The organism is Streptomyces typhae (assembly GCF_009755605.1).
Classification (GTDB): Bacteria; Actinomycetota; Actinomycetes; order Streptomycetales; family Streptomycetaceae; genus Streptomyces; species Streptomyces typhae.
Genome location: NZ_WPNZ01000034.1, coordinates 55,784 through 104,402 on the forward strand (window position 1 = coordinate 55,784; position 48,619 = coordinate 104,402).

General features: G+C 71.1%; 36 protein-coding genes and 3 pseudogenes (1 of these 39 only partly in view). 22 read left to right on the forward strand and 17 right to left on the reverse strand.

What is annotated here, in order from left to right:
* Positions 1-557: the 3' portion of an SDR family NAD(P)-dependent oxidoreductase gene (locus tag GPA10_RS38810; protein ID WP_157169531.1), read on the forward strand. It extends 184 nt beyond the left edge of the window; the window shows 557 of its 741 coding nt (coding positions 185-741); its start codon lies beyond the left edge, outside the window; the stop codon is at positions 555-557.
* Between the two features lie 227 nt (positions 558-784).
* Here GPA10_RS38810 and GPA10_RS38815 read toward each other — a convergent pair whose 3' ends face one another.
* Positions 785-2,188, reverse strand: a complete 1,404-nt coding sequence (locus tag GPA10_RS38815; RefSeq protein WP_058852506.1) for an amidohydrolase — start codon at positions 2,186-2,188, stop codon at positions 785-787.
* Positions 2,189-2,287: 99 nt separating this feature from the next.
* On the opposite strand from GPA10_RS38815, the gene GPA10_RS38820 reads away from it, so the two are divergent.
* The 4 genes from GPA10_RS38820 to GPA10_RS38835 are packed head-to-tail and all read left to right on the forward strand — an operon-like array spanning position 2,288 to position 6,681.
* Entirely contained in the window at positions 2,288-3,397 is a 1,110-nt protein-coding gene (locus GPA10_RS38820) for a zinc-binding dehydrogenase (protein ID WP_157169532.1), read from the forward strand.
* A gap of 40 nt (positions 3,398-3,437) precedes the next feature.
* Positions 3,438-4,400 carry an aldo/keto reductase gene (locus tag GPA10_RS38825; RefSeq protein WP_058852505.1) on the forward strand — a complete coding sequence of 321 codons (963 nt, stop codon included), beginning with the start codon at positions 3,438-3,440 and terminating at the stop codon, positions 4,398-4,400.
* Positions 4,401-4,402: 2 nt separating this feature from the next.
* On the forward strand, positions 4,403-5,407 hold the full coding sequence (locus tag GPA10_RS38830; RefSeq protein WP_058852504.1) for an alpha/beta hydrolase: 1,005 nt from the start codon (positions 4,403-4,405) through the stop codon (positions 5,405-5,407).
* A gap of 29 nt (positions 5,408-5,436) precedes the next feature.
* Positions 5,437-6,681, forward strand: coding sequence for a multidrug effflux MFS transporter (locus tag GPA10_RS38835; RefSeq protein ID WP_157169533.1), 1,245 nt, complete (start codon positions 5,437-5,439; stop codon positions 6,679-6,681).
* Between the two features lie 153 nt (positions 6,682-6,834).
* Here GPA10_RS38835 and hpaD read toward each other — a convergent pair whose 3' ends face one another.
* The 4 genes from hpaD to GPA10_RS38855 form a co-directional block, all read right to left on the reverse strand.
* Positions 6,835-7,860, reverse strand: a complete 1,026-nt coding sequence (gene hpaD / locus GPA10_RS38840) for a 3,4-dihydroxyphenylacetate 2,3-dioxygenase (protein WP_157169534.1) — start codon at positions 7,858-7,860, stop codon at positions 6,835-6,837.
* Between the two features lie 19 nt (positions 7,861-7,879).
* A complete protein-coding gene (gene hpaE / locus GPA10_RS38845) occupies positions 7,880-9,379 on the reverse strand; it encodes a 5-carboxymethyl-2-hydroxymuconate semialdehyde dehydrogenase (RefSeq protein ID WP_157169535.1) in 1,500 nt (499 codons plus the stop codon).
* Positions 9,380-9,403: 24 nt separating this feature from the next.
* On the reverse strand, positions 9,404-10,324 hold the full coding sequence (dapA, locus tag GPA10_RS38850; protein WP_058852501.1) for a 4-hydroxy-tetrahydrodipicolinate synthase: 921 nt from the start codon (positions 10,322-10,324) through the stop codon (positions 9,404-9,406).
* A gap of 76 nt (positions 10,325-10,400) precedes the next feature.
* On the reverse strand, positions 10,401-11,909 hold the full coding sequence (locus GPA10_RS38855) for a fumarylacetoacetate hydrolase family protein (protein ID WP_157169536.1): 1,509 nt from the start codon (positions 11,907-11,909) through the stop codon (positions 10,401-10,403).
* Positions 11,910-12,224: 315 nt separating this feature from the next.
* Between GPA10_RS38855 and GPA10_RS38860 the strand changes: the two genes are divergently transcribed.
* The 8 genes and pseudogenes from GPA10_RS38860 to GPA10_RS43170 all read left to right on the forward strand — a co-directional run.
* Positions 12,225-12,974 carry an alpha/beta fold hydrolase gene (locus GPA10_RS38860; protein ID WP_157169537.1) on the forward strand — a complete coding sequence of 250 codons (750 nt, stop codon included), beginning with the start codon at positions 12,225-12,227 and terminating at the stop codon, positions 12,972-12,974.
* Between the two features lie 61 nt (positions 12,975-13,035).
* Positions 13,036-13,710, forward strand: a complete 675-nt coding sequence (locus GPA10_RS38865; protein ID WP_058852500.1) for a GntR family transcriptional regulator — start codon at positions 13,036-13,038, stop codon at positions 13,708-13,710.
* Between the two features lie 229 nt (positions 13,711-13,939).
* Entirely contained in the window at positions 13,940-15,073 is a 1,134-nt protein-coding gene (locus tag GPA10_RS38870) for a phosphotriesterase family protein (protein ID WP_058852556.1), read from the forward strand.
* The gene (locus tag GPA10_RS38875) at positions 15,070-16,140 is read left to right on the forward strand and encodes a phosphotriesterase family protein (protein WP_343041813.1); all 1,071 of its coding nucleotides are present in this window, start codon (positions 15,070-15,072) and stop codon (positions 16,138-16,140) included. Before GPA10_RS38870 ends, GPA10_RS38875 begins: the two co-directional genes overlap by 4 nt.
* 141 nt (positions 16,141-16,281) lie before the next feature.
* Positions 16,282-17,259: an alpha/beta hydrolase gene (locus GPA10_RS38880; protein ID WP_157169538.1), complete on the forward strand. Its 978-nt coding sequence runs from the start codon at positions 16,282-16,284 to the stop codon at positions 17,257-17,259.
* Between the two features lie 108 nt (positions 17,260-17,367).
* Entirely contained in the window at positions 17,368-19,083 is a 1,716-nt protein-coding gene (locus tag GPA10_RS38885) for an amidohydrolase (RefSeq protein WP_157169539.1), read from the forward strand.
* A gap of 255 nt (positions 19,084-19,338) precedes the next feature.
* Positions 19,339-20,286 (forward strand): hypothetical protein, encoded by a 948-nt coding sequence (locus GPA10_RS38890; RefSeq protein WP_198351836.1) that lies wholly within the window; start codon positions 19,339-19,341, stop codon positions 20,284-20,286.
* A 138-nt stretch (positions 20,287-20,424) separates the two neighbouring features.
* A pseudogene (locus GPA10_RS43170) lies at positions 20,425-20,550 on the forward strand (LysR family transcriptional regulator); the annotation flags it as partial.
* An 11-nt stretch (positions 20,551-20,561) separates the two neighbouring features.
* Here the strand turns inward: GPA10_RS43170 and GPA10_RS38895 are convergent.
* The gene (locus GPA10_RS38895; protein ID WP_058852496.1) at positions 20,562-20,987 is read right to left on the reverse strand and encodes a Rid family hydrolase; all 426 of its coding nucleotides are present in this window, start codon (positions 20,985-20,987) and stop codon (positions 20,562-20,564) included.
* 126 nt (positions 20,988-21,113) lie between these two features.
* On the opposite strand from GPA10_RS38895, the gene GPA10_RS38900 reads away from it, so the two are divergent.
* A complete protein-coding gene (locus GPA10_RS38900) occupies positions 21,114-21,734 on the forward strand; it encodes a MarR family winged helix-turn-helix transcriptional regulator (RefSeq protein ID WP_246260522.1) in 621 nt (206 codons plus the stop codon).
* Positions 21,735-21,823: 89 nt separating this feature from the next.
* Here GPA10_RS38900 and GPA10_RS38905 read toward each other — a convergent pair whose 3' ends face one another.
* The 6 genes from GPA10_RS38905 to GPA10_RS38930 all read right to left on the reverse strand — a co-directional run bounded on the left by GPA10_RS38905 (position 21,824) and on the right by GPA10_RS38930 (position 30,744).
* A complete protein-coding gene (locus GPA10_RS38905) occupies positions 21,824-24,256 on the reverse strand; it encodes a serine/threonine-protein kinase (protein ID WP_157169540.1) in 2,433 nt (810 codons plus the stop codon).
* 285 nt (positions 24,257-24,541) lie between these two features.
* On the reverse strand, positions 24,542-26,887 hold the full coding sequence (locus GPA10_RS38910) for an FdhF/YdeP family oxidoreductase (protein ID WP_157169541.1): 2,346 nt from the start codon (positions 26,885-26,887) through the stop codon (positions 24,542-24,544).
* Between the two features lie 36 nt (positions 26,888-26,923).
* Positions 26,924-27,550, reverse strand: coding sequence for an SRPBCC family protein (locus tag GPA10_RS38915; protein WP_058852493.1), 627 nt, complete (start codon positions 27,548-27,550; stop codon positions 26,924-26,926).
* A gap of 176 nt (positions 27,551-27,726) precedes the next feature.
* On the reverse strand, positions 27,727-28,608 hold the full coding sequence (locus tag GPA10_RS38920) for an SDR family oxidoreductase (protein ID WP_157169542.1): 882 nt from the start codon (positions 28,606-28,608) through the stop codon (positions 27,727-27,729).
* Positions 28,609-28,849: 241 nt separating this feature from the next.
* Entirely contained in the window at positions 28,850-29,950 is a 1,101-nt protein-coding gene (locus tag GPA10_RS38925) for a hypothetical protein (protein WP_343041814.1), read from the reverse strand.
* A 371-nt stretch (positions 29,951-30,321) separates the two neighbouring features.
* Positions 30,322-30,744, reverse strand: a complete 423-nt coding sequence (locus tag GPA10_RS38930; protein WP_157169544.1) for a helix-turn-helix domain-containing protein — start codon at positions 30,742-30,744, stop codon at positions 30,322-30,324.
* Between the two features lie 482 nt (positions 30,745-31,226).
* Between GPA10_RS38930 and GPA10_RS38935 the strand changes: the two genes are divergently transcribed.
* The 5 genes from GPA10_RS38935 (at position 31,227) to GPA10_RS38955 (ending at position 40,234) form a co-directional block, all read left to right on the forward strand.
* Positions 31,227-31,946 (forward strand): hypothetical protein, encoded by a 720-nt coding sequence (locus GPA10_RS38935; protein ID WP_157169545.1) that lies wholly within the window; start codon positions 31,227-31,229, stop codon positions 31,944-31,946.
* Between the two features lie 189 nt (positions 31,947-32,135).
* On the forward strand, positions 32,136-35,369 hold the full coding sequence (locus GPA10_RS38940) for an amino acid adenylation domain-containing protein (RefSeq protein WP_157169546.1): 3,234 nt from the start codon (positions 32,136-32,138) through the stop codon (positions 35,367-35,369).
* Positions 35,370-35,426: 57 nt separating this feature from the next.
* Positions 35,427-36,758, forward strand: coding sequence for an FAD-dependent oxidoreductase (locus GPA10_RS38945; RefSeq protein ID WP_157169547.1), 1,332 nt, complete (start codon positions 35,427-35,429; stop codon positions 36,756-36,758).
* Positions 36,755-38,047, forward strand: a complete 1,293-nt coding sequence (locus GPA10_RS38950) for an aminotransferase class I/II-fold pyridoxal phosphate-dependent enzyme (protein WP_157169548.1) — start codon at positions 36,755-36,757, stop codon at positions 38,045-38,047. Before GPA10_RS38945 ends, GPA10_RS38950 begins: the two co-directional genes overlap by 4 nt.
* A 285-nt stretch (positions 38,048-38,332) precedes the next feature.
* Positions 38,333-40,234: a bactofilin family protein gene (locus GPA10_RS38955; protein ID WP_157169549.1), complete on the forward strand. Its 1,902-nt coding sequence runs from the start codon at positions 38,333-38,335 to the stop codon at positions 40,232-40,234.
* Positions 40,235-40,308: 74 nt separating this feature from the next.
* Here GPA10_RS38955 and GPA10_RS38960 read toward each other — a convergent pair whose 3' ends face one another.
* Positions 40,309-40,947, reverse strand: a complete 639-nt coding sequence (locus GPA10_RS38960) for an SUKH-4 family immunity protein (RefSeq protein ID WP_343041815.1) — start codon at positions 40,945-40,947, stop codon at positions 40,309-40,311.
* 238 nt (positions 40,948-41,185) lie between these two features.
* Between GPA10_RS38960 and GPA10_RS38965 the strand changes: the two genes are divergently transcribed.
* The 3 genes and pseudogenes from GPA10_RS38965 to GPA10_RS38975 all read left to right on the forward strand — a co-directional run bounded on the left by GPA10_RS38965 (position 41,186) and on the right by GPA10_RS38975 (position 44,840).
* Entirely contained in the window at positions 41,186-42,430 is a 1,245-nt protein-coding gene (locus GPA10_RS38965) for an AAA family ATPase (RefSeq protein WP_157169551.1), read from the forward strand.
* Between the two features lie 89 nt (positions 42,431-42,519).
* Positions 42,520-44,069 (forward strand): annotated as a pseudogene (locus GPA10_RS44220) (VWA domain-containing protein).
* Positions 44,070-44,306: 237 nt separating this feature from the next.
* The gene (locus tag GPA10_RS38975; RefSeq protein WP_157169552.1) at positions 44,307-44,840 is read left to right on the forward strand and encodes a VOC family protein; all 534 of its coding nucleotides are present in this window, start codon (positions 44,307-44,309) and stop codon (positions 44,838-44,840) included.
* Positions 44,841-45,002: 162 nt separating this feature from the next.
* Here the strand turns inward: GPA10_RS38975 and GPA10_RS38980 are convergent, their stop codons facing one another.
* From GPA10_RS38980 to GPA10_RS38995, 4 genes and pseudogenes are all read right to left on the reverse strand, one after another.
* Positions 45,003-46,193 carry a TolB family protein gene (locus tag GPA10_RS38980; RefSeq protein ID WP_157169553.1) on the reverse strand — a complete coding sequence of 397 codons (1,191 nt, stop codon included), beginning with the start codon at positions 46,191-46,193 and terminating at the stop codon, positions 45,003-45,005.
* 555 nt (positions 46,194-46,748) lie between these two features.
* Entirely contained in the window at positions 46,749-47,171 is a 423-nt protein-coding gene (locus tag GPA10_RS38985; protein ID WP_157169554.1) for a peptidase inhibitor family I36 protein, read from the reverse strand.
* A gap of 63 nt (positions 47,172-47,234) precedes the next feature.
* Positions 47,235-48,296 (reverse strand): helix-turn-helix domain-containing protein, encoded by a 1,062-nt coding sequence (locus GPA10_RS38990; RefSeq protein ID WP_157169555.1) that lies wholly within the window; start codon positions 48,294-48,296, stop codon positions 47,235-47,237.
* Positions 48,297-48,513: 217 nt separating this feature from the next.
* Positions 48,514-48,619 (reverse strand): annotated as a pseudogene (locus GPA10_RS38995) (IS5/IS1182 family transposase); the annotation flags it as partial.

The following is a 48,619-nucleotide window of genomic DNA, read 5'->3' on the forward strand; positions in this document are numbered from 1 at the left end:
CGATCACCCGTGAACTCGACGCGCTCCAGGCGGAGTTCGGCCCGGTCGAGGTCCTTGTGAACAACGCGGGCCTGCTCACCGTCCACGGCGCGCTCCTGGACCTGCCCGGCAGCGACCTGGACACCATCCTGCGCACCAACGTGGTGGGCACGTTCCTGATGACGCAGCACGTGGCCCGCCGGATGGTCGACGCCGGGATCGCCGGGGTGATCGTCAACATGTCCTCCATCGGCGGCAGGCAGCCGACCCCGGGCATGGGCGGGTACGAGAGCAGCAAGGCGGCCGTGGACGCGCTCACCCGCTGGGCGGCCATCGAGCTGGCCGCACACAACATCCGGGTCAACGCCGTGGCGCCAGGACCCGTCCTCACCGAGATGCTGGCCACCGGCATGCCGGAGGGCTCGCCGCAGCGCCGGGCATGGGAGGACCGCATCCCCCTCAAGCGCCTGGCCGCGGTGGACGACGTCGCCGCGGCGGCCGTCTTCCTCGCCGGTGAGAGTGCCGCGCACATCACCGGGACCAGCCTTCCGGTGGACGGCGGGCAGTTGCTCACCTGAGCGCTCCGCAGGCCGCTTCCGCGGGGCTGCGCGCGGCTCCGCGGAAGCCGTGTGCCGCCCTCGGGCCGGTGGGGCTGGTCGCGCAGCTCCCCGCCCCCCTGCGGGGCGCGATCCCGCAACGGGGGGCGACCACTCGGAACGCGAGTGCGGACGGATTCGGGCCTGCCGGGTGGGATCACCCGGCAGGCCCGAATCCGTCCGCACCGTGCTGTGTCCGAGCGCCTCGATCAGGCGATCTCCGCCGCAGGCACCCGTGCCCCCTGCTCATGGACGACCTTGCCGTCCACCACGGTCAGCGCCACACCGACGTCCGGCAACTCGGCCGGGGTCAGGGCGAGCGGATCGGCCTCCAGTACGCACAGGTCGGCCGCCATACCGGGGGCGAGTGTCCCCTTCCAGGACGCGGCGTGGTCCTGGCGGGCGGGCTCCACCGTGTAGCAGCGCAGCAGCTGCTCCATGCGCGCACGCGGGTCGGCCGCGGGCCCCATCCACTCGTCGGCGGCCGCGATCTGGCGCCGCCAGTCCGGTGAGAGCACGGGCGCGTCGGAGGTCAGACACATGGACACACCCGCGTCGAAGGCCGCCTGGAGCGGCCACGCGGCCGCCGCCGAGCCGGCACCGAGCGCGTCGTCCACCAGGGACCGCGTACGCACCGCGATCTCCGGCTGGGTGTCGAGGCCCACCCCGAGCGCGGCCATCCGGCGCAGCTGCGGCGCGGTGACGAGGTCGCCGTGGATGATGTAGTGCCCCAGGTCGACATCGTGCTCGGCCCTCGCCCGCTCGACCGCGTCGAGGGTGACGTCGATGGAGCGGTCCCCGGTGGCGTGCACTCCGACCTGCCGCCCCGCACGGTGCGCGGCCACGATCATCCGCGCCAGGTTCGCCTCACGCTCGGCGTCGTCGGCGCCCGCCACGAGCAGGGCCGGTCTGACGCCGTCGGCGTAGCAGCGGTGCGTATAGGCCGACCGCATCGGCGGGATGCCGTCGGCGAATATCTTGACCCCGGCGAACCGCAGCCACCGCGGGTCGCTCGTCGCGCCGTCGGTGGCGGCGAGGCCGGACAGGAAGTGCTCCAGGTCGCTCGGCCCGTCGAGCTCGCCGTAGAGCCACAGGACGGTGACCCTGGCCCGCAGCCGCCCCTCGGCGGCGAGCAGGCGGTACTGCTCGGCGACCGAGGTTCCGAAGGCGCCGGTCGCCCCGTGGTCCTCGCCGGGGCCGAGGCCGGGCTCCGTGTAGCTGGTGATGCCGAGCGAGGCGGCGAGCTCCCCGGCGCGGAGGATCGCACCGCGCCGCGCCTCGTCGTCGAGGAGCGGGCGTTCCGGAGGCGGGCCGGGAGCGACGTGCTCGCCGAAGAGGGTGTCGGGCCACATGGCTCCCAGCCAGGTGGCGTGCAGATGGGCGTCGTTGATGCCGGGCAGGACGGCACGTCCGGCCAGGTCGACGACCTCGGTCGAGGCACCGGCGAGCGCCAGGACCTCGGAGTCGTCGCCGGCACGGGCCACGAGCCCGTCGCGCAGGGCGACGGCGGACGCGGTCACCCCCCTGCCGCCCGGGGCCAGAGTGTGGACGACGCCCCCTCGGAGGATCAGGTCGGCCGGTGCATTACGGGCGTCGCCGTCTGCTGTGCGCACGGGTGCTCCTCGTCGCTCTCAGGGTCTCGACATTTGAGTCGACAGTCGTAGACTAACGCATCGTCGAGCCCTTGATCCGCTCGATCCGAAGGAGTTGTGATGGACATTCCCTCCTCGACACGTGCCGCCGTACTCACCGCACACGGCGCCGCGTTGGACCTCACCGACCTGCCGCTGCCGGAGAAACCGGAGCCGGGCGCCGCCCTCGTACGCATCGTCTGCACGACGCTCTGCGGCACCGACATCGAGATCTGGTCGGGCAAGATGACCTTCCCCGGGATGCTGCCGATGGTGCTCGGCCACGAGATGGTCGGCGAGATCGTCGCGCTCGGCGAGGACACCCGGGACGCCCTCGGCCGCAAGCTCTCCGTCGGGGACCGCATCGGCTGGTCGGAGTCGACCTGCGGCGCGTGCCACGGCTGTACGGTGCTGCGCGAGCCGGTCGCCTGTTCCAACCGGGGCTACGGGTTCCTCCAGCGCTCCGACGTCCCGCCGTACGCCACCGCGGGTCTGTCCGAGTACGCCTACGTGGTCCCGGGCGCGGCCAAGCTGCTGTTGCCCGCGGAGGTCCCCGACACCTGGGCCGCGATGGCGGGCTGCGCGGCGAAGACCGTGCTGAGGGCGTTCTCCCGAGTCGGCGGCGTGCGCCCCGGCTCCCGCGTCGTCGTCCAGGGCTCGGGGGCGCTCGGCCTCTTCGCGACCGCCGTGGCCCACCTCAGCGGCGCGGCGAGTGTGATCACCGTCGGCTCGCCCCCGGCGCGCCTCGTCCTGGCCCACGAGTTCGGCGCCGACGAGACGGTGGACATCGCCGAGGGCTCCGAGGCCGTCGTCTCCCGCGTACGGGAACTCACCCGCGGCCGCGGTGCCGACCTGGTCCTGGACTTCGCCGGCGCGCCGTCGGTGGGTCGGGAGGCCGTGGAGATGGCGGCGCAGCGCGGCCGGGTCGTCGTCGTGGGCAGCACGGGGCCGGTCGCCGAACCGCTCGCCCTCGGCACGGTGATGGGCAAGGAACTGAGCATCGTCGGTTCGCTCAACGGCGACATCGCCGACTACCACGACGCGATCGAGTTCTTCACCTCGTTCCCCGAGCGCATGCCCTGGGACCGGCTGTTCGGCAAGCCCGTCGGCCTGTCCGAGGCCTCCGCGCGCATCACCGCGATGAGCAGGCACGAAGAGATCAAGGCCGTCATCGATCCCCGGATCGCCTGAGGCGCAGACCGCGTCAGCGAGACAGAGAAAGGAACCACACGTGACCACCACAGTGCTCCCCCGGCGCCGGATCGGCACCAGCGAACTCGAGGCGTCGGTGCTGTCCCTCGGCTCGTGGCACACCTTCGACCGGATGGACTTCGCGGACGCCGTCGCCATGGTCCGCCACGCGCTCGACGAGGGCGTCAACCTGTTCGACGTCGGCGTCTACGGGCTGCCCGGCGCGCCCCCCGTCTTCACCGACGTGCTGTGGGGCGCGATCATGCGCGCGACCGGGGCGCCCCGGGACACCTACCTCGCCTCGGTGAAGCTGTGGATCGAGGGCTTCGGCGCGGAGGGGTTCGCCCCGCAGCTGAAGAACGCGTTCCTGCGGACCGGGCTCGACCATGCCGACCTGGTAATCCTCGGCGACCTGCGGCGCGACGACGTCGCGCTGGAGGACCTGGTCGGTGACCTCGCCGCCCTCACGGAGGCCGGACTGATCCGCGCCTGGGGCGTGAACAACTGGTCGGCCGCGAACATCCGCGCCCTGCGCCGGATCGCCGCCGAACGGGGAGTTCCCGGACCGCAGATCGCCCAGCTGAAGTACAGCCTGGCGCGCCGCGCGATTCCCGAAGGGCAGCCGTTCGCGGAGCTGTTCGCCGACGGGTTCAGCATGCAGGCCTCCGACGTCCTGGAGGGCGGCATCCTCGCCGGGCGCACCTCGCCCGAGCGGGAGATCGGCCGCGACCCCGGCTCGATCCGTGACGCGATCGTGGCCACGGTCCCGGGCATCACCGAACTCGCCGGCAAGCTCGGCACCACGCCCGCCCAGCTCGCGATCGCGTTCACGCTCGCCCATCCCGCCAACACCACGACGCTGGTCGGCGCCACCCGCCTGGAGCAGGTCCGGCAGAACATCGGCGCCCTTGACCTCGTACAGCGGGTCGGAGCCGACGAACTGCGGTCCCTCGTCGACCCGTTCTGGTGCGACCGCGGCATCGTCGCCCCGGAAGGCCCCTGACCGTGACCACTTCCCAGGCGCCGCGCCCGCGGCCCGTCCCCTACGACCCGGGGCTCGAACCGGGCCTCGCGGCCTGTCGTGAGCTCATCGAGCGGATTCCGCTGCGGGCCGACACGATCCTCGCCAACCGCGCGCACTTCGCCACGCTCGTGCCCCCCGTCGAGGCGGCGATCGGTGCGCACCCGGTCGAGTTCGAGCACGTCACCGTGGCAGGTCCGGCGGGGGCACCGGATGTCGAGCTGACAGTCCTTCGGCCGCGCGGCGGTGTCCGCGACGCGCCGGGGATCTACGGCATCCACGGTGGCGGCATGGTGCTCGGCAACCGGTTCTTCGGCATCGACGCCCTGATCGGCGAGGTCCTGGAGTTCGGCGCCGTCGCCGTGAGCGTCGAGTACCGGCTCGCGCCCGAACATCCCGCGCCGGCCGCCGCGGAGGACTGCTACGCGGGCCTGGTCTGGTTCGCCGAGAACGCCGCCGCCCTCGGCGTGGACCCCGACCGCATCCTCGTCGGCGGGGCGAGCGCCGGCGGCGGCCTGAGCGCCGCGGTGGCCCTGATGGCCCGCGACCGCGGCGGCCCCGCCCTCGCCGGGCAGGTCCTCGACTGCCCGATGCTCGACGACCGGAACACCACGGTGTCGAGCTTGCAGTACGACGGCATCGGCATCTGGGACCGCAACAACAACGACACGGCCTGGAACGCGATCCTGGGCACGGACCGCGGCACCGACGCCGTCTCGCCCAACGCGGCGCCCGCGCGCGCCGCCGACCTGTCCGGGCTGCCGCCCGCCTACGTCTCGGTCGGGGCGGCCGAGGTGTTCCGCGACGAGGCCGTCGACTACGCCACCCGGATCTGGGCGACCGGTGGGCAGGCCGAGCTGCATGTGTGGGCCGGCGGCTACCACGGCTTCTCGGGCTTCTCCCCCGACACCGAGGTGTCCCGGGCCGCCGTGGCCACTCGGGAGTCGTGGATGCGACGCGTCCTCGGCACCGGCGGCCGGTCCCGGTGACCACCCCCGCTGTGGGCGGCGCGCGCGTCATGAGCGCGCGCCGCGCCGCCGTCGTCCTGGGGTCCCTGGAGGTGTTCGGGCCCCTGTCGATGGACCTCTCCATGCCGCTGCTGCCCCAGCTCGCCAAGGACCTGCACACCAATGACAGCCTCGCCCAGGCGTCCATGTCGGTGTGCATGCTCGGGCTCGCCCTCGGCCAGCTGGTGACGGGCCCTCTCAGCGACCGCTTCGGCAGGCGGCGGCCACTGCTGTGGGGCATCGCGCTCTTCACGTTGTTCTCCCTGCTGTGCGCGGTCGCTCCGACCATCGAGATCCTGCTGCTCACGCGGTTCCTGCAGGGCGTCACCGGGTCCGCCGGGGTCGTCATCGCCCTGGCCGCGGCCCGGGACATCGCCTCGGGCGTCGAGCTCGCGCGGCTGCTCAGCCTGCTCGGGCTCGTCGGGGCGCTGGCCCCGATCGCCGCGCCGGTGGCGGGCGGGCAGCTCGCCGCGGTCATGGACTGGCGGGGCCTGTTCGTCGTCCTCGCCGGGGTCGGCGCCGTGCTCCTGGCCGTCGCGGGCACGCTGCTGCCCGAGACGCTGCCGGCCGGGGCACGGCACGCGGGCGGGTTCACCGAGACCGGCCGGGGTTTCGGGAAGGTCCTGCGTGACCGTCTCTTCGTCTGCTACCTGCTGGTGGCGACGTGCACCGGTACGGCCTTCTTCACCTACCTGGCGTCCATCAGTTTCGTGCTCCAGGACGGCTTCCACCTCAGCCCCCAGGCCTTCAGCGCGGTCTTCGCGGCGAACGCGGTCGTCGCTGTGCTCGGGTCCCTGGTCAACCGCGGCGTCGTACGCCGGGCCGGTCCCGCGCGCATGTACGTCGTGGGCACGACGGCGACAGCGGCGGCCGCTCTCGGCCTGCTCGCCACCGTGGTGGCCGACCTCGGCCTGGCCGCCGTGCTCGTCGTCCTCGCCGTGATGCTGTTCTGCTACGGCGTCATCAGCCCCAACAGCTCGACCCTCGCCCTCGGCGGGCACGGCGAGCGTGCCGGGACCGCGGCGGCCCTGCTCGGCATGTCGACCTTCGCCGTCGGCCCGGTCGTCGCGCCCGTCGTCGCGCTCGGCGGGGCGGCCGACCTGACCATGTCGCTCACCATGGCCGTCGCCACCACCCTCGCGGCCCTGCTCGTGTGGACCGCGGTCCTGCCCCGCCTGCGCCGGTCGCTCGACTCCCCGCCCGCCCGCGCACACCGGCCGGACGGTGCCGGGGAGCACCGCGGCACCCCGCACTGACCGTCCCACGACCCTCCCCCACTGCCGTCGGCGCCTCCCGCCGACGGCAGCGTCATGCGGGCCGAACACGGCAGCGTCATGAGCGTCATAGGGGCGTGACGCCGAGGAGCCGGACCGCATACCGCGGTCCGGCTCCTCTCGGGCGGTGGGGCGTCAGCTCCCATGTCCGCCCGGCTCCACGATCCCCAGGCCGTCCGCGCCGACCTGAACGGCGGACTCGTCCAGGACGGCCTCGGTGACGGGCTGGGGGCGTCCGTCGAGGTCGAGGACCGGAGATGCCTCCTTGTACCAGGACTCGATCACCGCGTTGCCCCAGAAGTCGCGGCGGCGGTCGTCCTTCACGTTCCACCGGTACGTCTCGTGGTCGGGGTCACCGGTGTAGTAGTCGGAGGTGTAGATCTCCACCCGGTGGCCGTCGGGGTCGCGCAGGTAGAGGTAGAAGGCGTTGGAGACGCCGTGCCTGCCGGGGCCCCGCTCGATGTGGTGCTCCTGGCGCAGCGAGCCGAAGAGGTCGGCGGTGCGCAGGACCTGGTGCGACTCGTGGGTGGCCACACCGACGTGGTGCAGGCGGGGGCCTGCGCCGCCGGTGAAGGCGACGTCGTGCACGGTCTGCTTGCGGTACATCCAGGCCGCGTACAGCTCGTGCTCGTCGCCCTCGATGGTCTCGGAGCAGCCGAAGCCCAGGGCCTGGTAGTGGGCGTAGGCGGCGGGGATGTCGGGGGTGCAGATGTTGAAGTGGTCGAGGCGGGCTATCTCGGCGCCGCGGCGCAGGTCGTAGCGCTGGATGTGCCGCTCGGCGCGCTCGATGTCGTGGAAGAACTCCACCGGGAAGCCGAGCGGGTCGACGGCCCGGACGGCGTCGCCGACTCCGGGGGTCCCCGCGCCCTTGGGGACGCGGCGGACGGGCCTGCCGAGGTCCTTGAAGTACTGCTCGGCGCGGTCGACGTCCTCGGGGGTGCGGACCCGGTAGGAGATGTGGTCCAGGGCCGCCGTCTCGCCCTTGCGCAGCACCAGGGAGTGGTGGGTGAGTTCGTCGGTCCCGCGCAGGCACAGCAGGGACTCGTCCGCGTACTGGATGTGGAAACCGAGCATGTCGCCCCAGAACCAGCGGGCCCGGTCCAGGTCGGTGACGACCAGCTGGGCGTAGGCGGAGCGGACGACGTCGGGAGGTGTACTCATGGGTACGGCTCCTTGGGGGTCAGGACGCGCCGAAGCGGGGGGTGTGGGGTTCGCCGAGCATCACGTGGACGATCTTCGACTCGGTGTAGAAGTCGATGCTGTGCGCACCGCCCTCCCGGCCCAGGCCGGAGGACTTGACGCCACCGAAGGGGGTCCGCAGGTCGCGGACGTTGTGAGAGTTGATCCAGACCATACCGGATTCGACCGCGTGTGCGACGCGATGTGCGCGCTTGAGGTCGGAGGTCCACACATAGGCCGCGAGGCCGTACTCGGTGGCGTTGGCCAGTTCGACGGCCTCCGCCTCGTCGTCGAAGGGGGCGACGGCCACGACCGGTCCGAAGATCTCCTCCTGGAAGATGCGCGCGTCGCGGGCGACGTCGGCGAAGACGGTGGGCTGGAGGTAGTTCCCCTCCGGCAGGTGCGCGGGGCGGGCGCCTCCGGCCACCAGCTTCGCCTCCTGCTGTCCGATCTCGACGTACTCCAGTACGCGGGCGTAGTGCTCGGCGTGCACCAGGGCGCCGACCTCGGTGGCGGGGTCGGCGGGCAGTCCGACCTTCACCCGCTCCGCGCGCTCGGCCAGGCGCCGGGTGAACTCCTCGTACACCGGGCGCTCCACCAGGACCCGGGAGCCCGCGGTGCAGCGCTCGCCGTTGAGCGAGAACACGCCGAAGACGACCGAGTCCAGGGCCGCGTCGAGGTCGGCGTCGGCGAAGAGGACGACCGGGGACTTGCCGCCCAGTTCCATGGACGTGGTCTTCAGGTGCGTCGCGGAGCTGCGGACGATGTGCCGGCCGGTGTCCGTGGAGCCGGTGAAGGAGATCAGCGGCACCTCGGGGTGGTCCACCAGGGCCTGGCCTGCCTCCTCCCCGATGCCGTGGACGATGTTGACGACACCCGAGGGCACGCCCGCCTCGTCGAGGATCTCGGGCCACAGGCTCGCGGACAGCGGGGTCCACTCGGCGGGCTTGAGGACGAGGGTGCAGCCGGAGGCGAGGGCCGGTGCGAGCTTCCAGCTCTCCAGCATGAACGGCGTGTTCCAGGGGGTGATCAGACCGGCGACGCCGACGGGGCTGCGGACGACGTAGTTGATCTGCTGGTCACCGGCCCGGAAGGCCTCCTCGCCGAGCGCCACGACGACGTCGCCGAAGTACCGGAAGTTCTCGGCGGCCCGCCGGGCCTGGCCCCGGGCCTGGGTGATGGGCAGGCCGGAGTCGAAGGTCTCCAGGGCGGCCAGGCGTTCCTCGCGCGCCTCGACGGCGTCGGCGATCCGGTAGAGGACGCGGGCGCGTTCCCGGTTGCCGAGCCTGGACCAGGCGGGGAAGGCCGCGCGGGCGGCGGTGACGGCGCGGTCCACGTCGTCACGGGCGCCGGCCGCGGCGGTGGCGTAGGGGGCGTTGGAGACGGGGTCGCAGACGGGGAACGTACGGCCGTCGGCGCTGTCGAGCAGCTCGCCGCCGATCCAGTGGCGGATCCGCTCGGGCAGATCGGCCGGGCGCTGCCCGGTGGGGTTCGTGGTCATGGCTTCTCTTCCGTTCTGAGGGGGTCAGACCTGCTGGGTGAGGTCGCCGCCCTCGGCGAGCAGGGCGCGGATGCGGGTCAGGCCGTCCTCGGTGGGCGAGGTGAGCGGCGGCCGCACATGTCCCGAGGCGATCCGGCCCTGCTGCGCGAGGACCCACTTGGCGGGGGCGGGGTTGGTCTCGACGAACAGCAGGTCGACCAGGGGGTGCAGGCGGTAGTGCAGGTCCCGTGCGGCGTCGAAGTCGCCGGCCTCCCACAGCTCGTACATCCGGGCCACGGCGGTCGGCGCCAGGTTGGCCACCGCGGAGACGAAACCGGCGCCGCCGAGCGCGAGCAGGGGCAGGCAGAGCAGCTCGATCCCGGACCAGACAAGGAGGTCACGGCCGCAGGCATGCAGGACGCGGGAGAAGTGCTCGAAGTCCTTGGTCGTCTCCTTGACGCCGACGAAGTTGTCGAAGTCGGTGAAGAGCCGCGCGACGGTCCCCGGCGCGATGTCGACAGCGGTGCGCGAGGGCACGTTGTAGGCGACGATCGGCAGGTCGGGGAACTCGCGGGCCACCGTGGCGTACCACTGGTAGAGCGCTTCCTGGGTGGGGCGCGCGTAGTACGGGGTGATGACGAGGGCGGCGTCCGCGCCGAGGTCGCGGGCCGCGGAGGTGATCTCCAGGGTCTCTTCCAGCTTGTGCGAGCCGGTCCCCGGCAGGAACGGGACGCGGTCACCGATCTCGTCCGCGACGGTGCGCATCGCGGCGATGCGTTCCTCGGCGGACTGCGCGGACGGCTCGCCGGTGGAGCCGCCGAGGGAGATGCCGTGCGAGCCCGACTCCAGCTGCCAGCGGACCAGGCCGCGGAGGCTGTCGTGGTCGAGGGCCCCCTCCTCGGTGAAGGGTGTGACGACGGGGGCGATGGACCCGCGGATGGTGGCGGGGTCGGTGCGGAACTTCATGGGTGGCTCCGTGGGTGGGTGTGAACGGGGTCGTGGCCGGGTGCCGCGCCACGGCGGCTGCCGCCCGGCGGGCCGGTCAGCTCTGCGGGCTGGTCTGGAGGCCGGTCTGCGGGCTGGTCTGCGGGCTGCTCTCCAGGCCGGTCTGAGGACTGCTCTGGAGGTGGCGCCACCGCTGGTAGGCGTCCCGCCAGGCGGGGCCGAGGGGGTACAGGCCCTGGATCGCCTCACCCGCCGCCACGCGCTCGGCGATGAACCGTTCCTGCAGTTCCTGTTCGGCGGAGTCGGCGATGAGCTCCTCGACCAGGTCGGGCGGGACGACGAGGACACCGTCGGCGTCGCCGACGAGGATGTCGCCGGGCTGGACGAGCGCTCCGCCGCAGGCGATGGGGACACCGGTGTCCCAGGGGATGTGGCGGCGGCCGAGAACGGCGGGGTGCTCGGCGGCGTAGTACGTCGGCAGGCCGAGGGCCGCGACCGCGGCACTGTCCCGCAGCGCGCCGTCGGTGACGACTCCGGCCGCGCCCCGCTGCTGCGCCCGCAGCGCCAGGATGTCGCCGATGGTGCCCGCCGTAGGGTCGCGGCGGGCGTCCATCACGAGCACCTGGCCCGGACGCAGCTCCTCGACGGCACGCTTCTGGGCGTTCATGCCGCCGCCGAACTTCTCGAAGAGGTCCTCGCGCAGCGGCAGGTAGCGCAGGGTGTGCGCGGTGCCGACCAGCTTGGCCGTGGGGTCGGTGGGGCGTACGCCGTCGATCGTCATGTGCTGGAGGCCGCGCTTGCGCAGCTGGGAGCTGAGGGTGGCGGTGGCCAGGCCGCGCAGCGCCGCGGCGATGTCCGGGTCCAGGGCGGGCGTGTCCGCGTGGCCCGTCCCCCAGGCGTCGGCGCGCAGGGCCGCGTCGACGCGGGGCATGGCGCCCCAGGCCGCAAGGTCGTGGCCCGCGTCCGTCACGGTGTTGCGCAGGCGGCCACTGGAGATCTCCTGGTCCAGGGCGCTGACCTCCACCTCCACGACGTCGCCGGGCGACACCACGGAGGCTCCGGACGGTGTCCCGGTGAGGATGACGTCGCCGGGCTCCAGGGTGACCAGGCGCGACAGGTCGGCGATCAGGTCGCCGAACGGGAAGAGCAGCGTGGCGGTGTCGGCGTCCTGGACCTGTTCGCCGTTGACCCAGGTCCGCAGCCGCAGCGCGGCCGGGTCGAGTCGGGTGGCGTCGAGGAGGCGGGGGCCCACGGGGGTGAAGCCGTCGCTCCCCTTCGAGCGCAGGTTGGAGCCGCGGTCGGCGTACCGCAGGTCGTAGACGCCGGCGTCGTTGGCCGCCGTCACCCAGGCGACGTGGCTCCAGCCCTGTTCGGGCGCGACCCGGTGCGCGCGCTTGCCCATGACCAGCGCGATCTCCCCCTCGAAGGCCATGAGTTCGCAGCCGCCGGGGCGGACGAGGGCGTCATCGGTACCGGAGAGCGAGGAGGGGGGCTTGAGGAAGTAGGAAGGCTGGTCGGGGACGCGGCCGCGTTCCTTGGCCCGGCAGGGGTAGTTGAGATGGACTGCGACGATCTTCGAGGGCTGGGTTCCCAGCGGATGCGGCATCGGAGTTCTCCCTGGGCGTGAGCGGCGATCAGACGCTTGTCGAGGAGGAGCGGCGGCCCGTTTCGGCGTGGCCGGTCGCGGGACGCGGGGTGCGGGGTGCGGTGCGCGGGGTCCGGACGGTCACGGGTTTCCTGGAAACGTTCCTGCCGGCCGGACCGGGCTGCACCGTTGCATCACTACACCGGTTCAATAATCGTATACGTTATCATGCACGATCTAGAAGGGAAGAGTCGATCGTACGGCTCCCCCAGGGGCGGATGCCGCCGCGATAGGGTCGCAGATCGTATACGAAACTCGATGTGAGAGGTGCGAGAGATGCGCGAGACACAGAGCCGAACCGGTCTGGCCGTCCGTACGTTCACTCCCGGCCGGGCCTCCGACAGGCCGACTGTCCTGCTGGTGCACGGCTTCGGGTCCGACGGCCACCAGGACTGGGTGGCGACCGGGATCGCCCCCGCGCTGGCCGAGGCCGGACAGGCGGTGATCGTGCCCGACCTGCGGGGACACGGGGACAGCCCGGCCCCGTCGGCGGCCGGGGAGGCAGGTGCGACGGCGCTGGTCGCGGACCTGCTCGCCGTCCTCGACGAGGCGGGGGCAGGGACGTTCGACGCGATCGGCTACTCACTGGGCGCCAGGCTCGCCTGGGAGCTTCCGACCGCGGCACCCGGCCGACTGCGCCGCACCGTCCTCGGCGGTCTCAGCCCCGCCGAACCGTTCGAGGCGGTGGAGGTGGCCGCGCTCCACCGCGCGGTCGCGGACGGCACCGAGCCGGCGGATCCGTTCACCGCGATGATCGCCGGTATGGTGCGCGCCCACGGGGACCGGGCCGCCGGTCTGGCCCTGTGCGTCGAGGGGCTGCGCGGCACGCCCTTCGCCCCGCGGTCCTGGACGGGAGACACGCCGCCCGTCTTCGTCGTCGGCAAGGACGACATGATGACCCGTGGGATCGAGCGGGTGGTCGACCTCGTCGAGGGGGCGGACCTGGTCACGGTTCCCGGCGAGCACCACGAGGTCCTCGCCGGCGCCGCGTTCCGCCGTACAGTCCTGGAAGCCCTCACCGGGTGAACGCACGAGTACACGGCCGGGTCCGCGCAGCGGACGCCCGGCCCGGAGCAAGGGAACAGGCATGAGCGCCACGCAGAAACAAACCCGCTCCAAGGGGTCGAAGGCCGAGGTCAGTTACGAGCTGCTGCGCTCGCGCATCCTCGACGGGACGTACGGGCCGGGCTACCGCCTCGTCCTCAGCCAGCTCGCGCGGGAGACCGGGGTCAGCACCATCCCGATGCGCGAGGCTCTGCGCCGACTCCAGTCCGACGGACTCGTCGAGGTCGTCCGCAACATCGGCGCGCGCGTCGCGGTCTTCGACGCCGCGCAGGTGGAGCACGCCCTCCAGGTCCTGGCCCGCCTGGAGGGGTACGCGACCGCGATCTCCGCGCCGCGCATGACGGCCGAGCACGTCGAACGGTCCCGGGAGATCAACGCCCGCATGACCATGGCGCTCGAGGACTTCGATCCCGCTGCCTTCACCGCTCTCAACAGGGAGTTCCACTTCTCCCTCTACGAGCACTGCCCGGACGCGCACCTCGTCTCCCTCATGGAGGCCGAGTGGGCGCGCCTGGACCACATGCGCCGCTCGACCTTCTCCCACGTACCCGGGCGGGCGCGCCGCTCCGTGGCGGAGCACGAACGGCTCCTCGAACTGATCGCGGCGGGTGCGCCGGCACAGGAGATCGAACAGGTCGCCTGCGCGCACAAGGTGGCGACCGCCGAGGCGCTGCATCAGTCGCAGACCGCGACGTAGGCCGTCCGCGCCGCGATCGGCAACTGCGTCCGCATCGCGGCGGCGACGGCATCCTCGGCGCGACGACCGCATCCGCGACGTGATGGCTGCATCCTCGACGCGACGACCGCATCCGCATCCGCATCGTGATGGCTGCGCCCTCGTCGCGATGACCGCATCCGCATTTCGATCCGATTTCGAGCCGCAGCATCGTATACGATGATGTATCTCATCTGTTAGCGTGACCCGCATGTCCACTACCGACTCGACTCCGGGTGCGGCCTGTACGCCGACGGCAGCACGCATGTCCGCGGGGACCGTCGTCACCGTCACCGGCGAGGTCCCGCCGGACGCTCTGGGCGCGGTGCTCCCCCACGAACACCTCCTGAGCGATTTCGCCACGCCGGGTGACACCGCCGAATCCTGGACGGCCGTGGGGCGCACCCGCCCCACGGCCACGAGCCGGCTCCAGCTCTACCGCGCGCCTCTCGCGATGGAACTCCTCGGCGACATCGGCATGGGCGCGCCCAACGAGGACAACTGGCTGCTCACCGACGAGGGCCTCGCCGCCGAGGAGGCCACCGCGTTCAAGGACGCCGGCGGCGCCACCCTGGTGGACGTCACAACCACCGGACTCGGCCGGCACCCGGCAGGACTGCGCCGGATATCCGCGACGACCGGCCTCAACATCGTGATGGGGACCGGTCGTTACCACCCGGCGTGGGTCGAGACGCCCGCCGCGCTCACCGTCGAGAGCCTCACCGAGGAGATCGTCCGGGACCTCACCGAGGGCGTGGACGGGGTACGCGCGGGCATCATCGGCGCGCTCGCCGCACTCGACCCGGAGGAGCCCGCCGAGCGCGCGATCCTGATCGCCGCGGCCCGCGCGTCGGCCATCACGCGCGCCGCGATCTCCGTCGGTCGCTGCGACGACGCCACCACCCAGCAGCGGGTGCTCGACCTGCTCGCCGAGGAGGGCGCGGACCTCACCCGCGTGGCCGTCGCGCACTGCGACCCGCTCTCACCTCGCCCCGACGACCTCGAACCGCTCCTGGAACGCGGGGTGTTCGTGCAGTTCGACCAGCTCGGCCGGCTGCCCTCGGTCCTCAGCGTCAGCGACGACCAGGACGTCGCCGCCGCGGTACTGGAGCTCGCCCGCCGGGGCCACGCCGGACGGATCCTGCTGTCGCAGGACGTCCACACCAAGTCGCAGCTGCTCGCCTACGGCGGAGGCGGGTACGGCTTCGTCCTGGCGCAGTTCGTCCCGTATCTGCGGATGCTCGGAGCCGACGACGCCCTCATCGAAACCGTCACGGTGCGCAATCCACGGCGACTGCTCACCCGGCGGCTGCTCACCATCGCCAACCGGAGGACCGACTCGTGAGCCGCTATCCCTTCGAGATCCCGGACCTCACCGGTCGGGCCCTGACCGTGGCGGGTCCCGTGGCCCCCTCGGAGCTCGGCGTGACGCTCATGCACGAGCACGTCTTCGTCGACCTGCGACGGCCACCGCGATTCCACCGCCCCGGCGAGGACTCTCCCGAGGCCGCCGAACCGCTCACTCTCGCCACGCTCGCACGCACCCGCCACGGGCGCCCGAACGCCGACAACGACGTGCTCGGCGACTTCGACGAGATGCTCGCGGAAGTACGCGCCTTCACCCACACCGGCGGCGCCACCATGGTCGAGGTCTCCCCGCCCGGCCTGGGCCGCGATCCCGAGTCGCTCCTCCGCCTCTCCCGGGCGAGCGGGCTCAACATCGTCATGGGCGGTGGCTGGTACACCCCGGCCTTCCACCCGCCGGACATGGACGAACGCACCGTCGACGAGCTCGCCGACGTCATCGTGCGGGACGTCGTGGTCGGGGCCGACGGCACCGGGATCCGTACGGGCGTCATCGGCGAGGTCGGCGCGGACACGGTGCCGTTGACCGACAACGAGCTCAAGAGCGTACGGGCCAGCGGTCGCGCGAGCCGGGTGACGGGAGCCCCGGTCACCTTCCACGTCGGCGGGGTGGGCGAGGACAAGTTCCGGGTGCTCGACATCCTCGCGGAGGAAGGCGTCGACCCCTCGAACATCGTCCTGGGCCACGCCATGGACGTCCTCGCCGACCCGGCTTTCGGCAGTCGCGTCCTCGCACGTGGCGTCTTCGTGGAGTTCGACTTCCTGACGGCACCGGGAAGCCCCTGGGGACACCTGGTCCTCACCAGCGACCACAAGGTGGCCCGGGGCATCGCGGGTCTTGTCGAGCAGGGCCACGCGGGCCAGATCCTGCTCGGCCACGACGTGTGCCAGAAGATCCAGCTCAAGAAGTACGGCGGCCAGGGATACGACTACATCCCGCGGCACTTCCTGCCCGCCCTGCGCCGCCTCGGGGTGAGCGAGGAGGCCCTCCGCGCGATCACGATCGACAATCCCGCGCGAGCACTCGCCTTCGCCGCACCGCAGTGACCTCCGGCCGCGCCGCCCGCTCGATCAGCCCCGGGTGAGAACCGCTCGCTCACTTCGAAGCGAGAACCACTCGCTCACCCCCGTGTCAGAACCACGCCCGCCCCCGAGAGAGAACCGCTCGATCACCCCTGAGAGACAACCATGAGCGTCACCCCCGTCCCCTTCGATCCAGTGCTCGGCGCGGTGCTCGACGCGATGCCCCGCGACGAGGGAGCCGCACCCTCGACGGACACCATCGCGGCGATACGCGATTCCGCGTCGATGTTCCCCATGCCCTCGGTCGCCGACGTCATCGGCACCCGCGAGATCGACGCCGAGGACCGGACGGTCCCCGGTCCCGACGGCGCCCCGGACCTCGTCGTCACCGTGTTGCGCCCGCGGCACCTGAAGGCACCGGCGCCTGGGCTCTACAACATCCACGGCGGCGGCATGATCAGTGGTCACCGCCATCAGGACACCCCTCGTCTCGTCGACCTCGTCGAGGAACTCGGGGTCGTCGCCGTCAACGTCGAGTACCGGCTCGCCCCGGAACACCCGCACCCGGCCCCCGTGGAGGACTGCTACGCCGGTCTTCGCTGGATGGCACGGCACGCCGGTGAACTCGGCGTCGACCCGCACCGCATCGTCGTCATGGGAGGCAGCGCCGGCGGCGGCCTCTCGGCCGGGGTCGCGCTCATGGCTCGCGACCGCGAAGGACCGTCCCTGGCCGGGCAGTTGCTGCTGTGCCCCATGCTGGACGACGGCAACACCACGGTGTCGAGCCATCAGTACGACGGCCGCGGCACCTGGCAGCGGGAGATGAACGTCCTCGCGTGGCAGGCGCTGCTCGGCGAGCGGGCGGGCGACCCCGCGGCCGAGGTGTCGGTCTACGCCGCCCCCACGAGGGCGGGCGACCTGACGGACCTGCCGCCCGCGTTCATCGAGGCGGGCAGTGCCGAGCTGTTCCGTGACGAGGACGTGGCCTACGCGTCCCGCATCTGGGCGACCGGCGGACAGGCCGAACTGCACATCTGGCAGGGGGCCTTCCACGGCTTCGACATCTTCGCCCCGGACCACGAGGTGACCCGCGCCGCGCTGGCGGCCCGCCTGTCGTGGCTGCGTCGCGTGCTCGCTCTCTGACGCTCGCTCTCTGACACTCATCAGCCACCCGGCCAGGCAGAGCCGACGCCGCGGCAGGCACCGATTTCTCGTACCTCACAACACCAGCCAGAGCCAGAAGGGCCATCGATGCCGGAGACAGCGGATCTCATCATGACCGGCGGCGACGTACTGACCGTCGACGACGCGTTCTCCGTCGCCCAGGCGGTCGCCGTACGGGCCGGCCGGATCCTCGCCGTGGGCAGCGACGCGGAGATCACGGCACTCGCCGGACCCGGCACCCGGGTCGTGGACCTGGCCGGGCGCACCGTACTGCCGGGGATCAACGACTCCCACCTGCACGCCGCCGCCTGGGCGCTGACCAGGCCACCGTTCGCGCTGGACCTCGGCCACCCCGCGGTGGAGTCGATCGCCGACATCACGGAGGCGGTGCGCAAGGCCGCGGCGGGCACGCCCGACGGGGAGTGGATCACCGGACTCGGCTGGGACGTCGGCTACCTCGCGGAGTGCCTGGCCGACCCGGTGCGCCGCCCGAACCGCGCCGACCTGGACACCGCCGCCCCCGACCATCCGGTCTGTCTCACGGACTTCTCCGGTCACATGGTGTGGGTGAACTCCAGGGCGCTCGAACTCGCCGGCGTCGGGCCGGGAACCGAGCCTCCGGCGGGCGGAGTGATCGACACCGATGCCGAGGGTGCTCCCACCGGCATCCTCAAGGAGACGGCACAGTCCCTCGTCCAGGCACTGGTGCCGCCCGTGACCGTCGACCAGCGCAAGGGGGCCATCCGCACGGCCGTGACCGCCCTGCACGCCCTGGGCATCACCAGCTACACCGAACCGGGACTCGGCCCGGGTGGTGCCGAGATCCTCGGCGGCGGCCTGGACACCGGCACCCTGCACGCCTACGTCGAACTGGCGCGCGCGGGCCAACTCGACACCCGGGTACGCGTGTTGCTGCTGCCGGCGCCCATGGGTGGCTCGGCGGCCGACGTGACCCTCGGCCTGGAGGGGCTCGCCGTACCGGACGACGTGGACGCGGCGAGGCTGGCCGTGATCGGCGTCAAGGTCTTCGCCGACGGGGTGCCGCCGAACGAGACCGCCTGGATGCACGAGCCCTACCCGGGCGGCGGCCACGGAGGCCTCTGCGTGCACGGCGCCGACGCCGGGCTCAAAGAGGCCGAACTCGCCGAGATGATACGGGTCGCGCACAGCGCCGGACACCAGGTGGGCGTGCACGTGACCGGCGACCGGGCAATCGACTCCGTGGTCGACGCCTTCGTCGCCGCCCACCGGGCACACCCGCGACCGGACGCCCGCCACTACGTGATACACGGCGACTTCGCCTCCGAGCGGAGCCTCGCGAAACTGGCCGCGCACGGCTACGGCATCAATATGAACCCGGCCATCAAGTGGACCATCGCGGACCTGATGGACGACATAGTCGGCAGCGAACGGTCGGACTACCAGTGGCCGGTGCGTTCCGCGGCGGACGCGGGGATCGCCATCTGTGTCGGCTCCGACGCCCCGATCACCGCGCCCGACTGGCGCAGGGGCGTCGCCGCCATGCTGCTGCGCGAGTCCAAGGCCACGGGCCGGGTGAGCGGCCCCGACCAGCGCGTCCCGCTGGAGACGGCGCTGCGCGCCTACACGGCCAACCCCGCCAGGCAGGACTTCGCCGAGTCCTGGAAGGGCAGCATCAAGCCGGGCAAGGTGGCCGACCTGTGCGTCCTCGGCGGCGACCTGCGCGCCACCGACCCGCACGACATCCCGAACCTGCCGGTGGACCTCACGGTCTTCGACGGGCGCGTCGTGTTCGAACGCGGGGCGGACACCGACTCCCGCTGAGGCGGCGTACCGGGTCAGCGGCGTACCGGGGCGGCGGTGTACCGGGGCGGCGATGTGCGGGGCCGAGGCGCACCGCGGCCCCGGCGCACCACGTACCCGACACACCGCGGATCGAGAGTGGGGAACCATCGCCCGGATGTTATGCCGACGTGATAGTAGGCATGAGGTGTCAGGGTCAGTAGCTTCGACGAGTGACGGGCGGTGCGTGCGCCCGTCGGCGCGAACCCCCCACAACTGCTTCGAGACGAGGTCCTCGTGAGCCGTAGACAACTCCCCCGCCTCCTGACCGCATCCGTCGTCCTGGCCCTCGGCGCCGGTACCGCGGCCGCCGCCCCCTCCACCGCCGGAACCGCGCAGGGCCGCGCCGCCGCCCCCTACTGCTACGACGAACCGTCGCAGCCGAACGCCGACGTGAGCGACCTCAAGGCGTCCTTCAACTCCTCGAACTGGATGCGCACCCTCCAGACCATGTACAAGCGGCGCTGGCCCAGCGGTGAGGCGCTGGCGATCGCCCAGGCCAAGGACAAGTACTGGGACCAGTTCGTGAACAAGCGGAACTTCGAGGGGTTCGCCGAGTCGATGATGGTGGCGATCCACGAGGAGACCCACATGTGGGACCTCGATCCGTCCCGGACCAGGTGGGACGTCCACATCGCGGCCTGGATCAACGCCGGTCAGCAGGCTCTGACCGTACCCGTGCACGGCGGTTTTCCCCGTAAGGAGATCCTGCCCCTGATCAAGGACAGCCTCAGCTCCTCCATGGACGACATCTATCTGCGGGACAGGACCCAGGGCGAGTACCGCCTCCAGGGCGTGCTCGCGGAGCAGAACGCCGGTCTCACCGGACTGCCCGCGGTGACGGTGGTGCAGGAGTACATCAAGGGCGTCGGTGCCGGCAACGCCCGGGACATCGCCGCCACCAACCTGCGCTACCTGCTGCTGTATCTGCGGGTCGCCAAGGACAAGCACCCCGACTACTGGGCCAGGATCAAGGCCGAGCCGAAGCTGCGCGATCTGGTCCTGACCCAGTTCCTGCGCACGGCGTACTGGCTGGAGAAGTCCGCGCCGTACACCGGCAAGCTCGGCAGCCGCGACGCCGACAAGATCACCGCGACGAACTACGCCCCGGAGAACATCGCCGTCCTGGAGGAGTTCACCGGCCGCAAGGTGCGTGTCGACGCGCAGAAGCACTGCACGGCCTGAGCCGCCCGCACGCGCCGCCGCAACTGCCGTAGCTTCCGTAGCCGTTCGCAACCGGCGCAACCGCTCACTCCAGCGGCTCGTGGTTGCCCCAGATCGCCTTGTACGGGTGGCGGGCCTGCCAGCGCTTGATGAGGTCGAGTGCCCCTCCTTGAGCGCTCCAGCAGGCATGTGGTCCTCACCCCCGCGGGCGAGGCGCTCCTGCACCACGGTCGGCACGCCCTCAACGCCATGAGCGCCGCTGCCGACAAGGCCCGCCGGGCCGGCACGTCCCCGATTCACTCCCCGGAGCCGACGATGGCGGTGACGCGGATCTCCACGCGCATGGCGGCGAGACCGAGGACCGTGACACCGGTCTCGGTCCAGATGGGCGCGCGGCCTTCGAGGCGGCGGCGGAACTGCTCGGCCATGACCAGGTTGTGATCGTCTCCGATGGCGTCGTCTCCCGGTGCGACCTTGTGGTACGAGTTGACGTGGATGACGTCCTTCCAAGTCGCGCCGACCGTGGCGAGCGTGCGCTCCACGTTGTCGAAAGCCTGGATGATCTCGTCCTCCAGCGAGTCGGGGACGACCAGGTCGTCGTCCACCCCGGCCTGGCCGGAGATCTCGACCCGGTCGCCGACGCGGACGGCCCCGCTGTACCCGAGGGCCGCGTGCAGCTTCTCGCCGAAGCCCGGAGTGATACCGAAGGTGACGGTGCTCATGATGCGCCTTCTTCCTGTCCACGGGGGACCCCCCCCCACACGTGACTTCACGCGTAAAGTGATACTAGCAGCGGATGACTTCAAGCGTAAAGTGATGGCGGATTCGCCGGAGGAGCGGAACGACCCATGAACGGCACCGAGGGACCCATGAGCGACGCCGACGAACACGAGCACGAACACGGATACGAGACCGGGCGGGAGGCCGGGCAGGAGACCGAGCAGGAGGCCGGGCACAGGACCGGGCACGAAAGCAGCGAAGAGCTGCGATGGCTCGACGAGCAGGAGAAGGCGGCGTGGACGGGACTGATCTCCCTCGTCCTTCTCCTCCCCGGCAAGCTGGAGTCACCCCTGCGGCAGGAACACGGCCTCACTCTGTTCGAGTACCTCGTACTCAGCCACCTCTCCGAGGCCCCGGAACGCAGGCTGCGGATGGGCGAGCTCGCCTTCCTCGCCAGCGGCTCCCTCTCCCGCCTGTCCAACGTCGTCAAGCGCTGCGAACAGCGCGGCTGGATCGTACGGAGGCCCGACCCGGCTGACGGCCGCTACACCCTCGCCGAACTCACCGAAGCGGGCTTCGACATCGTGCGACTGGCAGCGCCCACACACCTGCGTGCCGTACGCAGCATCGTCCTCGACTCGCTCGACACCACCGACCAGAAGGCCCTCGCCCGCGTGGCGGACAGACTGCGCATCGTCCCCGACGACTTCAGCCGGCAGCCGTCCCGCGGCACGCCACGGGACGAGTAGACGCCGAGGTGCGGACCCGCCGCACCTGCCCCACCCCTGAGCCGAGTCCGCGGAGCGGCGCGGTGCCGCTCCGGCCGGGCGGTCAGGCCCTAGCCGGCGCGGAGTTCGGCCACCGCCGCGCCCGCGAAGGTGGTGGCGAGGCGGCGCAGCCGTCTGTCGGACGGGTCGCCGCCGACGGTGACGTTCACCGTCTCGACGGCGTCGTCGCCGCGCGGATCCGTGTACGTGCGGTGGACGACTCGGACGAGGCAGGTCCGTGGGCCCTCCGCGTCCGCCTCGACGACGGCGCGGTGGCCGCCGACGCGGGTGAGGGTGCCGTCGTCGCCGGTCAGTGGCTGGCCGCGGTCGAACCGGATCTCCAGCCACAGGTCGCCGGTGGTGCTCGCCCACTTGCAGTCCCAGCCGCCGAAGCGGACGTCGGGGTCCTTCGCGTCGACTCCGGGCACCGCTTCGAGGTCCTCGGGACCGAGCAGCGCGCACGCGTCCTCGTGCACGAGTGAGACGTCGGGCGCGGGTGAACGTCGGCCGATACGGCCCTCGTTGAGTACGTCGACGGCCTTGGCCGCGGCGGCGTCGGCCATGGGGCAGAGCGGCGCGGCGCCCTCGTCCTGCTTCGCGACGACGGAGATGTTCACGTCCGGGTCCGCCGCGGGCAGCAGCGTCCGCACACAGGCGTCGCTGTCCTCGGCCTCCTGCACCACGCGCACGTCACCCTCGGTGCGCGGTGACGCGGGCAGGTCCGGGCCGCCGCCCGTGTCGAAGTGCACTTCCACGTCGACGGGTTCGTCGTCGCCGGTGTCCACGATGACGTCGCACCGGTCGAAGTTGCCGTAGTCCGGGTCGAGATCGGCCTCGCCGAACCGCTTGAGCACGGTGGGGTCGGCCAGGGCGCACGGGTCGGCGGTGCGGTGGTCGCCGATGACGGACCGCCCGGCCCCGGCCGACGCGGCGGTCCTTCCGCTTGCCTTTCCGTCCGGGTCGCCGCCGCGCTCTTCGTCCGACCCGAGCAGGGAGATGACGAGGGCGACGGCCAGTCCGAGAACGGCGGCTCCCCCGATCGCGCCCACGAGCCGGGCCCGGCCCCGCGGCAACCGCCCGAGCACCCGCCCTTCCCGCCGCTCGGGCACCCGCCCTTCCCGCCGCTCGGGCGCACCGGACTCCACGCCGCTCCGGCCCGCGCCCACAGGGGCGCCGACGTTTCGGCGCCCGCCGGTGCTTCCGTGGACGCCCGCACCTCTGTGGACGCCCGCGCCTCCGTGGCCACTCGTGCCTCCGTGGACGCCCGCACTCCCATGGAGGTCCAGGCCCACGTCTCCGGAGCCGCCTGTGCCTCCGCGGTCGCCACCCCGACCAGCGTGGCCGTCGACGCCTTCATGGCTGCTCGCGCTTCCCCGGCCCCGGCCGCCGCCGACTCCCGGGCCGTCGCCCGCTCTCGGGCCAGCACCCGCTCTCGGGCCCGCACCGCCTGTTCCCGCATCCGCATCCATGCCCGCACCCGGGCTGGTTCCCGCAGCCGGGCTCGTCCCCGCGCCCACCCCGCTCCCCCGCCCGTCTCCGGCTCGCTCCGTCTCCGGTAACTCCCGCGTAGGGGCTGCCCATTCCGCCGTGGCGGCGAACTCCCCATCACTGGACCCTGAACCGAACTCGTCCCCTTCACCGCCCCTGCCCTCACGCCCGTTCCCTTCCTCCCCACCGAACGCGAGCGCACCCGCCCCCGACTCCCGGTCGGGAAGCGGCTCCTGAGGTCCCGCGTGCTCCTCCAGGAGCCGCTTCGCCTCCGCTGCGGACGGGCGGTTCGCCGGGTCCGGGTCGAGCAGGGCGGGCAGGATCTCCGCGAGCGGGCCGACGTCGCCGTCGAGGGCGACCTCGCCGCGTTCGGCCTCCCGTGCGGCTGCGTACGGGTCGACGTCGCGCCCTGCGTGCGGGCGGGGCGGGCGGCAGGTGACGACGGCGTACAGGAGGGCGGCGAGGGAGAAGACATCGGAGGCCGGTTCGGGGTGGCCGCGGACGACCTCGGGGGCGGCGTAGTCCGGGGTGTAGCCGACCATGCCGGGCGGGGTGATGGTCTGCTGGCCGCCGTAGCGGTACGCGGCACCGAAGTCCGCGAGCTTGGCGAGGCCTTCGGGGGTGACGACGACGTTGGCGGGCTTCACGTCGCCGTGCACGATGCCCCGGGCGTGCAGGGCGGCCAGGGCGTCGGCGATCTGGACGCCGACGCGGGCAGCGCGCGCGGGACCGAGCGGCGGCCTCCGATCGAGGCTGCCCCCGGAGACGTACTCCATGACGAGCCACAGCGCCGAACTCCCGGCACCGGCGTCACCCGTCCCGGCGGCGGAACCGGTGGCCGTGACCGTGAGGACGTCGAACAGGGTGACGACGTGCGGATGGCTGAAACGGGCGAGCGCGCGGGCCTCTGACTCCAGGCGGCCGACGGCGGCGTCGGGCTCGTCGGCGGCGTGCATCCGCTTGAGGACGACTTCGCGCGGCAACCGCAGATCGCTGGCCAGCCACACCTCGCCCATGCCTCCGCGCAAGGGCCCCCGCCGCAACCGGTAGCGCCCAACGACGGTAGTGCCCAGGCGCACCCCGACTCCCCCTCACCCATGTCACCCGAGGCCGGAACCCCGCTGCCTGCCGAGCGGAATCCGAACCTACTGGGTGCGCCGGGTGCCCCACACGTCCTTCACGGGATGTTCGCGCCCCGCCCACCTCTCCTGCGAAGTGGTTCGCAACCTCCCCGTGGCGCCGGACTTTTTGGCATTCACCGAACCAGCTCACCGTCGGCGGCCACCGCGTCCCGCTGCACCTCACCGTCCCCGCGCACCAGGAGATCCTGCGCCGCGCGTGCGAGCGGACGGGCGCCCCGCACGAGAGAGTTCGAGGCGGACGACGAGGCCCTTGGACGTGGGCTGGTTGCTGATGTCGGCGACGCTGTCCAGCGGCACCAGGACGTTCGTCTCCGGGTAGTAGGCGGCGGCCGAACCCTTGGCGGCGGGATAGGACACGATCTCGAAGTTCTCGGCGCGGCGCTCGGTGCCGTCCCCCCAGACACTCACCAGGTCGACGCGTTCGCCCTGGGTCAGGCCGAGTTCGGTCAGGTCGGCCGGGTTGACGAGCACGACATGGCGGCTGCCGTGGATGCCGCGGTAGCGGTCGTTGTTGGTGTAGGGGACGGTGTTCCACTGGTCGTGCGAGCGCAGTGTCTGCAGCAGCAGGTGGCCCTTCGGCGCCCGGGGGACGACGCGCTCGTTGCGGGTGAACAGGGCCTTGCCGACCTCGTTGGGGAACACGCCCTCGTTGACCGGGTTGGGCAGTTGGAAGCCCCCGGGGCGGGTCACCCGTGCGTTGTAGTCGTGGAATCCCGCCACGACGCGGGAGATGCGGTCGCGGATGGAGCCGTAATCCCCCTCGAAGGTCTCCCAGGGGATGTCCGTCCTGCCGTCCAGGGTGCGGCGCGCGAGTCGGCACAGGATGGCGACTTCGCTGAGCAGCAGCGGGGAAGCCGGCTCCAGGCGGCCCTGGGATGTGTGCACCTCACTCATGGAGTTCTCGACGGTGACGAACTGCTCGCCGTCGGCCTGGACGTCACGCTCGGTGCGGCCCAGGGTGGGCAGAATCAGCGCGGTGTCGCCGCACACGGCGTGCGAGCGATTGAGCTTGGTGGAGATGTGGGCGGTCAGCCGGCACGAGCGCATCGCCTCCTCGGTCACCTCGCTGTCGGGAGCGGCCCGCACGAAGTTGCCGGCCAGGGCCAGGAAGACCTTGACCTGGCCGTCGCGCATCGCCTTGATCGCGTCCACCGAGTCGAGGCCGTGCGGGCGCGGCGGGTCGAAGCCGAACTCGTGTTGCAGGGCGTCCAGGAAGGTGTCCGGCATCTGCTCCCAGATGCCCATGGTGCGGTCGCCCTGGACGTTGCTGTGGCCGCGCACCGGGCAGGCGCCGGTACCGGCGCGCCCCAGGTTGCCGCGCAACATCAGGAAGTTGACAATCTCCCGGATGGTGGGCACACCGTGCTTGTGCTGGGTGATGCCCATCGCCCAGCAGACGACGACGCGCTCGCTGCGCAGGACCTCGTCGCGTACCTTCTCGATCTCCTCGCGGGTCAGTCCGGTCGCGGTGTGCACGTCGTCCCAGTCGAGGTCGCGGGCGTGCGCGGCGAACTCCTCGAAGCCGGTGGTGCGGGCGTCGATGAAGGCGTGGTCGAGGACGGTGCCGGGCCGGGCCTCCTCGGCTTCGAGCAGCAGGAGGTTGAGGGCCTGGAACAGGGCGAGGTCGCCGCCGGGCTTGATGTGCAGGAAGCGATCGGCGATCTGCGTGCCGCGCCCGACGATCCCGCTCGGCTTCTGCGGGTTCTTGAAGCGCCGCAGCCCGGCTTCCGGCAGCGGATTGACCGCCACGATGCGGCCGCCGTTGCGCTTGGCCTCCTCCAGGGCGGAGAGCTGGCGCGGATGGTTGGTGCCCGGGTTCTGCCCGACCAGGAAGATCAGGTCGGCGTGGTGGAGATCGTCAAGACTGACGGTGCCTTTGCCGGTGCCCAGGGTCTCGCTCAGCGCGAAGCCGCTGGACTCATGGCACATGTTGCTGCAATCGGGCAGGTTGTTGGTGCCGAAGGCGCGGGCGAAGAGCTGGAGGACGAAGGCGGCCTCGTTGCTGGCGCGGCCGGAGGTGTAGAAGACGGCCTCGTCGGGGGAGGCCAGCGTCTTCAGCTCACCCGCGAGGACACCCAGCGCGTCGTTCCAGGTGATCGGCTCGTAGTGCTCGGAGCCTGGCCGTTTGATCATCGGCTCGGTGAGCCGCCCCTGCTGGTTGAGCCACATGTCGGAGCGGGCGGCGAGGTCGGAGACGCTGTGCTCGCGGAAGAAGTCGGCGGTGACGCGGCGCGTGGTGGCCTCGTCGTTGATGTGCTTGGCGCCGTTCTCACAGTACTCGTTGCGGTGACGCCGACCCGGGACCGGGTCGGCCCACGCGCACCCGGGGCAGTCGATCCCGCCCACCTGGTTCATGGTCAGCAGGTCCACCCCGGTCTTCTTCGGGGAGGTCTGCTCCAGGGAGTACTCCAGCGCGTGCACGACCGCGGGCACCCCGGCAGCCCATTTCTTCGGCGGGGTCACGGACAGGGTGGTCTCCGGCTCCTCGCCGGACGGGTTCTGCATCGGTTCGCCCTTTTCCTTCCTGGTACGCGATGTCGCTCAGCCGACGGGCCACTGGGCCACGCGGCTCCGGGGCGGCTCCGGGTGGTCGTGCTGCACGCGACCGTTGCGGATGGTGCTGCGCCAGGCCCCGCCTTCCTGGCCGAGGCCCTCGATGAACCGCTTGAAGTTGCCCAGCTCAGCGCGCACGAGGCGGGCGGTGAGCCGGGTCGCCCGGCGCGAGCGGGTGAGGACCTGTGCGGCCCCCCGTGGTTCCAGGAGCATCCGGACGGTGATCGCTGTGCCGCCGGACCGCGTCGACGCGAACTCGACCTCGCCCTGGTGGGAGGGGTGCTGCCGCAGATCGCGCCAGGCCAGGTAGGCGTCAGGGTCCTGCTCCAGGATCTCGACCGCGAAGCGGTGGCGCAGGGGCCCGTAGCCGATGGTCCAGGCGGTCACGGTGGGCCTGACCTGTTCGACCTCGCGCACCACGGACGAGAAGCGCGGGAAGGACTTGAACTGCGTCCACTGGTTGTACGCCGTCCGCACCGGCACCGCGACCTCGACCGTCTCCTCGACGTGCTGCTCGCGCAGCGGGCGGCGGCGCGTGACCCGGTCACCGCCGGTGGGTGTCCCCAGCGGCGAGGCCGGCACGGCCCGCTGGGCGTCGTCTTCATGCGTCGCCATCGTGCTCTCTCCTTCGGGTGCAGAACCAGGCATCCGGGGAGACCCGGGCTCCGCTGACGCTTCAGGACCTGTCATGAGTACCCCCGTGGGGGATCGTGAGTCACTTCAGTGCGTCCAAGTGCCACGATCGGCGGCCGTCGGGCGGCGGCCGTCGGGCGGCGCCGCCCGACGGCGGATCAAGGGAGCGGCGTGCCCCCGGTGGCGTTCATGATCTCCGCGGTGATGAAGCTCGCGTGCTCCGAGGCCAGGAACACATACGCGGGCGCCATCTCGGCGGGCTGGGCAGGACGGCCCATCGGCGCCTGCTTGCCGAACTCCTTGGTGTCCGGCAGCGTCGCCGGGATCAGCGGCGTCCACACCGGTCCCGGAGCGACAGCGTTGACGCGGATGCCGTCCTCGACCAGCATCTGCGCGAGGCCCTGGGTGAACGTCACGATGGCGCCCTTGGTCATGGCGTAGTCGAGCAGATGCGGGCTCGGCTTGTAGGCCTGTACCGAGGTGGTGTTGATGATGGATCCGCCCGATGGGATGTGCGGCACCGCCATCTTGCACAGCCAGAACATGCCGTACAGGTTCGTGCGCACCACCCGGTCGAACTGCTCCGTCGTGATGTCCCTGATGCCCTCGGGCTGCGACATCTGATAGGCCGCGTTGTTCACCAGTACGTCGATACGCCCGAACTCCGCCACGGCACGCTCGACGAGGCGCCGGCACTGCTCCTCCTCCCGGATGTCGCACGGCACGGCGATCCCTCGGCGCCCTGTCTCCTCGATCAGGCCGACCGTCTCCTGGGCGTCCTCGGCCTCGACGGGCAAATGGGTGAACAGGACGTCGGCACCCTCGCGTGCGTAGGCGAGCGCGACGGCCCTGCCGATACCGGAGTCACCGCCGGTCACGACCGCCACCCGGTTCACCAGCAGCCCCCTCCCCCGGTAGGAGTCCTCACCGTGGTCGGGCGGCGGGTCCATCGGCCCGGTCCAACCGGGCGGCTCCTGGTCCTGCTGAGCGAACCCCGGCTGCGGATGCTTGGTCGTCGGGTCCTGCGGGGCGTCGCCCATCAGTGTTGTTCCTTCCTCGGCCGTACGGGTTGCAGCTCGCGCCGCGCCTGCCGAAGACGCGCACACGCCATCACTCTCGGTGATCGAACTGCGTGTACGCATGTCTCCGCAGCACCGGGTGTCCCGTGATCGCCGGCCCACACATGCGCGACGAGGTAATCGACCTGTGCAGGTGATCCTCGCCCTCCCGGCCGTTGAAGCGGTGCGGCATGTCATCCGCAGAGCGCGGCAGCGACAGGGGTCAGGAGAAGCGACGTACGAACACGTCCGACTTGCCGTTGGTGTCGCCGGGCACGATGTCGTCGGCCGTGGACTGGAAGACCACGTCACGCCCGCCGGCGCTGACGGCGTCGACTCCGGCCGAGGCCGGCTGGTTCGAGACGATCTCGTCGGTGCCCGCCGTCAGGTCACGCAGCTTGAGCGACGGCCCGGCCGTGTCGTTCGGGGCGTACAGCAGATGGTTGCCGGTGGGGTCGATGGCCAGGCCCTTGACGTTCGGTACCAGGTGAGCCGTTCCCGTGCTCACGTCGTGGACGTAGGTGTCGGTGCCCGAGAGGTAGACGACCTTGCTGCCGTCCTCACTGATCTGGACAAGCGTCGCCTCCTTGGCCGCTCCCTCGATCGGGCCGGAGGTGGAGCCGTGGTCCCGGTCCCACAGGAAGACGTCCTTGGTCCTGCCGTTCTGGTACGCGACGAAGCGGCCGTCACCGCTGATGGACGGCCGGGACGGCGCGGTGTGGTCGAACCAGGCGAGTTCCTGCTTGGTGTCGGCGTGCCAGTCCCATACGTCGATGCGCTGGCTGGTCGAGGGCCTGCCGATGGTGGCGACATTGGCGACGTAGCGGCCGTCCCCGCTCAGCGACGGCTGACTGCAGTTGAGAGCGTCGCAGTTGAGCCCGATCGAGCTGCCCGCGGTCCACTGAGCCAGCTTGACCTTGGTGTCCCTGAACAGCAGCACCCAGTAGGCGGCGTACTCCCCGTCACCGCTGATCATCGGAGAGGCGATCGGGTAGCTGCCCACAGACTTGAGCTGCCCCGACGGCTCGTCACGCAGATACACCCTCTCGCTTCCGGCGGCATTGCCGGGCGCGATGTTCGTCGCCGAGGACGAGAAGACGATACGGCGTCCGTCGGTCGTGATCGCGCCACCGGTGGAACCGCCGTCGGACTGAGTGCCGTCGGGCGCGACACTGACCCTCTCGACTCCGGCCCCGGTTCCGACTTCGGCTCCGGCTCCGGCTCCGGCTGTCCGCGCAACGCCCGCAGGATCGGCCGATGCGGCTCCGGGCAGCGCCGTGGTGACCGCACACACCACGATCGCCGCCCCCAGTACACCTCGCACGCGTCTGGTGTTCCGGTTGGTGTTTCCCCTCATGGTTCCCCCAGTCAGGAAGATGTCTCGCCCCCGGCTCCCCGCCGGAGGGCCTCAAGCATGCAACCGCAGCGGCGCTGAGCGGTCAATGCGGCACATGACATGTGAGAGGTGTCGTTTCGGTCATAGGGGGACGCGCCCCGAACACCGCTCGTCCGGATACGAGGATTCCGAGGCGTCCCTACACCCCCGGCATGTATGAGACCCAGGGCCGCCCCCGCCCCTTCGCCCTCCTCCTGTCGGTCACCCAGGCACCCCACACGGCGGTCGAGGCCGTAGCCGTCGCACGGTGTCCGCGCCCCGGCCCACAGCCGGGGCGCGCGGTAACGGGCCGGTGTGTCCTATTCGGGCCGTTGCCGATGATGTCGGGGAGCGGAGTCGTGGCTGTCGAGTGTCCAGGCGATCGCCTCGGCTCGCCCGCTGACACCTAGCTTCCGGTATATCGCGTACAGGTTGTTCTTGACAGTGCGTTCAGCAATGCCTAATCGACGCGAGATCACTCTGTTCGAGGCTCCGGTGATCAATATGTCCAGGACCTGACGTTCCCGGCGAGTCAATTGCGGGCCGCGTGTCCGGGTCCGTTGCCTCACTCGTGCCGCGTCGCCGTACGGGTTCGCACCGGAGCCGGATTCCGCAGGTGCCACAGGACGGCACGGGCCGTGATCGGCGATGCCGCGGAGCAGTTCGGCTATCTCGTTGAGCGTGGTGATGATCTTTTCGTCACGGGCCTGCCGCGGCATGCCCGCGCCGGGGGACGTGGTCATGGCGACGGGTTCTCCTCTGAAACGCCCTGGTGAGTGATGCGGGAAGCGATTGCGCACAGCGTCCCCGACGGGCTGCCGTAGAAGGGAGCGGTGTCGGTGATGTACCCCTCCCCGGTGTACCGCGCCGGTATGCCGCCGTTCAGAACTTTGTCTCTTTCGCCGTGCCTTCCCGTGCGTAATTTCACTGGCTGATTCCCGACAGCGCTACGGCACCGTACGACATGTTTTCAGCCTGGAAGCAGAGCGTTCCTTCCGGCACCTGATGGCAGAGTGCTCTTCCCGGCATGGCGACGCCCGCACGTCGGCCTGCCGGAGGACAGCGGGGCGGCGACGGAAGCCGTGTACGTAGTCCCGAAGTATCCGGTACCGGCCCGAAGGGACTATGTTTTCGGCCGTTTGGTGTGGGGCCGAGAGGCCAACCCGGGGCCCGAACGGCGATTTCCCCAACGAGCGTGCGACGAAGAGGAATCATGGAATTACCGGTGCCACAGGAAGGAATCGGGGCCACAGCCGAAGAGCTGATCAGGGAACTCGGCAATCGGCGTACGCGTCACACAGCCGAGGCCCAGGCCGGCCAGGACACCCAGGGCTCGTCGTACGTCCGGGACAACGCCCTGCTGGATCTGGCCCGCCGCGGCGAGTTGTCGAGGGAACACCTGCGGCGGCTGGTAGCCGTGGATGCCCAGTGCCAGCGCACCGAACTCGCGGCGTACGCGTTGATGACCACGCGCTTCCCGCATCGCCCGGCCGCGGATCTCTACGCCGGGTTGATCGGTCTGGTGGGCGCGGCGCAACCGTCCCTGGCCGACTGTGCGAAGGCCCTCGGCATGTCCGAGGAGGACTTCCGGCACGGCCCCCGGACGTACCGCACCTACGCCTTCGACGGCCTGCTGTCGTGGGTCGCACTCCAGGGCAGCCAGGCCGACACCGGCCTTGCCCTGCACTCCGACCTCACCGTCTACCTGGGCGGTTGCGCGGAACTCGTACAGGCGGTCCGCACGGCGGACATCCCCGCGCCGGACGAGTTCCTTGCGCACTACGGAACCGCTTCCGCGCCCGACCTCCTCGCACTGGCCCTGGAGACCACGGACGACGGGCTGCGCCGCGGTGACGATCCCACGACGGCCCTGCACACGGCATGGCTGCTGGAGATGAGCCTCGAAGACTTCTGGCGCGCCGCCGCCGAGTCCGCCCTCGGTTGATTCGCCCCTGGCCCCCGCGCCACCCGCAACCATCTGCTCCCTCCTTCATGACGCGCCCCTCCTTCATGACGCGTCCCTACGTCACGACGCGTCCCTCCCTCACGACCCGTCCCTTCTTCATGACGCGTCCCTCCCTCACGACCCGTCCCTCCCTCACGACCCACCCCCCTTCACGGATGAGAGAAACTCATGTCCAGCACACGCCACGACCAGTCCTCCCCCGGCCTGCCCCACCACGTCCTCGCCTGCAACGACGTCAGCTGGGACTACCCCCATGACGCCTCGCTGAGCGCACGGTTCGCCGAACAGGCGGACCGGGCCCCGCAGGCGCCGGCCGTCGCGTGGGACGGTGGCCGGTGGACGTACGAGGAGCTGTGGCGGCGCGTACGCCGGACCGCCGCGCTGCTGCGCGAACACGGTGTCGGGGACGGCGACACCGTGGGCGTCCTGTTGCCGCGTTCGCCGGAGTGGGTCGTCACGGCCCTGGGCGTCCTGACCGCCGGAGCGGTCTATCTGCCTCTGGACCCCGGGCACCCGGAGAGCCGGTTGCGCGCCATTCTCGACACGGCCGGCGTCCAGCATCTCGTGACGAGCCCTGACGGTCCGCCGAGGGCCGCCGAAGACCGGACCTGCCTCACCTCGGACGACCTCGCTCCTCCCGCATCCGCCGACACCTCCGGGACGGAACCGCACGCCTCGGACGAGAGCGCCGCCCAGGACGCCACCGCAACCGCGGACAATCCGCGGCGCAGCGCCGACGACCCTGCCTACGTCATCTTCACCTCCGGCTCCAGCGGCACCCCCAAGGGTGTGGTGTGTGCCCATCGCGGCCCCCTGCGGCTGGCCCTTGGCACCGGCGATCTGCGGCTGAAGCCCGAGGACCGGCTGCTCGCCACCACCAACCCGACGTTCGACGTCTCCTGCTACGAGTTGTTCGCGCCGCTCCTCAACGGTGCCTGCCTGGTGTTGCCGGACCCGCGGACGCTGCTGAGCACCGACGCCCTGGCGGCGTTGCTGCGCCGCGAGCGGATCACCGTGCTGTGGCTGAGCGCCGGGCTCTTCCACCAGCACGCCCAGGAGCAACCGGACATGTTCTCCCGCGTGCGATGTCTGATCGCAGGCGGAGACGTCCTCAACCCGGCCGCCGTACAGGCCGTTCTGGCCCACGACGGGCCTGGAGTCTTCCTCAACGGCTACGGCCCCACCGAGAACTCGGTGCTGTCCACCGTCCACCGGGTCGAGAGCCTCCCTCCGCAGGCCGACTCCGTGCCGATAGGCCGTCCGGTCACCGCCTCGACGGCCTACGTGGTACGCCCGGACGGCGGGCTCGCCGCGGTCGGCGAGCAAGGCGAACTATGGGTCGGCGGCGACGGCGTGGCACTGGGTTACTTGAACGACGAGGTCAAGACAGCCGAGCAGTTCGTCCCCGACCCCTTCGGCACCGAAGCCGGAGCCGGAGCCGAGACCGGAGACGGAGCGAAAGCCGGAGCCGGACGGCTGTACCGCACCGGTGATCTCGCCAGCTGGCGCGAGGACGGAGTCCTGGAGTTCCACGGGCGCCAGGACAGGCAGGTCAAGATCCGCGGGTACCGCGTCGAACTCGACGAGATCGAGTCGGCGATGAAGGCGCACCCGGACGTCACCGATGTCGCCGTGGACGTCGTGGGCGAGGGCGCCGGGCAGCGACTGGGCGCCGCAGTGATCATCAGCGCCGACGCCGAGCCGGAGGGTCTGGTGCAGCGCCTGCGTGAGCACACCCGCGACCGGCTGCCCGCGCACATGGTGCCCGCCCGGGTCGTCGTGGTGGACGAACTGCCGCTCACCGACAGCGGCAAGAGTGACCGGGCGCGGCTGATGGATCTGGTGGAGCGGCGCCGTACCGGGCCGGACGACGAGACCCGGGCGCCGCGCGGTGAGGTGGAGAAGAAGGTCGACGACGTGTGGCGCGACACGCTCGACGTGGACCGGATCGACCGCGACGACGACTTCTTCACGATCGGCGGCACGTCACTGCGCGCGACCCAGGTCGCCGGTGCCACGCGCCACGAGCTGGACATCGACCCCGCTCACGGTGCCGACCTGATCGACTCCCTGCTGTCCAACCCCACGTTGCAGGACTTCTCGCAGCACGCCGACCGGCTCAGCCGTGCCGCGGAGCCGGGTGACGAGGACGGCGCCCCGCCCGCCGCCGGCGAGGCCCGCACCCCCGTGGACTTCGCGGCGGAGACAGCGTGGCCGGAAGGTCTGCGGTTCGACGCGCCCGCGACGGGCGACCCCCTGCGCCCCCGCACGGTCCTGCTGACCGGTGCCACCGGCTTCCTCGGGGTGCACCTGATCGCCCAGCTCCTGGACCACGGCGTGCAGAACGTCTTCTGCCTGGCCAGGAAGGCCCGTACACCGGACGAGGCACTGGACCGGATCACCGCGCGGATGCGGCGCTACGGACTGGACCCCGCGCACTACGAGAAGCGGCTGACCGCACTGCCCGGCGACCTCGCCGCCCCGCACCTGGGTCTTGACGACGCCGACTGGCAGCGACTGGCGAAGGAGGCCGACACCATCGTGCACGCGGGGTCGCACGTCAACTTCGCCTACCCGTACGGCGCGCTCGCGCCCCAGAACGTGGGCGGTACCCGTACCGTCCTGCGACTGGCCGCCGCGGAGCGCACCAAGCCGGTGCACTACATCTCGTCCATCGCCGTCATCGTCGGCTTCGGTACGGCCGGAGTGCGACACGTCCACGAGGACACCCCGCTCGACCACGCCGACCGCATCTCCCTCGGCTACCCCGAGACCAAGTGGGTCGCCGAACGTCTGATGCGCCAGGCCGCCGAACGCGGGCTGCCGGTGACCATTCACCGACCGTACGAGATCACCGGCACCACCGACCGCGGCGTGTGGAACACCGACACGATGATGTGCGCGCTGTTCCGCACCATCGCCGAGACCGGCACCGCACCGCGGATGGCGCTGCCCCTGGACTTCGTACCGGTGGACCACACCGCGGCGGTCATCACCCACGTCATCACGCATGAGGAGCCCGACGGGCGGGTCTACCACATCACCAACCCGCGGCCGGCCCTGCTGGACCTGGCGGTACGGCGACTGCGCGCCATGGGCTACCCCGTGCGGGACCTCTCGTACGACGACTGGGTCGCCTCCATCGACCGGCTGGCGGCCGACAACCCGGAGCACCCGATGGCGCCGTACCTGCCGATGTTCATGGAGCCGGCCCAGGACTGGGGAGCGTCGGTCAAGCAGATGTACTGCGAGGAGACGTTCCCCGCGTTCGACCGCACCAACGTCGAACGGGCGCTGGCGGGCAGCGGTCTGCGGTGCCCGCCGGTGGACGACGACCTGCTCGACCTCAACCTCGGCTATCTGCGGGAGAGCGGCTTCCTGCCCCAGCCACCCACGGCGTGACCACCTGCGGGTCCGCCCTCTGCGCGTTCCGTTCCGCGAGCACAGAAAGGACATCCCATGCGCATCGCCGTCATCGGCGCCGGAACCACAGGACTGACCGCGGCCTGGCTCCTCTCCCCCGACCACGACGTCACGGTCCACGAGGCGGAAGCCAGCCCGGGTGGTGCCGTACGCACCCATGTACTCGACACCGACAGGGGACCCGTGCCGCTGGATCTCGGCGCCCAGCACCTGTCCCCCACCGACTTCGTCGCCCACCGCGCGCTGCGCCGTCTGACGGGGATCGGCGAGGACGAGGAGCGGACCGTGCCGCTCACCCTGACCGTCACCGCCGCCGACAACAAGCCGCTCCTTGTCACGCCGGACGCCGCCCACGACACCGAGCGCGGGCGCACCCCCGTGACCGGAACGGCCTGGGAACAGATCGGGGCCTTCCTGGCCGCCACCGCGGGGCAGCAGCCGGGGACCGTCACCCATGACGTCGCCGCGAAGCCCATTGCCGCACCCCTGCCCTCCGAATTCACGGTTGCTGAGGCGGCGGACGCGGCCGGAGTCGACAAGGAGGTCCGCGACGGGATCCTCCTGCCGTGGCTCGCCTCCTACACCGGCTGCCGACTGGCGGACGCGGCGGCCATGCCGGCCCGGTACGCCGCCGCCTGGGCGCTGCGGACCCCGCCCGGCCGCCCCGAGGACGCGGCACTGTGGATCAACCTCTCCGGCAGCCTGCACACGCTGACCGCCCGGCTGGCGGACAGCCTCGGCGGTCGGCTGCACCTGTCCGACCCGGTCTCCGGGATCAGCGCCGGCGGCCCCCGCGGTTCGGCGCCGCTGACCGTGCACACCGCCGACGGAGCCGCACCCGTCTACGACCGGGTGATCGTCGCAGTCCCCGCCTGGGCGGCCGCCCGGATGCTGACAGCGGATCCGGTGCTCGCCGAACGTGCCGTCCTGCTGGACCGCCTGCCGTACGAGCCGGTGACCGTCGCCCTGCACCGCGACGCGCGGTACATGCCGCCGGAACGCCGCCACTGGTCGGCCGTCACCGTCCACGCGCACGATGACCGGGGCGAGCCGACGTACTGGTTCGCAGCGGCCGGCGGACCTGACGTCTTCAAGAGCTGGATCACGCACCGCGACGAGCCGGCCGATGTCCTGCGCCTCGCGCACTTCCGGCTCCCGGTCCTCACCGCGGACGCCATGGCGACCCGGCGGAAACTGCACGACCTGCGGCTCAGCCCGCACCTCCAACTGGCCGGCAGCTATCTGTACGACATCGACAGCCAGGAGTCGGCCGTGCGTTCGGCGCTGAGCGCCGCGGAGGAGATCGACGCGTCCGCAGCCAGGCCCTCCCGGCTGCGCGCCGCCCTTGAGGCGGAGGCCGTGTCGTGAGCTCCGTCGTACGTCCCCAGTCGGACATTCGTCCGTCCCGGCGGGTGGCCGCAGCCGAGCGTCACGGGCTGCGCGGGGCGTTGACCGACGAGGCCCACGAACTGTCCGCCGCGGGCCGTCCGGTCATCGACCTCGGTCTCGGCGATCCGGCGGCGCACGGGATTCCCGCGCCCCCGACCGTGCTGGCCACGCTGCACGAGCGGGTCGACGACGCCCGTAGCTACAGCGACGAAGCCGGGCACCTGACGGTCCGGACGGCCGTCGCCGAGCACTTCCGCACCCGGCTGGCGCTGCCGGGGGTCGCCCCGTCGGACGTGCGGCTGGGCAACGGCGTCTCCGAGCTGGCCCTGCTGACCCTTCACACACTGCTGGACCCTGGGGACGAGGTGCTCGTACCCGATCCCGGATACCCGATGTGGTCGGCGTACACCAGCCTCTGCGACGGTACCGCGGTTCCCTACCCGTGCCCCGAATCCGACGGCTGGCGCCCGGACCCGGATGCCGTGTCGCGACTGGCCGGTCCGCGGACCCGTGCCCTGGTCGTCATCAATCCGGTCAACCCCACGGGCGCCGTCTGGTCGGCGGAGACCCTCGAAGGGCTGGCGGCGGTGGCACGCGCGCACGGTTTGGTGCTGTTCTCCGACGAGATCTACGACGGGATACGGTTCGTGCCCGGCCCGCACGTGCCGCTCGCCGCACACGCGCCGGACCTGCTGTGCCTCACCTTCGGTGGTCTGTCGAAGTTCTCCAGGCTGCCGGGCCTGCGCGCCGGATGGGTGGTCGCGTCCCACCCGCCCGGTGTCGGCCGTGCCTACCTCGACGCGGTGGCCTCCCTGGCCGCACTGCGACTGAGCCCCAACTCCGCGGGCCAGTACGCGGTTCCGGCCGCGCTGTCCGCGCCCGCTCTGCGGGACGCCGCCGCGCTGACCGAGCCGGGCGGCGCACTCCACCAGGCCCGGTCGGCAGCCCGTACCGCGATGGCCCGTCAGCCGCGCCTGCGGTGCACCTCTCAGGACGGGACCTTCTACGCCTTCCCGCGGTTGGACCTTCCGGCCGGCACCACCGCCACCGACTTCGCCCGACGGCTGCTGCGGGAGAAGTCCGTACTGGCCATGCCGGGCGAGCAGTTCGGCCACGACGGTGCTCTCAGCACGCATCTGCGCCTGACGACTCTTGCACCGCCCGCGCAGACGGCATCGGCAATCGAACGCATCGGCGACCTCCTGACCGAGATGTGGACGGAGCCCACCGGCAAGGGTGCAGCGACGGCCCGGCCGCGGAGGGAATGACCTGATGCCGCGCAGCTGACTGTGCGTCATGTACGGCATCGGTTCCGCGAGCCTGTGCGTGGCAGTCTGCACGCGGGACGTCACCAGCGAACCGCGCGGGGCGCACGTGTCGCTGCCCCGCGCCCGAACAGCCCATAACCCCCTGTTTCGGCCAGCGCGGGCCTGGTTCGCGCCGAATATGACGCAACGGGACGCTTGGGTTGTCCGGGAGGGCAGCGGTACAGACCATACGGAGTGCGCTTCGCGAGGGCGGGCGTGACGGCTGCAACCAGGGGGTCTTCAGCGGTGGCATTTCTTGCTTACAACATCCTCACCGATCCGGCGCCGCTCCAGGTGTCGGAGCAGGGTGGCACGTCCAAGGGGGCGGTCTACATCGTCGTCTCCAACCCGAAGAACAAACCGATGTCCTGGAACTCCCTCGTGGTGCGGGTGCCCGTCGGCCAGAAGCCGGAAGACCTGACGCCCGACGCCAAGGCGATCGACGTGCGGGTCCTGCCGGACGCGACGAGGGCGCCGAACGAGGAGCCGCTGACCCACTGGGACCCCACGACGGGCGTCCTGACCGTGGTGCCTCGGCTCGCGCCCCCTCCGTTCCCCTCGGCGCCCCAGCCGCTCACGCCCTTCAAGGCGAGCGGCTCCCTGATCCTGGCACTGGAAGGCTTCCCGGTCTCCGGCACACCCGGACCGGTCCTGCTACAGGTGACGGAGTCCGTACAGAACGGCCCCTGGCCGGAGGAGTCCCCCGTGACGCTGAGCCTGATCAAGCAGGCTCCCAAGGTGCCGCGCAACCTGCGTCCGAAGCGGTCCCTGGTGGCCGCGGGCAAGGATGTCGCCCTTCAGTGGGAAGGACCCGTCGGCTTCATCTACGAGATCCACGGGCCGGACGGCCTGTCGAAGAACCAGCCGCAGCAGGTGGGGGCAGGCTGGGAGTGGACACCGGCGGCAGGCGAGGAGCCCAAGCGGGACGCCACCTACACGCTGACAGCCACCTCAGCCGTGGGGCAGCAGCCGCCGGAGCACACCCTCACCACCACCGTCCACCTGCGCGAACCTGAGTTCGAGAGCGTCACCGCCACCAACGGACTGCACACCCCGTGGGTCGAGGGCACCACGGCCAAGGGACGCATCGTCTTCACCGCACAAGGCGCACAGATCCACAACGACTCCAACGCGCCCGGCACCCTCTCGGCCGACAAGGCAGACATCGACAGCGTCGTGATCACCACGTCGGTACGGGGGCGCGGCGACGACGCCGGCTGGGTCCAGTTCCCGTCCACCGGGATCAGGGTCGGACACGGCACCGGCACCGACCTGGGCACCGTCACGGCTCACAAGGCGGATCTGGACGGCATCAACACCGGTTGGGTGCAGGGCCGCAGCGCGAGCGACGGGTGGATCGCCTTCCCCCAGTCCGGCCTTCAGGTCTACAAGGACGGTAATTCCCAGTGGGGAACCGTCGACGCCGACAAGGCGGACCTGAACGGTGTCATCACCAAGTGGGTGCAGGGCCGCGGCGACAGCCCCGGGTGGATCGAGTTCCCGGGATCGGGGCTGAACGTCTTCCAGGGTGCGGGGAACCGGCAGTGGGGAACCGTCGCCGCCGCCAAGGCCGACCTCGACGACCTGGTCACACTGCGGGCCCAGGTCAAGGAACGCCTCACCCTCCAGGGCGGCCTGACCGTCGACAACGTCCTGGAGACCCAGGACGGACCGCCCCGCCTGACCGTCCACGGCCGGCTGGACGCCGAGGGCGAGCTGAACGCCGCCGGAAACGTCGTCGCCGGACGCGACCTCACCGTCAACGGCGACCTGCGGCCGCAGCGCGACCTGGAGGTCGGCGGCTCGGTCCGCGCGGCCGACCTGACGGCCAGGGGCAAGCTGACCACCGAGGACGGCACGTACCGGCTCGTCGTCCACGGAGAGTCCCAGTTCGACGGGAAGGTGAACGCCAACGGCCATCTGTCGGTCCGCAACGGCGGCGACTGGATCGTGCACACCAACGACGGCCAGATACGGGTCAACGGCGATCTGCACGTCCATGGGGACTCGGCATTTGCCGGGAAGATGAACGCCAATGGCCGTCTGTCGGTCCGCAACGGGACCGACTGGCTCGTGCACGTCAACGACGACCAGGTGGCGATCCAAGGCAATCTGCGGGTCCACGGGGCATTCCACTCGGACAGCTGACGGCCCGTGCCCGGCGGCTGCTCCGCCGGGCACGGACTTCGGCAGTCGCAGGCCCGGGGGGAACCTGCCAACGATCAGCCGTGGAGCGCGCGGGCTCCCGGGCTGTCACCCTCAAAACGCTGGCCCGAGGCGATCTCCTCGCTGATCACCGTCCAGGCGGTCTCGTCGTCCTGGAAGGGCAGCGGGTCGACACTGCTCGTCTCCTGACGGATACGTTCGGTCTCGCGCTCCAGGCGCTCGAAGTCGGCTTCCTCGTCGCTGTCGTCGCTGCTACTGCTACTGCTACTGCTACTGAAGGTGAACTCCGCCAGCAGGCGCTGGAACCGGAGGGTGACCTGGATGAGGGAGGACACGTCGGTGTGGAGTGCCTGCGCGGTCTCTTCGTCGGCGTCGAAGGCGTACACCTTGCCGGAACGGGGGTCGAGGGCAAGGTGTGCGTTGAGCAGCCAGCCGATGACCGGCCATTCGCCCGCGTCCGGTGAGGCGTCCTCGAACTCCTCCACATCGACGACGTCCTGCACGAGGGGCAGTGTGCCGCGCTCCTCGTCGAGCTCGCGCAGCCAGAGTGTGTCGGCGGGAACGCCGACGGTCTGCAGGAGGCGAGCGCCCTCGGTGTCCGCGGCGCTCGGCGGGAAGGCGGTTGCGGGCAGAGTGGTGAGCCGACTCTCGCCGAAGATGTCGGCGAGTTCGCTGCGGGTGATGTCGAAAAGCACTGCCTGAACTCCGAAACTCGGCGGCGGCAAGGGCGCCGCGCTTCCGCGCTTCCGACGGCGCGGAGTCGCTGGCCAGCACACAGGTTCCCACTCGCTGGCCGACCTCGACAACTTCAGCGTCGAGGTCGGCGCACATGCGGGCCACTGGCACACCCGCCTCCAGGAACACTGGGTCGAGGTGACAGGCTTGTGGCCCCCGCTGAACGTCTTCGCGGCTGTCACAGGCAAGGAGCTGAACATGGATGCATTGGATGTACCGGGTACACCGGGCGGACCAGATGCACCGGGCGAGGCGGCCGGGCTGGACACGGCGAGACGACTGCGGGCGATCAGCAGTGAGCTGTCAGAGCGTTTCTACGAGCGGGACGAAGTGGTACGGACGCTGCTCGCGGCTCTCCTCGCGGGCCGGCACTCGCTGGTGCTCGGCCCGCCCGGAACGGCCAAGTCCGAGCTGGCGCGGGAGCTCACCGGCAGAGTCGCCGGGGCGTCGTACTGGGAGATCCTGCTGTCGAAGTTCACCGCGCCGACGAGGATGTTCGGGCCCGTGGACGTCGCCGCGCTGGCCCGCGGCGAGTACCGCCAGGTCTACGACGGCCGCGCCACGACCGCGCACATCGCGTTCATCGACGAGATCTTCAAGTGCTCCACGGCGGCGCTGAACGAGACCCTGGGCTACCTCAACGAACGGATCTACCACCCCGAGAGCGGCGGCGAACCGATCCACTGCCCCCTCGTCGGAGCCATCACGGCGAGCAACGAACTGCCGAGCGGCGAGGACACAGCAGCGATCTACGACCGGCTCCTCGTACGGATCGAAGTCGGGTACCTGGAAGACCCCTCGAACTTCGCCGCTCTGGTCCGCTCCGCCGTCAAGCGCCCTGAGGCGTCGACTCGTACGACAGTCGAACTGACCGCACTGCAGCACGCTGTGGCCGAGAGTGTCCCTGCCGTGGAGGTACCCGAAGCGATCGTGGACGCGGTGTGCACGCTGCGGGCAGCCTTGCGCCGCAAGGAACTCATCGCCTCCGACCGCCGCTGGCGGCAGGCGGTGGGCCTGCTCCAGGCGTCCGCCTATCTGGACGGCCGCCCGGCGGTCGGCGAGACCGACCTGTCGGTGCTGACCCATGTGCTGTGGGACTCCCCCGCCCAGCGTCCGACCGTCGAGCGCGAGGTGCTGCACCTGGTCAATCCCGACGCCAAGGAGGCTCTCGACCTCGCCGACACGATCGAGGAGCTGGAGACCCAACTCGACTCCATGGCAGGCCAGTCGCGCGAGGCGCTGAGCGAATGGGTCATCAAGAAGGCGCACAACAAACTCGCCATGGCGGGCAAGCGGCTGGAGAAGCTACGCGAGGAGGCTGCCGTCGCGGGTCGCTCCACCGCCACCATCGACCGGGTCACCGGCCGCCAGCGCGCCGTTCGCGCCCGTGTCCTCACGGAGGCCCTCGGCATGGACGCGAGTACGGTGCAGGCCCAGCTGTGAACAGCGAGGAAATCGAAATCGGGCTCGGAGTCGCGGCCGGGTTCGGAGGCGAGGTCGGAGTCCGGGCCGGGTTCGGAGTCGGGGCCGGGATGGATTCCGACACCGCCGCGAGGGTGGGACAGGTGCGACACACCACTGCCGTCGTCGCGGACCGCTTCGACCGGTTCACGTGGCGCGACACGTACGAGCAGTCGGCCGGCCTGCGTGAACTGGCCGAGGAGTTGGAGGCGCGTCACGCCTGCTCCACCGACCTGCTGGCCGACGCGTTCCTGGCCGCGTACAAAGTCGGCCTCCGGTTGCGCGACCGCACGGAGATGCACCCCGGCCGGCTGGTCAACCACCAGATCATCACGGCGCTGGTGGGCGCACCGGAGTTCGCCGACCTGCGCCGGGAGACGGTCGGCGACCCGTATGCCGCCGCCATGGCCGTACTCGCCCAGGCAGCCGCGCTGCGCCGGATCCTTGAACGCTCCCACGACGCGCAGGAGCAGGTCCAGCAGCCGCCCTGGACCATCCAGCAGGTGCAACGCCAGACCCAGCAGCACCAGCAAATCCCACAGACGCCGCAGACGCCGCAGACGCCGCAGCCTCCGCAGCCTCCGCAGGAGAGCGGACACCCCGCAGGCACCGCGCGCCAGACCGCGGAGGACGACGCCGCGCAACCCTTCGCCGGGGCCGCCTCCCCCATTGGCGCGCCACCGCACGGAACGCCGCCGCAAGAGCCGCTCAAGTCGTACGCGAAGAGGCCGCGATGATGCGCGCGTGGGGCGTCGGATCGGGCGCGCTGGAGCGCATGTCCTTCGGCGAGCGCGCCCGGCTCGCCGAACGCCTTCGCACCAGCCGTCTCGCCCGCTGGGCCGAGCTGATCGGCCGCTTCCGGCAGATGGCCGACGGTGAGCGCGCCCGCAAAGTGGAGAACGCCAACGGCGAGCTGGTCGGTGTCACGCTCGGCGACGATCTCTCCCGTGTCATCCCCTCCGAGCTGGCCAACCTCGGCCTGCCCGGGTCGCGTGCGCTGTTCGCCGCGCGTTACGCCGCCGGGGAACTGATGCTGTACGACAGCCAGGGCGAGCAGGACACCGGCCGGGGTGCCATCGTCGCGTGCGTCGACACCTCGCACTCCATGTACGTGGAAGGACCCGGCGGAGTCACCCGGGAGGCCTGGGCCAAGGCATGCGCCCTGGCCCTTCTCGACCAGGCCCGGCACGCGGGACGTGATTTTGTCGGCATTCTCTTCTCCGCCGCCGACAAGATCCAGGTCTTCCGCTTCCCGGCAGGTCCGCCCGCCGACACCGCCCAGGTGCTCGACTTCGCGGAGAGCTTCCTCGGCGGGGGCACCAGCTACCAGACGCCTCTGACGGCGGCTGCCGAGCTGCTGGAGGAGGAGTTCAACGACGCTGCCCGCACGCGCGGCGACATCGTGATGCTCACCGACGACGAGTGCGGCGTCACCGAGGAGTGGACGCGCGGCTGGAACGAAGCCAAACGGCTGCTCGGCTTCCGCGTCTTCGGCGTGGCCATCGGGGCCCCGCCCGCTGCCGCGGCGGGCTCCGTCCTCGACGCCCTGTCGGACAACCTCCGTTCCATCGAGGACTTCACCGATGTCCATGCGGCCGCGGACCTGTTCCGCGTGATCTGACCCAGCTCCCGGCAGGCCAGGCACGAGAAGCCCCGGTCACGGGCCCTCGCGCGAGGAGCCCCGCCGCCCCCTCGCCCCCACCCGTTCCGACCGACGGGCTGCCCACTCTCCTGCACGCACAATGGCCTAAAGTGATTTAACGTTCAACCTATATGCGCGGCATGCTGGTGAACAGGTCGGCGACCACCACCCAAATCTCCGGCCCAACATCCCACCCGACCAAGGGAGATGACCGTCATGAGCCAGACACTGCCGCCGCTCCGCCTCCACCACAACGCCTGGATCACCGACGACCAAGAAGCCAACCGGCGCTTCTACGAGGACGTGATCGGCCTGCCCCTCGTGGCCACATGGACCGAGCGCGAGGTGCTGTCCGGGACCGAGCGTGCCTACAGTCACACCCTGTACGGCATGGCCGACGGCAGCGCGCTCGCCTTCTTCCAGTTCGCGAACCCCGAGGACCAGGCGGAGTTCAAGACCGACATCGATTCCACGCCGCTACGCCACATCGCCTTCAAGGTCGAGGCGGAGGCCCAGGAGGCCGTGCGGGAACGCGTCGCCGCGGCCGGCTACGCGGAGACGAACGCCCACGTGATCGACCACGGGTACTGCGTCTCGCTGTACGTCACGGACCCCAACGGGCTGATACTGGAGTTCGTCGTCGACCACCCCGACGTGGAGAAGATCGACGCCGAGCGGCGTGCCACAGCACACGCCGACCTCTCCCGCTGGCTCGCAGGCGACCACACCAGCAACAACCACTGGCGTTGACCAGTCAACGGAACTGTGAGGGTGAGGTCGGGCCGTTCGACCTCACCCTCGCCAGTCCTCCCTGGTCTCGCCGGTCCTCCCTGGTCTCGCCAGTCCCGCTCGATCTCACCGGTCCTTCTCGATCTCGCCGGTCCTTCCCGGTGACGCGGTCGCGCCGAGCCCTTACCGCCGCAGCAGGAACACGTCCGACGCCTTGTTCGTGTCGCCCGGCACCAAGTCGTTCTTGGACGAGGTGAACGCTATCCGGCGGGCGTCCGCGTCGGGACTGGCGTTCTCGGCACCTGACAGCACCGTGCGTACCTCCCCCGTCCGGAGGTCGCGCACGCTGACGTTCATGCCGTCGTTGAAGAGCAGGTGCTGGCCGTCAGCGCTGAACGTGCCGCCTGTGGCCGTCTGGCCGGCGGTCGTCGCCGTCTGCCGCCAGGTCTGCTTCGCACGCCACTCGCGGACGAAGACGTCCGTCTTTTCGTTCGTGTCGTCGGGGACGAGGTTGTCCGCCCACGTCTGGAAGGCGACGCTGTCGCCGTCGGGGCTGATGTCAGCGAGGTAGGAAGCGTTCCACGAGAACCCGTGATGGGGGACGTCGACCTTCTCGGTCTGCCCTGTCGTGCGGTCGGTGACGTAGAGATCGCGGTGGGGCGGTCCGCTGTGGCCCCCGGCGTGCATCTCGTAGGCCACCACACTGCCGTCCGCGCTGATGACGGGCCTTTTGGCCTGCCGGTAGTCGGGCGGGTAGATGCTCACCCGCTGGGTGACCCCCTCCTTGAGGTCGCGTACGTAGACGCGCGTCGCACCGGCTCCGTACTCCGGCCACCAGGGCCGATGGTCCGCCAGGAACGCCACATAGCGGCCGTCCGCGCTGATGGACGGAGACCGTCCGACGATCGCGTAGTCCTCGGGCACGCCGACGTTCACCTTCTCGGTGCGACCGCTGCCGAGATCACGGACGTAGACCTCGCCGACCTCACCCTTGTCGCCCTGGCTCCCGTCGACCTCGCTGACCGCGGCGAAGGCCAGGCGGCTGCCGTCCGCGCTGAGTGACGACTCGCCCGTCCACGATGCCTTGGGCGCGCCCGAGTCCCGGGCGTGCACCTGGGTCAGCTTTCCGTTGCGCACATCCTTGACGTACAGCTCGAACTTGTCCTTGTGGGCGAGAGGGCCGAAGTTCTTCGCCATGGAGTAGAAGCTCACGACGTTGCCGTCGGCGCTGAGCCCACCGTAGGCGGACGCGCCCTGGCCCTGCTTGCCGTCGGCTGTGACACTCACCCGCTCGATTCGCGGCTTGGGTGGTGCTTGCTCGGCCGACACCGCGAAGGACGCTCCGGCGAGCGCCGTCACCGCTGTGACTGCCATGACTGTCATGACGGCTGTGATGGCTGTGACTGCTGAGGCCGCCACCGCGGACAATCTCGTGCCTCGGGCACCCACCCGTCTTCGGAAGTGCATGTTCCCCCCAGACAACACCTGCCCCGGCCCTGTGCCGGGGCCTCACCCGGAGGTAACCGCACGAGCTGTGCCGGGTCAATCAGCCGCTTTCCGCCTCGGCGGCGGAGAAACGAGGGCTGGGTTCGCCACCCTCGCCTCCCCGGCCCTCCCCCCTACTGCCCTTCCGCTCTTCTGCCCTCGTGCCAGGACACCGGGCCCGGTTCTCGGACTGCCCGGCTGGCGGATCCCAGCGCCGTGGGGTGGCCAGAAAGCGCCGACTGACCGGCCCCCTCCGTCGGTCAGTTCAGCCCGATCACCGGGCACCCCGGGCGCCCTCCTCATGCGCCCACCAAGCGATGACGGCAGGACACGTACGGATCGACAGAACCGGCAGGCCGCCGGGCCGGACGGCCGACAGATCGGCAGACAGACCGGTAGGCCGCTGGACCGGCAGGTCGCCGGACCAGCCCCGTCAGTCAGCCCTCAGCAGTCCGCGAAGACAGAGCTCATCACGTCCTCGTCCGCCCGCGCGAGGTTGTCCTTGAACCAGCCGGGGACCGTGCCCAGATAGCCGCTGTAGTCGCTGTGCTTGTAGATGTGGATGCGGGTGGGCGTCCGGTTCCAGGCCGAACTCGCCCGGTCCTGGAACCACGAGGGCACCTTGTGGTGGCCGCAGCTGGGCACCACCCACAACCAGCCCCCGCCGTCGTCGTTCTGGAAGAAACACGAGCCGCTACCGCACTCGGACCAGGCCCGAGCGCCGTAGTCGCCGCCACTGAGCCGGTACAGGCCCTCCACGCCCGCCACCTTGGTGACGCGGGTCTCGTCGGCGCTCGCCGCCGTCGGCGCGGCGAGTGCGAATACGGCCGCTGTCGCCGCGACGCACGCTGCGATCCTCTTGCGCATGTCCCCTCCTGGAGTCGCTGGATTGCTGTGCGTTCACTGTGACCTGCGGTGGCCCGACGATCCTCAGCAACGAGCGCACACATGATGAGCATCCGGCGCACGCGCACCCGCCCGTTCCCGGGCGCGCACCTCGCTCGGCGGGAATCCGTACGCCCTGCGGAAGGCGCGGCTGAAGTCCGCGGGGTGGCGAAAGCCCCAGCGGGCGGCCGTCGCGGCGATGGTGCGCGCGGCCGACGCCGGATCGGTCAGGTCCCTGCGGCAGCGCTCAAGACGCAGGCGCCGGATCATGGCGGCCACGGTCTCCGGTTCGTTCCGGAACAGGAGGTGGAGACTGCGTACGGAGAGGTGGTGGTGGGCGGCGATGGCCGTTGGACGCAGTTCCGGATCGCCCAGGTTCTGCTCGATGAAGACCTTGATCCGGGTGCGGAGCGCGGCCTTGCGGGTCTCCGGTGGCAGCGTGTCCTGGGCGTCGAGACGCCCCGCCAGTACGGTCGCGGCCAGATCGACTCCGATCGCACCGAGCCGGGCCAACTCCGCCGGGCCGCAGTCGCGGGCGGCTGCCGGCAGTCCGGACAGGTACGAGCCGAGCAGCGCCGCCGAGCCCGACCCGGCCCGCGTGGACAGGCGCTCGGCCAGCAGCCGGTCCGCCCGGCCACCGGCCAGCGGCAGGACCGTTCGCGGCAGCCGCAGCAGCGTCAGGCGGGACTGCCGGCCTCGGTCGAGGAAGTCGCAGACGAGCGGCGCCGAAGTGGTGAACAGGCTCATGTCGCCGCTCCCGAGACAGGCGACGCCACGGGACTGCTCCAGCCGGATGGGGCTCCCGTGGACGAGGACCAGGTAGTACTCCTCCGGGTCATGGCGGCGGATCTGCTGGGGAGAGCGGCGGGCCACCATCGGGGAGAAGGTGAAGGCGGCCACCTGGCTGTGCGGCATCCCCACGGCCTCCACGCTGCCCCTGAAGCGGGGCGCGTGCGGGCTGCGGATCGTCACGGGCATGACCTCGGTGCCGACCATCTCGGCCCACCAGTCGAACCGATCCGGCGCCGGGACCACATCGGTACTCGCGGACACCACCGGCCCGCCTCCGCCGTCTTTCTGACGCGCCGTCTGATTGATGCTGGACATTCAACGATGCTCACGGCTGACGGCCCCACCGAAAAGCCGCCAGCCGGACAGATGACGGCGGGAAGCAGCGGATGACGCCGGAAAGCAGAGGTGCTTGCGGCTGATCGCTCGCTGGTCCGGTCATGCCTGCGAAGACACCGGCTCAGGCACACGATCCCGGAGTGAGGTTGTCGGGGTTGGTGGGGGTGGCGGGGGCGCTAGGAGTTGTCTTCAAATGTCACGCCCACATCAGGAGCGAGGCGAGAGTGACGGCTGCCTGGTAGGACTCGGCGGTCTTGTCGTAGCGGGTCGCGATGCCGCGCCACTGCTTGAGGCGGTTGAAA

Excerpts from the sequence above, each read along its gene's own strand:
- GPA10_RS38975 (WP_157169552.1), top strand. The coding sequence starts at position 44,307 with ATGAGCCAGACACTGCCGCCGCTCCGCCTCCACCACAACGCCTGGATC.
- GPA10_RS38930 (WP_157169544.1), bottom strand. The coding sequence starts at position 30,744 with ATGACCACGTCCCCCGGCGCGGGCATGCCGCGGCAGGCCCGTGACGAA.
- GPA10_RS38870 (WP_058852556.1), top strand. The coding sequence starts at position 13,940 with ATGTCCACTACCGACTCGACTCCGGGTGCGGCCTGTACGCCGACGGCA.
- GPA10_RS38855 (WP_157169536.1), bottom strand. The coding sequence starts at position 11,909 with ATGCCGCATCCGCTGGGAACCCAGCCCTCGAAGATCGTCGCAGTCCAT.
- GPA10_RS38905 (WP_157169540.1), bottom strand. The coding sequence starts at position 24,256 with ATGGGCGAGGTGTGGCTGGCCAGCGATCTGCGGTTGCCGCGCGAAGTC.
- GPA10_RS38980 (WP_157169553.1), bottom strand. The coding sequence starts at position 46,193 with ATGGCAGTCACAGCGGTGACGGCGCTCGCCGGAGCGTCCTTCGCGGTG.
- GPA10_RS38915 (WP_058852493.1), bottom strand. The coding sequence starts at position 27,550 with ATGGCGACGCATGAAGACGACGCCCAGCGGGCCGTGCCGGCCTCGCCG.
- GPA10_RS38965 (WP_157169551.1), top strand. The coding sequence starts at position 41,186 with ATGGATGCATTGGATGTACCGGGTACACCGGGCGGACCAGATGCACCG.
- hpaD (WP_157169534.1), bottom strand. The coding sequence starts at position 7,860 with ATGAGTACACCTCCCGACGTCGTCCGCTCCGCCTACGCCCAGCTGGTC.
- dapA (WP_058852501.1), bottom strand. The coding sequence starts at position 10,324 with ATGAAGTTCCGCACCGACCCCGCCACCATCCGCGGGTCCATCGCCCCC.
- hpaE (WP_157169535.1), bottom strand. The coding sequence starts at position 9,379 with ATGACCACGAACCCCACCGGGCAGCGCCCGGCCGATCTGCCCGAGCGG.
- GPA10_RS38835 (WP_157169533.1), top strand. The coding sequence starts at position 5,437 with ATGAGCGCGCGCCGCGCCGCCGTCGTCCTGGGGTCCCTGGAGGTGTTC.
- GPA10_RS38985 (WP_157169554.1), bottom strand. The coding sequence starts at position 47,171 with ATGCGCAAGAGGATCGCAGCGTGCGTCGCGGCGACAGCGGCCGTATTC.
- GPA10_RS38920 (WP_157169542.1), bottom strand. The coding sequence starts at position 28,608 with ATGGGCGACGCCCCGCAGGACCCGACGACCAAGCATCCGCAGCCGGGG.
- GPA10_RS38860 (WP_157169537.1), top strand. The coding sequence starts at position 12,225 with ATGCGCGAGACACAGAGCCGAACCGGTCTGGCCGTCCGTACGTTCACT.
- GPA10_RS38865 (WP_058852500.1), top strand. The coding sequence starts at position 13,036 with ATGAGCGCCACGCAGAAACAAACCCGCTCCAAGGGGTCGAAGGCCGAG.
- GPA10_RS38910 (WP_157169541.1), bottom strand. The coding sequence starts at position 26,887 with ATGCAGAACCCGTCCGGCGAGGAGCCGGAGACCACCCTGTCCGTGACC.
- GPA10_RS38990 (WP_157169555.1), bottom strand. The coding sequence starts at position 48,296 with ATGTCCAGCATCAATCAGACGGCGCGTCAGAAAGACGGCGGAGGCGGG.
- GPA10_RS38940 (WP_157169546.1), top strand. The coding sequence starts at position 32,136 with ATGTCCAGCACACGCCACGACCAGTCCTCCCCCGGCCTGCCCCACCAC.
- GPA10_RS38885 (WP_157169539.1), top strand. The coding sequence starts at position 17,368 with ATGCCGGAGACAGCGGATCTCATCATGACCGGCGGCGACGTACTGACC.
- GPA10_RS38820 (WP_157169532.1), top strand. The coding sequence starts at position 2,288 with ATGGACATTCCCTCCTCGACACGTGCCGCCGTACTCACCGCACACGGC.
- GPA10_RS38945 (WP_157169547.1), top strand. The coding sequence starts at position 35,427 with ATGCGCATCGCCGTCATCGGCGCCGGAACCACAGGACTGACCGCGGCC.
- GPA10_RS38900 (WP_246260522.1), top strand. The coding sequence starts at position 21,114 with ATGAACGGCACCGAGGGACCCATGAGCGACGCCGACGAACACGAGCAC.
- GPA10_RS38895 (WP_058852496.1), bottom strand. The coding sequence starts at position 20,987 with ATGAGCACCGTCACCTTCGGTATCACTCCGGGCTTCGGCGAGAAGCTG.
- GPA10_RS38880 (WP_157169538.1), top strand. The coding sequence starts at position 16,282 with ATGAGCGTCACCCCCGTCCCCTTCGATCCAGTGCTCGGCGCGGTGCTC.